This is a genomic window from Actinoallomurus sp. NPDC050550 (assembly GCF_040655075.1).
Taxonomy (GTDB): Bacteria; Actinomycetota; Actinomycetes; order Streptosporangiales; family Streptosporangiaceae; genus Actinoallomurus.
On sequence record NZ_JBFAJC010000004.1, the window covers coordinates 344311 to 399106 of the forward strand.

Below are 54796 nucleotides of genomic sequence, written 5' to 3' on the forward strand. Positions count from 1 at the left end.
CGAGACGCGGAGCGTGGACGACCAGGCGGTCTGGCTGGACGATCACACGGTGCTTTACGGACGGCTGGACGGCGGGACGACGAACGTCTGGTCGGTGCCGGCGGACGGCACGGGCGCCCCTCGCCTGCTGCTTCGGAACGCCTTCTCGCCGGCCGTGGTGGGCTAGGCCGTGCTCACAGGGAGCGGAGTTTGTCCTGGTAGGCCAGGCAGTCGGCGTAGGACGGGAGAAGGCCGGCCCGTTCGGCCTCGGCCAGGGACGGGGCGGCGGCGTCCTTCGGGGACAGCACCGGCTCGATGCCGCGCGGCCACTCGATGCCGAGGGCGGGGTCGAGCGGGTGCACCCCGTGCTCGCGGTCCGGGGCGTACGGCTCCGACGCGAGGTAGACGACGACCGCCTCATCGCTGAGCGCGAGGAAGCCGTGCCCGAGTCCTTCGGCGATGTAGACGGCGCGCCGTGTCCGGTCGTCGAGCCGGTTCATGGCCGAGCGGCCGAAAGTTGGAGAGCCGGTCCGGATGTCGACGACCACATCGAGAACCGAGCCCCGCAGGCAGGTGATGTACTTCGCCTGCCCCGGCGGCACGTCGGCGAAGTGAACGCCCCGGAGCGAGCCGCGCCGCGACATCGAGCAGTTGGCCTGTCGCATCGTCAGCCGATGTCCCACGGCGGCGGAGAACTCGGCGTCCTGGAACCATTCGAGAAATGATCCGCGTTCGTCGCCATGGATCTGTGGAGTGAAGAGCCATGCGCCGGCGATGCCGATCGGATCCACCCTGGTTCCCCGTTTCGCAACTTGTACCGAGGTTTCCGGAATTCGACATTGGCTTATCGGCAACGTGCTGTCAATGGATCCATCAGTGAATTCCAAACCGAGTCGAGTTCTGGTGAGTCGTAGATGTGCGGCTGCCCTCACCGAGGGTGAATGACTGTCTCGACATCGACCCGGGTTACCTGGCAGGCTGGCCGACCTTGGCCACTATTTCATGCGTTTGTCGTATATCGCCGTACATGTGGTGAAGGGGAAGATGAGCGCGTTCATTTGTCCACCGCTCCGCTGGACCGGGCCATGCCTTTGGCATGCCTTTCGGCTGCCATAAATATATTGAAGGCATGCCCGAATCCCCGGTGCGGGACCGGGGGTTCGCGTGGGTCGCCTGCACGAGTTTCGGACCAGTTTTGTGGACGCCCCGAATTCCCTCGGGGCGCGCTATCGGGCCCGCCGATGGGCCTGGCTGAAGGCCACGTTTCCGCTGATCGGCCAGATGTCCGTCATCGATCTCGGCGGCACGGCCGACGCGTGGCTACGGGCGCCGGTGCGCCCGGCGCACGTTCACATCGTCAACCTCGAATCGCCCCCCGCGGTCCTGCCCGAATGGATGGAGACCGATCTCGCCGACGCCTGTGAACTGCCGGACACGATTCTCAAGGGATCGTACGACCTGGTCATCTCCAATTCCGTCCTCGAGCACGTCGGAGGACACGAGCGGCGGCAGCGGTTCGCGGACGCCGTACACCATCTCGCCGACCAGCACTGGATCCAGACGCCGTACCGGTACTTCCCGGTGGAGCCACACTGGCTGTTCCCCGGGTTTCAGTTCCTGCCGGCCGCGGCCCGGGCGGTGGTCGCACGGCACTGGCCACTGGTGCACACCCCACCCGCGGACCGCGCGACGGCGCTGCGTACCGCGCTCGGCGTGGAACTCGTGAGCCGTACCGAGCTGGCGTTCTACTTCCCGGACTCGCGGATCCGGGCCGAGCGCATGGCCGGGCTGGTCAAGTCGCTGATCGCGGTGAAGGCGTGAAAGGGCCGTCGGAGGGGTCACGGCTCGACCTCATCACCCGGTGTGACGCGGAGGCGGCCGCCCTCGTGCGCCGGTTGCTCGACCTGGCCGTGCCGGGCCTGCGCGCGTCCCACGCCGACGGCGAGTTCGTCTTCACCCGCAGAGGCGAGGACGCGCGGCCCGTCGGGCGGAGCCTCCGCTACGCGGCGATCGCCGCGCTCGGCATACGCGCCCTCCCCCTCGACGAGCAGCGCGTCATCCTGCACGGGGCCACGGTGAACGACCTCATCGACGGCCTCATGCGCCGGCTCAGCCGGCTGACGGGCCTGGGCGACGTGGCACTCGTCTGCTGGGCGGCCGCCGAGGCAGGGCACGCCGACCTGCCCTACGCCCTCGACCATCTGACGCGGCTCGACGCCACCGGCGCTCCCGTGCTGACCGTCGACGCGGCCTGGGTCGTCTCCGCCCTCGTCGCCGCCGGGGTGACGGACGGGCATCTCGAACGCGCCCGCGAGCGCCTGCTCGCCGGCCGCGACGTCCTGTATCCGCACGCGCTGGACGGGCCGGGGCTGGTCCCGTGGTATCGCGCGCATGTCGGGTCCTTCGCCGACCAGGTGTACCCCATCCAGGCTCTCGCGCGGCTCGGCGACCCGGAGGCGCTGAAGGCCGCGGAGGAGGCGGCGGGGATGATCTGCGCCGCGCAGGGAGACGGCGGCCAGTGGTGGTGGCACTACGACGCGCGGACCGGCGCGGTCGTCGAGGGCTACCCGGTCTACAGCGTTCACCAGCATGCGATGGGACCGATGGCGCTCCTCGACCTCGCCGACGCGGGCGGGACCGCGCATGGTGACGCGATCCGCAAGGGCCTGCTCTGGATGGTCCGCCGGCCCGAGACCGGCGAACCACTGGTGATCGACGAGCTGTCGCTGACCTGGCGCAAGGTCGCCCGAGGCGATCCGCGAAAGATGGTCCGCGGTGTCCGGGCACTGTCGGCACGGCTCCGCCCCGGCACGCGGCTGCCGCTCCTCGACCGCATTTTCCGCCCGGTCGTGATCGACCGGGAGTGCCGCCCGTATGAGTTCGGGTGGCTTCTCTACGCGTGGCTCACGGCACACAACCTGGAGGGGCGATGGAACGGGGAACTCAGCAACGGGAGCGGCGCCGAGTCCTAGAACTCTGGCTGGACGCCGTGACCGTCGACCAGGCCGTGGCCCGGTGCGTCACGGCCGTCGAACGCCGGGAACGGATCACGGTGGGCTGCGTCAACGCCGCGAAGCTCGTGCGGATGCGGCGCGACCGCCGGCTGCACGCGGCGGTGAGCGGTTGCGACCTCGTGCTGGCCGATGGGCAGTCGGTCGTCTGGGCGAGCCGGCTCCTCGGGCAGCCGCTGCCCGAGCGGGTGGCCGGCATCGACCTTCTCCTCGGGCTGCTCTCCGAGGCCGCGCGCCGGGGGCAGCGGGTCTACTTCCTCGGGGCGCGTGACGCGGTCTTAATGCGGATGCTCGACGAGGTCGGCAAGCGGTACCCGGGACTGCAGGTGGCCGGTGCCCGCAGCGGATACTTCTCGGCCGATGAGGCGCCCGCGGTCGCCGACGCCGTCCGCGACGCCCGCGCCGATCTGCTCTTCCTCGGGATGTCCTCGCCGAAGAAGGAACTGTTCGAGAAGGAGTGGGGACCGCGCACCGGAGCGTTCGTCATCCACGGCGTCGGCGGGTCCTTCGACGTCCTCGCGGGCGAGGTCCGCCGCGCCCCCGTCTGGTGGCGTCGGCACGGCCTGGAATGGCTCTACCGGGCCATCCAGGAGCCGATGCGGCTCGGCCCGCGATACCTCACGACCAATGTCCAATTCCTGGCCCTCCTGGCCCGCGAACTGCTCCGGGGCACGTCATGAAGGTCGTCGTCGTCGGGCTCGGGTACGTCGGACTTCCGCTCGCCGTCCGCTCGGCACAGGCCGGCCACCAGGTAGTCGGGTACGACGTGGACGGGGACCGGGTGAAGGCGCTGTCCGCGGGCGAGTCCTACATCGAGGACGTCGGGCCCGAGGATCTGCGGGCGGTGCTCGACGCCGGTACGTTCCACCCGTCCGCCGAGGCGCGGGCGTGCGGTGGCTTCGACGTCGCGCTCATCGCCGTGCCGACGCCGCTGCGCGAGGGGCTGCCCGACCTCAGCTACACCGAGGGCGCGGCCCGTACGCTCGCCCGGTACCTGCGCCCGGGTGCCACCGTCGTCGTGGAGTCGACGACCTATCCGGGCACCACCGAGGAGCTCGTGGCGCCGCTCCTGGAGGACGGATCCGGCCTCATCGCGGGCACCGACTTCCACCTCGGCTACAGCCCGGAGCGCATCGATCCCGGCAACGCGACCTGGACCCTCGTCACCACACCGAAGATCGTCTCGGGTATCGACGAGGCATCGCGGGAGGCCGTGCGGGGTTTCTACGACACGATCGTGGAGACGACGGTGCCGGTGCGGTCGCCGCGTACGGCCGAGCTGGCCAAGCTGCTGGAGAACACCTTCCGGCACGTCAACATCGCGCTCGTCAACGAGATCGCGATGTTCGCCCACGGGCTCGGCGTCGACGTGTGGGAGGCGATCGACGCCGCCTCGACCAAGCCGTTCGGATTCATGCCGTTCACCCCCGGACCCGGGGTGGGCGGGCACTGCCTGCCGATCGACCCGTCGTACCTCTCGTGGCGGGTGGAACGGGCCCTCGGCCAGAACTTCCGGTTCGTGGAACTGGCCAACGACATCAACGGCCACATGCCCGACTACGTGGTCCAAAGGATCAGCACGGCGCTCAACGCCCGCCGCAAGCCCATCAACGGATCCAGTGTCCTGCTGCTCGGGCTCGCCTACAAGAAGAACACCGGAGACGCACGTGAGTCACCCGCCGTACGCGCCGCCCAGCTGCTCACCGCCATGGGCGCGTGCGTGAGCGGGGCCGACCCGCACGTCGTCGAGGCCACCCCCGTGGACGGCATCGTCCGCCGGGTCGAGGTCACCCCGGACGAGCTCGCGGCCGCGGACATCGTCGTGCTGGTCACGGACCACGACGCGTTCGACGTCGACGAGATCGCCCAGCACGCCTCTCTCGTCCTCGACTGCCGGCGTCGCCTGGCCGGCTCCCAGGTGGAGCGGCTGTGACCGGACAACGGCTACGGCCGACGTCCCTTTCACGGCGGACCGTGCCATGGCAAGGTGATGGGGAGCCCGCGACCGTAGGAGACCGATGAGGGTTTTACTTCGTGCCGTCCGTGCCCGGTGGCGGCTCGCGTCGGTCCTGCTCGCGCTCACGGTCGCCGGCCTGGGAGCGGGCGTGGTGATCCTCCCGTGGACCTACGAGGGCGACGCCAACATGGTCTTCCTCTCCTCGCGGATCGTCGCCAAGCAGGCCGGCGGCAATCCGTACCTCGTCTTCGCCTCCTCGCTGACGGTGTCCGCCGAGGTCGTCGGACGCCGGTTGATGGACGATCAGACGGTGCAGTCCCTGCGTAAACAGGGATACACCGCCCACTACACGGTCGGCGTCGCCCCCGACTCGGCGGGACCGGTGCTGTCGATCACGGTGACCGGCTCCGATCCCCGCACCACCGGCACGACGCTCAAGGCGCTCATCGCCGCGGTGAACTCCCAGCTCGAGACGCTGCAGAGCGGGCTGAAACCCGACGCGCGCATCACCGCCGACGTCGTCAACTCGACCGACCGGCCGCTCCGTGTCCGAAAGCCGAAGATCCAGCTGCTCGGCGAGCTCCTCGCCGCCGCGCTCGGGGCGTCTGCCGGCCTGCTGCTGCTCGTCCAGGCGCTGTCGGATCGCCGCCGCGCCACCGGCCCGAAGGCCGCGCCGCCACGGCCTCCGGACGTACCGGCCGGGGAGATCGACTACGACGCCATGTGGCTGGAGAGCCGGCCGGGGGACCCTCGCCACCATGGAGCGGACGACCATGCGTAACCCGATGTTGCGGCGCGCGGGCCGCACGGCGCGGGCACTGTCCGCCGCCCTGACCCGCCCGCCCTGGATTCCGCCCGGGCATTTCTACTCCCCGCTGACGGCCTCGTCCGACGTGCGAAGGGCCCTCGAGTGGCGGGCGTCGCCCGCAGTGCCCGGCGTCGACCTGAGAACGAAAGACCAGCTCACCCTCGCGGAGGCCCTCGGCCCGATGATGGCTGAGCCCTTCGAGGGGCCGCGCTACGCGCCGGACAACCCGATGTACGGCGCCGCCGACGGGGCGGTCTACCGGGCGATGCTCCGTCACCTACGGCCCGAACGCGTGATGGAGATCGGCTCCGGGCACAGCACGGCCCTCGCCCTCGACACCGCGGACGCCCACCTGCCCGGCCTGGAGGTGAGCTGCGTCGAGCCGTACCCGGACCGGCTCCTGTCGGTGCTGCGCGAAGGCGACCCGGTGACGCTCCTGACCCGGCCGGTCCAGGACGTCCCCCTCACCGCGTACGACGCGCTCGGGGCGGGTGACGTGCTCTTCATCGACTCCACGCACGTCGCCAAGGCCGGATCCGACGTGGTCTGGCTGTACCTCCAGGTGCTGCCGCGGCTGGCGGCGGGCGTCGTGGTGCACATCCACGACGTGTTCTGGCCGTTCGAATACCCCGAGGCGTGGCTGCGCGAAGGTCGCGACTGGACCGAGAACTACCTGCTGCACGCTTTCCTCGTCGGCAACGCCGACTGGGAGATGCTGCTGTTCTCCTCCTGGCTCTGGAAGGAACACCCGGACCGCGTCCCGCCCGCCCTGGCCCACGAGGAACCCGGCTCCATCTGGCTCCGCCGCGTCTAGGCCAAGATAACGACGCGGACGCATTGTCAGCCGAGCAGCACGTGTCGCCGAATACGCGCCAGGGCCAATTATCGGGCTGCCCCTACGCGGGGACGCGAATGGTGGGGTGTTGCGACGGCGCAGGCCCGACGATCGCCGTCTTACGGATCACGTCCGCGACCGTCATGTCCGGCTCAGCCAGGATCAGCTCCCCTTCTTCCGCGTAGCCTTCGCCCCTGGCGAAAGCCACAGCGAACAGGAGCGCATCGCTGACTGAAGCGGCGACCATGAACGCGTCGCTGCTACGCGGATCCAACTGGTCACCCAGCCAGCCAAGAGTGTCGGTCGCAACCGCGCACACGTACACGACCTCGCCGACCTTGTTGGTCGGAGCCGAAACGAGATTCTGTGCCTGCCCCGGCACCCCGAGGGCAGCCCCGATGCGCTCGTAAACGATCTGCCTGTCCGCGATGTGCTCGTCATAGGCCATGCGGGTGACGAGTTCGCCGCCCGCAAGGTCGTAGCGGCGTTCGTGGTGCTCGACGATCCGGAACGGACCTGGCCTGTCGAAGTGGAACGCAAGGACGTCCTGGATCCCCTGGCGGACGGCCTCCAGGCTTGGCTCGCCGTACACGAGGCCCGGTGCCTGAGGAGACGTGACGTAGAAGCCTCCACCCGTCTCATCGGGGCGGACGAACAGGTGGACGATTTCAGTCATCTCCCCGCACCACCTTCAATGCCTCGTCGGTGTCCAGTCCCACTTGCTTCACCAGTATGTCTCGCACGACGCCGGGGGCAAGACTTGCTCCCTCGTGGAACGCGAACGTCAGCGGTGGTCGGCCTTCCGCGATGAGTCGGCAGTGCGACCCCCTCCGCCTGGCCTCTTCATACCCAAGGCTACGCAGGATGCGCAGCATCTGGCGCCTGTCGAGGGATGGGAAGGGGTTCGACACGCCTTCTTTTGTACCGAGGATCTCTTGGCCAGGAGAGCCGTTTGGGTAGTTGATCAGTCACGTATCGCAATCTATGGGGCGGAGACCGGTTCGCCGGTGTCCTCCCAGGTGTTGTTCTTCCACTGGTTGCCGGGGCCGGAGCCGTCCCAGGTGGTGCCCCATCCGTACGCCCCGCCCTTACGGAAGTAGCGGCGGCTGAAGACGTTGTCGATGAACCGGATGTCGTGCGGCCGGCCGTACTTGCCGGCTCCGCCGTACACCGTGTAGCCGCCGCCGGCGAGCAGGTTGCCCTGGACGAGGACGTCGTGGTTGAGGCCGAAGTCCTGGTAGAGCGCCACGGCGGCGGTCTGGCTGCCGGGATTCAGGATGGCGTTGTGCCGGACGACGAAGGTCATGCCCGGACGCGGTCCGCTGCCGGAGGCCACGAGGGTCACGTGCGCGCCGGGGAAGTCCTTCGGGTCGTGGAAGTAGGAGTCCTCGATGAGCCCCTGGCTGGTCTGGACGGCCGACATCATGGCGTGGACGTTCACCCTCCGGACCGTGAGGTCGCCCGCGAAGTTGAGCACGCCGAACTCCAGCGGGCGGCCGCCGCCACCGGAGATCTCGGTGTCCTCGACGGTCAGCCCGCCGCTTCCGGCCTCCATGCGCTGCAGGATCGCCCAGTCGCCCGCGCCGATGACCCGGCAGTTGCGGATGGTGACGTTCCTGGCCAGGACCACGATGTCGCCGTGGACCTCCAGCCCGTCGAGCACGGCGCCGTCCGTCGTCACCTTGATGGTCCCGGTCCGTACCTGGAGCCGGGTGCCTGGCCGCGGTCCGGTGGTGGCGGCGTCGGGCCAGCGCGACGGGGCGGGCGACGGAGGCCCCGACCTGAGCTGGAGCGAGGGCATCTGAGAGGGCGGTCGTGTCGTTCCGCTGCCCACCGCGGAGGCTCCAGGCCTTGCCGCGGTGGCTCCCGGTCGCGCTCCACGGGAGGACGACGAGCCCCGTGCCGCCCAGCCGACGAGCACCGCCGACACGGACGCGGCGACCGCCGCGAGGACGATCGCCGTCGTTAAGCGCGTGCGGCCGGTCATATCACTCCTGGGAGTGGAGGAGACGGCGGAGCCGGAGCCGCGGATGCCGCTCGGCCATGAGGGCTGCGACCAGCATGGCCAGGAGACCGGCGGCCCCGATCGCGGCGAGCGCGCGGGTCCGGCGGCTGAGGAGCGGGATCGGCCGGTCGGAGCTCGCCACCACCTGGGTCGTCATGAGTGCGTCCGGACGGGCCCCGGCCGCCAGCTGCCGATCGCGGACGTCGGCGCGGAGGACGCCGATGAGGACGGCGAGTGTGCGAGACGCCTGGGCGGGGTCGCGAGAGTTGACGATCAGCGTCACGTACGGCTGGTCGTGGACCGGCTGCTCGTCGTTCCCCCGGTTGGCGAGCACGACGTCGTAGGCGGCGGTGCCGCCTTGGCGGCGTACCCGCGCCGCGCCGTCCTGCGAGTCGAGCGACAGCGCGGTCACCGCGCCCTCGACCACGAGGCTGATGTTGAAGTTCTCGAAGCCGGTCGAGCCCGGCATCAGGAAATTGACCACCGCGCGGGTCTCATATGCGGGCCGCTCGATCACGATCTGCAACGCCGCGCCGGCGGTGACCAATATCGCCAGCAGGACCACCACCGGGTGCCGCCAGAGCAGGTGGGCGAAATCTTGTATGGTCATCGGCTCCTGCCATCTTCTCATACGAATACGTCGGCGGCCCGATAGCGCGAAAGTCCGGCTAAATCTATTGTGGATGGGTCCATGCGGGTGGGGGAACGGGGCTGATGGATCTACTCGGAACTCTTCGTGCTCTGACGCGATGGTGGTGGCTGACGCTCCTTCTCCTGCTCCTGTCGTTCGGCGGGGTCGCGTTCTTCTACACGGTGTTGCCGTGGAGCTATCAGGGCACCGCGAGCGTGCTGTTTTTGTCCTCTCCTATTCAGACAAAAGAGGCTGGCGGTAATCCCTATCAACAGTTCGCCGATTCGCTGCACGTTTCCGCGGAGGCGGTCGGCCGAGCGGTGATGGACGTCCGTACGGTCGAGAGCCTGCGCAGCCACGGCTTCACCAGCGCGTACACGCTGAGCCCGGCGCCGCTGTACGCGGAGCCGGCGCTGGACGTCGACGTCGTCGGCGTGAACCCCCGCAACATCCAGTCGACGCTCGACGCGCTGCTCGCGGAGATCCCCCGGCGCCTCGCGACGATGCAGACGGGGATGTCCGAGCGCGCCAAGGTGCGCACCCGGGTCATCGCGGTGAGCCAGGAGCCCCGCCGCGTACCGAAGGAGAAGGTGCGGCTGCTCGTCATGGTCGTCGCCGTGGAGCTCCTGGCCTGCGTCGCGCTTCCCGTCGTGGTGGACACCGTGACCGATCGACGGCGGACCGCGCGGTGACGGTGGTCCATCGGCCGCTGGCGCGCACGGCGCCGGTCACGATCCTCACCGCGTACGTGCTCATCCTGCTGCTCATTCCGTCGCAGTACGCCATCAGCTCGCTCGGCGCCGCGGGCACGCCCGCGGGCGTCCTCGCCGTGCTGTACTTCCTCTGGTACTGCTTCGCCTGGCTGAGCCCGCGGTCGGTTGTCGCCCGCGAGCGGCAGCCGCTGCGCCTCGCGATCGCCGCCTTCCTCATCGCCGTGCTGTTCAGCTACGTCATGGCGATGACCAGGCCGCTGCAGGTGCTGGAGCTCAACGGCGCCGACCGCGGTCTCATCATCGCCGCCGGCTGGGCCGGCATCGCCCTGCTGACGGCGGACTGCGTCGAGCATGTGGGCAACCTCGAGGTGCTGCACCGCCGCATGTCCACGATCGGCGGGCTGCTGGGCGTCGTCGGGATCACGCAGTTCTTCACCGGCCTCGACCTGGCCCGCTATATCCATATTCCGGGTCTGGTCCAGCAGGTGCACATCTTCTCCTCCGTGCCGCGCGACGAGTTCAACCGCCCCGCCGGAACGGCCATCCATCCGATCGAGTTCGGTGTGGTGCTGGGGCTGCTCCTGCCGCTGGCCATCCACGGCGCGCGGTACGCGCCGGAGGGGCGCCGGGGGATCCGGTGGACGCAGGTCATCGTCATCGCCGCGGCGATGATGATGACGGTCTCGCGGTCGGCCGTGCTGGGCGCGTTCATCGCGCTGGTGGTGATCCTGCCCACGTGGGACGCCGGATCCCGGCGCCGCGCGTACGCGGTGATCGTGTGCTTCGGCGCGACGCTGTACGTCCTCACGCCCGGCCTGCTCGGCACGATGAAGTCGCTGATCACCCACATCGGTAACGACAGCAGCACGAACTACCGGACGCACGACTACGACGCGGCCGCGCACTACTTCGCGCGCAGCCCGTGGTTCGGGCGCGGATTCGGGACGTTCCTGCCGCAGTTCTACCGGATCTTCGACAACCAGTACCTCGTCACGCTCGTGGAGATGGGGGCGACCGGCGTACTCGCCCTCCTCGGTCTCTTCGGCACGGCCTGGTGGCTGGCGCGGCGGGCCCGTGCGATGAGCGACGATCCGCGGGTCCGGCATCTGGCCCAGTGCCTGGCCGCGTGCGTCGCCGTCGCGGCCTTCAGTTTCGGAGTGTTCGACGCCGCGTCGTTCCCGATGACCTGCGGCCTGACCTTTCTCATCCTGGGCTGCTGCGGTGCCCTGTGGCGGTTGCTGCGGCAGCGCGCCGCCGCGGAGCCGTCCGCCGCCACGCGGTCCGAACTCACCCGGAGCACCCAATGATGATCACATGCGGCGAGTTCCTCGTGGTGTCCGGCCGGACGGCGGAGGCCCCTTTCGGACCGGAGTCGGCGAGGCTGTCCTTCCCCGGTGGCGTCGTCTGGGCCACGGGCGAGCCGCGCCCCGGCGAGGGCATCGCGCTGTCCCTGGGGCCGCGGGACCACGCGAAGGGGTCGCTGACGTCGAGCGATCTCGCCGGCCGGCTGAGGTCCGGGGACGGCCTCGGCGACATCGCGGCGCCATACGCGGCCGTGCTCGTCGACGGGGACACCGTCACGGCCGCAACCGACCACCTCGGACTTCGCCACATCTATGGGGTGCGGGGGGAGGGCTGGGCGGCGATCTCCACCTCGGCACGGCTGCTCGCCCGGATCGCCGGGGCTCCGCTCGGCCTCCGGGCACTGGGGGCGTACCGGCTCATCGGCCACCATCTGGGCGTCGCGACGCCGTACGAGGGGGTCACCAAGCTGCCGGCCGCCCATCGCTGGCGGCTCACCGGCGGGCGGCTGCACGAGGAGCCCTATCCGGTGCCCGTCTTCGAACCGGCGGCCGATCCGGTCCGGAACACGGCGCGCGTCCTCCGCGACGACGTGGAACGCGGCCTGGACGAGCATCCCGACGCCGTGCTGCAGCTCTCCGGCGGCCTGGACTCGCGCGTGCTGCTCGCCGCCGTCCCGCCGGACCGCCGGCGCGGGCTGCGGGCGCTGACCCTCTCTTCGGCCGAGAGCCGGGACCACACGGTCGCCACCCGCCTGGCGGAGGCGTACGGCCTGCGGCGCGACGTCATCGACCTCGGCGGCCTGGCCGCACTCGACCCCGCGGAGGCGTACGACCTCGTGCACCGGGCGGCGCTGCGCAGCGACGGGCTCGGCAGCCCCATCGCGTTCGCCGTACTCGACTGGGCGGAGGCACAGGCCCCGGGCGAGCCGCGGATCAACGGTTTCGGCGGGGAGACGGCCCGCGCCTTCTACTACCCGGCGCAGCGGCAGCACCATCGGCCCACCCCGGCGCTGGTCGACCGGCTGGCAAGGTGGCGCGTCTTCACCCTGGAACCGGCCGACCCGGCGATGTTCGACCCCGAGTACGCGGCCGAGACCGAAGCGGCCACACTGGCCACCCTCCGGGACGTGTTCGCGGCCTACGACACCGACTGGCTGACGGCGACCGACGAGTTCTACGTGCGGGAACGCGCCCATCGATGGGTCGGCGCGACGCTCACGGGAGCGTGCCTGCGCTACGTGACGCTCAGCCCGCTGCTGCACCCCGAATTCCTGGCCGCCGCCCGGTCGCTGGCGCCGGAGGACAAGCGCGGGTCGCGGTTCAACGCGCGCGTGCTGATGGAGCTCGACCCCGAACTCGCGAGGATCCCTCTCGACACGGGGATCCGGCCGGACACCCTGCCATCACGCGGCCCGCTGCGCTCGTCGTACGACTTCGCGCGCCGGGCGAGCCGCAAGGTCGGGCAGCGCGTCCGCAACAGCGGCAACCCCGGTGTCGGCGTGCCGACCGTCACCGAGCTGCTCGTCCGCCACTGGAGGGCCAACCCGGACCTGCTGGCGCCGGTCGCCGCCACCGGCTTCATCCGCGAGCAGTGGCTGGGGGAGATGCTGACCGGCGCCCGCCGCCCCGGCGAGGCCACCGCCGCGTTCCTCGCCATCCTTGAAATCGCGGCCCGCCCCTGGGGATGAGCGGGCCGACTCGTGGGGGGCGTCAGTTCCTCGGGTAGTCCTCGGTACGCAACCGACCGGGCCGTGGAGGGGGCCGGTCAAGATCGGCCATGTTCGGCTGTGCTGCCGGGCAGAGTGTCGAGAGGGACCGGCTTGCATGGCTTGACGGGGCCGCGGGCGAGGTAGGTGCTCATGGTGACTACGTATCCGGCGCGCCGGCTTAGCGCGGCGTGGTCGTATGTCATGATCCACACCAGAGTCTGTCCGGGTTTGATGCGGTCGGGGTGGATGTAGAAGATTCGGTCACCCGCCTTGGTGGGCCTGGGGTGGGCGACGTGGGCCTGGTCGTCCTCGATCACCGCGGGTTGGTTTGCGGTGACGTCGATCGTGGCGCGTCCGGCGGCGCACAGCCAGCCGCTGGGAAGGTAGTCGACGGCTGCGTGGACGCCCAGCGCGTTGAGTCTGCGCTGGAGTCCGGCCGAATCGGTAAACTCGTGGAGGGTGACCCTGATCGTGCCGTTCGGCAGGCGTTCGGCCGCGTAGGCCCGGCTGGTGTCTTGGCCGCCGAGCACGGCGGGGGCGACCGCGGCTGCCGCGGCGGCGCCGACGACGGCCGTGGCGATCAGTGCGTACCTCCATCTGCGCGACGGCATGGGGCGGCGGGGCCTGCGCGCGGTCAGATGGGCCTGGTCGGTCAGGCGGGCGCGGGCCTGCGCGATGGCGTCCGGCGTGGGGCCGGGCTGCGCGTCGCGGTGGTCTCGCAGCATCTTCATCTCGTTCATCGTTGGTTGTCTCCTTAACCGAGGGGGTTGTCGCCGATGGTCTGGCGCAGGTGCCGCCGCGCCCGGTTGAGCCGCGAACCGACGGTTCCGACACGGATGCCCAGGGCGAGCGCGACCTCGTCGTAGCTCAACTCGCCGTAGGCCACCAGCAGCAGGACGTCACGGTCGCCTGCCGACAGTCCTGCCAGCCCTGCGGCGAGGCGCGGTTGCATCCGTTGGGCGCTGACCTGCATGGCGATCCGGTCAGCGTGCCCGCCGGAGTCGGTCTCCACGGGGGCACGTTCCAGCAACCGGTAGGCGCGTGCCTCGGCGCGGCGGTGCCGACGCAGCAGGTTGGTGGCGATGCCGTACAGCCATGCGCGTGCTTGCGGCCGCGCGGCGTCGTAGCGGTGCCGCTGCGCGAAAGCGGCCAGGAACGTCTCGGCGGCCACGTCGTCGGCCGGGCCGTCCCCCAGCCGGGAGGCGATGTAGCGGCGGATCTCCACGAAGTACCGGTCGAAGATCATCGAGAAGCGTTCCGGGTCATCGCGGGACTGCGCGATCACAGCGGAGTCGCTCGGTTCCGAGAGCCCCTCCACGCGCATTCTGGGGGGTGGGAGGGTAGCGGTCATACGGCCGGATCCTTCCGTGTCGTGACACCAGCACCCGTTATTGCCCGCCCACCCACATCGCCTTCACACCGATCAGCGGGACTGCACGGTTAGCTGGACAGACCCTGACAGCTTCCTTAACGACAGGCCGAGTACCAGGTCATAGGTCCAAGAGAGGGAGTTGCTCGGGCTCGCTCCTGTCGATGCGAGTTCGAGGAAGCTCAGCGAAGCGTTGAAGTTCGCGCAAAGTAAGCGTGTCACCACCGCGCAGATCGTCGATCAGCGCGGTGATCAGCAGGGCTACCCCGATGGTGTCCCAGATGGCGCGGTGAGGCCGGCTGTTGGGAGCCAGCCTGGTTACTTGGTCGGTCAGCTCGTAGTGGTCGAGGAGTGCTGTGAGGCTGTTGCGCTTGTCTCCGGGCCTGGCACGTCGGGCGAGGCGGAGAGTGTCGATCAGGCTGGCCGGCTGGATGTCCGGACAGCGGCGGTGCAGGAGCCGCCAGTCGACTCCGATGTTGTGGCCGACGATGATGCGTGTGTCGAGCCTGGCGGCAAGCTCGGGTTCGACTTCGGCCAAGGTCGGCGCTTCGGCGAGTGCCTTGTCGGCCAGACCCGGCGATATCCACGGGCGGCGGGGAACCGGCCGACCCGGATTGATGAGCGTGGTGTAGGCGTCGTCGAGAGACGGGCGACCGCCGGCGATCGGAACGACGGCGATTTCGAGGATCGCTTCGTCGCCGCGGTCTTGGGCGCCGGTGCCTTCCAGATCGAGCGCGACAAGGGGCGCGTCTTTCCAGGTGGTGCCTGAGCCGTCCGCCATGAGGGTCGCCCGCCTCTCAGAGGTTGATGGGTTGTTAGTCGTCATCAAACCGTGCGGCGGTGGTGAACTGCTGCCGCAACTCGGCAAGACGGTTTTGTTCAGCCTGGCCGGGTTGGTGGCCGGTGAGGGAACGGCCGTGGGCGTGCAGGAAGTGCGGCTGGTCGAGTTCCCAGATCTGGAAGCGCATGGTGTGCTGGATGGCGTAGCGGCGTTGTTCGCCGAGGCCGTGGGTCCAGACGTGACCGTCGTCGATCAGGTAGTCGCTGGTGTAGCCGAGGTCGTTCATGACGGCGGCGAACTCGGCGTCGGTGGGTGTGTTGTGGTGGGCTGCGCAAAGGTCGCGCTGGGCGGCGGGACAGATGTCGCAGAGTTCGCGTACTCCCCAGTGGCCGTTGTAGTCCGGGAGGTTGTGGGCGGCTGAGACGCCGCAGGAGGTCTTGCGGAACAGCGGCGTAGCGATGCCCGATTCGCGCCAGGCCGCGATGACGCGGGCGTCCAGGTCGGCGGGCAGGACCTTGCGGCGGTGGAAGTCTTCGTCGGTGTAGGGCAGCTCGACGCCTTGTGCGCGCAGGTAGGTGGCGTTTTCGGGCTTGTGGTAGTAGCCGGTGAAAACGATCGCGTCCGCGCGGCCGCCAACCGAGAGGACGTGCTGCATCGTCTCGGGTTGGTCGTTCCAGCCAGCCACGATGGGCCGCCAGTAGAGCACGACCTTGGTGCGGTGTTTCTTCTGGCAGGCCAGGGTGAGGGAGGAGACGGTGATGTTGGACTTGGCGATCGGTTCGATCCGGGCGTCCTTCAAGCCGGAGTAGGTGAACAGCAGGGTCACGCGGAGATGGCGGAGGTCTTCGAGCGCGGTCATGTCCTCGGCGGTGACCTTGAACCGGGTGATAACCAACACGAGGTTGTCCAGACCGCGATCATCCAGCGCTCGCAGGACCTGGAACAAGTGGGGTTTGACGCCGGGCAGGAACGGGTCTGTGGCCTTGTTGAAGAGTTGGATCGGCGTGGTCGAGGGCCGGAACGCCTCATGACCGATCAGCATCTCGATCGCGTCGTCGGTGGAGCACAGCAGGTGGGGGGTCTTGTGCTCGAAGTCGCCCCAGAAGTGGCGGACGCAGTAGCCGCAGTCGAGCGGGCAGCCGATGATGTGGTTCAAGGACAGGCCGGATTTGCGGTAGGTGACGATCTGGGCCATGTAGGGGTCCAGGGCCCGCTGCTGTTCGAGCGGCATGAGCCGCAACGTGGCGGGGCCGGTCTTGATCGGGCCGGGCGAGGTGTGGTTCACGGATGCCTCCGGTCAGTCGTTCGAGTGGGCGAGCGTGAGCAGGTCGGCGCGGTCGGCACCGAACCAGATGAGGAAGTCCCGGTACGCGGCGTCAGGGTCGTCTGAGGTGTGGACGAGGTTGTCGATCAGTCGTCCCTCCGCCTTGCCGGTGGCGAGGGTGTCGATGCCGAAGCGACCGCGGATGGTGTCGGGTCCGGCTGCCGCGGGGTCGGTGGGGCCGATAAGTGCCCGTAGGCGGGCGGGAGCGTCCGGTCCGTGGCCGAGGGCGACGACGGCGGGCCGGCCGACGTGCATGCGGTCCAGTTCGGCGGCGATGTCGACGCCGATCTCCTCGCTGCGGGGGAACAGGTCGGCGTAGTGGGCGTAGATCTGCTGCCGGGTCACGTTCACCTGGGTGACGGCGCTGACCTTTACGACCTTCGCGATCCAGTCCAGAACCTGGTCGGTGAGGCCGCAGGAGATGCAGTCGGGCTTGAGGTAGATCACCGACCAGCGGCTCCAGTCCACCAGGAACAGGCCGGCCCGGCCGGCGGTGTCACCGCTTGCGGTGTCGTTGCCGGTCATGGTTTGGCCTTGGCCGTGGCGGTGAGGGTGTGCAGCACCTGTAGCAGGCGGGGGGTCCAGGTGGACAAGCGGAACGGGGCGAGGCGGGTCAGGCAGTCGCCGATCACGGCGGCGTGTTCAGCGGTGCCGGCGATGCGCTGCGCCCATTCGATCCGTTCGATCACCTCGCGTCCGTCTGCGGCGAGCAGGATCTCGGGGGTGAACGCGGCGGCTTGGGCGAGCGTGGTGGGGGCGATCGGCAGGCACCCGGCCAACGGCGCCTCAAACCGGCGTTGGCTGACCGCTCCCACCGAGGAGTACCGTCGCGGGTTCAGCAAGACCGTGCAGAGGGCACCGAGGTAGATGTCTTGGACCTCGGGGAACGGGCATCTGCCGGTGAAGTTCACCGCAGGCCAGCGGCTGGTGCGTGGCCACTTCCCGGCGACCCGGTGACGGAAGCGGGTGGCGGCGGGAACGAAGAACTCTTCGAAGTCGTGGTCTCGGTCGTACTGGTTGCCGACATAGGCCAAGGGCAACGGCCGGTGGCGTGCGGCCAGCTTCTGCGGGTCGGCCTCGTCCAGCAGGTGGTCAGGGACCGGTGCCAGCAGGCTCACTGTCCCGGGGGTGGGCAGTAGGGCCGGGTCGCCCACGATCACGTGGGGCAGTTCCCGCAGCGCGTCATCTGCAGGTAGTTGCCGGTCGGTGTCCCAGATGAGGGTGGCCGTTCCGGCGGCGGTGTAGTGGCCGATGAGGTCGTTCTGGCGGTGTAGGTCGCAGGTGTGACCGGTGCTTCCGCAGGCGGTGGTGTTACGGTCGGGCATCGGCCAACGCCATTCGGCCAGCAGTATGTCCAGGGCAGGGAAGCCGCTCTCCCACTGGTAGGGCAGATCTTGCCCGGCCTCGGCGGCATCCCGGTTGGCCTGCAGCAGGATCACCTGATGCCCTGCGGCGGTGAGCGCGTCCACGATCGGCCGCCGCCAGAACCGGCCACCATCGGGGGTGTCGGTCACGCCGTGCCCTAAGAACCCCCAGAAGCTGAACCCGATCCGCAACCGGCCCTGGCCGGTAGGGGGACCGTCGTGCGCGGCCTGGGCTGCGGTCAGTTCGTCCTGGCCGGTGACGTACTCGACCTGGTGCTGGTCGTCGGGCTGGATTCGGGGAGTCATCGCTCGCCTCCTGCGGGTATGGGGAAGCCTTCTGGGATCCGCTCGGGCCAGCGGTGGGCGACCAACCATCGGTAGCCGGGGTCGAGCGCTTGAAGCGTTGAGGGCCAGATCGGCTGGCCTGGGTGGTGGACGATCTGCCGGTGGGTTTCAAAAAGCAGCACGACCTGCTGCCAGAAGGGGTCCAGGCCCAGCCAGCCCTGATCACCGGGGTCGAGTTGTTCCTCGTCACGGCGCAGCGCCTCCTCAAAGCGCGCCACGATCTTCAGGTCAGTCCACCGGGTCGGGGGCATCGCCTTCGCCGGGAACCACGCCTGCGTGCCGTGGGTGGTCGCGACGATGGCGGCAACTCGTTCGGCGTCGACGTCGTTGATGTGCATGGAGCCGACGTGGTGGCTGTAGGACCCGACCTGGGCGCCGAGCTGGTGGGCGGTGAACTCTTGGATGAGGGTGAAGGCGAACACGTCGGAGACGAGCCCGATGACCGCGTCGTTGCCGCGCATGTAGGTGACCGCATGCAGGTGGCCGTTGCGGAGCAGAAACTGCAGCGCGAGCGTGCAGGACACGTCCGGGTTGGCGGCATCGATCAGCTCTTCGGGCTCGAAGAACGACACGACGGCTCGTTTGGAGGCCGGGTCCTCGGCGAGCAGGTTCAGCACCCGCTCCCACTGCGACCGGCCCGTGTGTGTAGGCCTGAGCAGTTTCGGTCCGTAGGCGGAACCGGTCAGCGTTTCCCCGTCAGCGGAGAATCTGGCCAGCCGGGGCGCGTAGTAGGAGATCATCTCCAGATCGTCGCGGCCCGATAGATACCAAAGCGCTTCGGCGAAGCAGAACACGATGTTGGTGCGGCGTGCCGGGACGTAGATGATCCGCTCCCGCGGGTCGGTCAAGGTGAAACTGACGTTGAGGCATTCGCGGGCGGCGTTGCCACGGGGCGCGTTGCGGTACTCATGCTGTTCGCTGACGTGCCGCAGCACCGCGAGGTAGGCGTCGTGGAATGTGGTGAAGGCCGGGATCTGAAGCATCTGCATCACCTCATAGGCGAAGGCGAATGTGGAGCGATCGGCCAGGGGCCGGGATGCGTCCGGTGGTGCCGGTCATGGACATCAGGGGCTGGCGGCCGGGGGACGTTGCGGGTGGGCGAAGGCCGTGGCCCTGGGGTCGACCCCGAGCGCGGCGGGACATGCTGGATTCCGGTCGACGCGATGTGACCGGCCAGCTCGGCCGGAATGTCGATCTCTGCCCACACGACCTTGCCACCGGCCGCCGCGTCGGAGTGGTAGTAGTCCCATGCCTTGGCCAAGGCGGTGACCAGAACCAGCCCCCGCCCACTCTCGTCGAGGTCCCCGGCGCCTGTGGGGACGGGCGGGTAGGGGCTGGCGTCCCAGACCTCCACGAATAGGCTGCGGCGGATCAGTCGTAGCCGCAGCGTGATGGTGGGTGGGTTCAGCGCCTGTGACCCGGCGGTGGGCATCTGGGGGCGGCCGGTGGCTTTCAGACTGTTGGTGACGAGTTCGCTGGTGATCAGCTCGGTCGTGCCGGGCAGGTCATAACCAGTCGGCTCGTCTAGCCGCCAGCAGTGCAACTGCTCGCGTACGAACGAGCGTGCGGCACCGACGGCGGTGGGCCGCGCTGCGAGCTGCAGGTCTCGGGAGACGCGTTCGGGTCGGGGACGAAATGGTGAGTGCATGGTGGTGGGCACTTCGGTCGGGAGCGCGGACATGGCTGCTCCTAAAGGTCGGTCAGGCCGGGGTCACAGATCGGCATGTTGACGTCGGAATGGTGGAAGGCTTCCCCGGCGGGAGGCTTCCGATCATCACCACCCGGATTTCGTACGGGTGAGCGGCGTGCACCTCGGCGTTCGCCGCCAGCTCGGCGACGACGGTGACAGCGTCGTCGACAGGGCCGCCGACGAAGTCGCCGTCGGTCAAGAGCTGTTCGATCAACCAGCGGGCATGCCTGGCTGCCGTCCCGGCGGGGAGAGGCCATGTCTGAACATGCGAGCGGGGTACTACGGGGCTCGTCACGTCCGAGCGGCCCAGAAGGATCCGTTCGTCCTTCACGAGGCCGGGAGCCGTGCTCTGTGACACCTCTCGCCTCCGATCGCCGTGGTTGAGCTGGGCCTCAATTCGAGCAATCGGAGCATGGTCAATTCAGCTCTTCGTGGGGTGAAGGAAATGAGGCTCTGGTCTGCGCCGTGAAGGTCGTGAAGGTCGCGGTGAGCTGTGTACACGGCGCGAGGTCGACGCTATGTTTCGTCCAAAACGGCATTGTGGAGGAGAGCATGGCCGATGAGCTCAGAACGCTCTGTGATGCGCTGGCCCGCGCGGGACTGAGCGGCGCGGCCTTCGCCCGAGAGATCAACCTCCGCCTCACGGCACGAGGACTCACGGACCGCGTGATCCACTCGACGACGCCGTACCACTGGATTCGAAGCGGCTTCATGCCGTACGAACCGGTTCCATATATCGCTGCTGCCGTTTTGTCAGAATATCTCGGAATGACGGTTTCGGTGTCGGAGCTATGGCCGCAGCACCCGCGTAGCTCGATCACCACGCTTACGGCTGTTGTCGGCCTTGACGGATTGGCCACGCTCGATGACATGCTCCGAGCGCTCGGCGAACTGGTCGCGCTGGGCTCAGGAGGCGAGGATCCGGTCGGCCAGTCCGGTGGCTTCGACTTGGTGGCCGCGGTCCATGATGATCGTCGAGTCCCCGAGCCCTGGGCCCGGAGATCGCAGCATGAGAAGGTCCTGCCGTCCCAAGTGGATCTCATCGCAGCACACGTCGCCGCACTACGCAGGCAAGACGACCGCCATGGCGGCGGGGTACTCAGTCTCCGCTACATCACGAGCGAGCTGCGCAGCATCCTCGACCTGGTCCAGTACGCGGACTACGAGCGTGCCGTCGGCCGTCGGCTGATGGAGATCGTCTCCGACCTCGCCCAGCTCGTCGGCTGGGTACAGTTCGACGCCGGCCGCTACGGCGCGGCCGAGCGTTATCTGCTGCTCAGCGAGCGTGTTGCGCGGGCGGTGGATGATCTCGGACGGGCCGCCAACGCGATCGGCATGCTCTCCTACGTCTCTGCCTTCGCCGGCCACGGCGAGCGGGCGATCCAGGTCGCCCGCGCTGCCGAGCGGGTGTGCCCGGACAATCCAGTCTTACGGGCACGCACCGTGGGGCGGATCGCCACCGCCGCTGCTGCGGCCGGAGACCTCGTCACCTTCCGAGCCTCGACGGAGAACGCCCAACAACTCCTCTCCGACCACAGCGGCGACGGAGTACCGAGCTTTCTCTACTACCTGGAACCGGATCAGCTCGTCGCAGAGCAGGGGCAAGGCCTGGTCGCCCTGGCAAAGCTTGCGACGGGGTACCAGGAGAGACTCCTCGACGAGGCCACGCGCTTGCTCGCACCTATCTCCGCCGTAGGTGCCCGAGCGGAGTATCCGCGTTCCGCACTCCTGCACGGCTGCTTCCTGACCGAAGCCCATCTGCTTCGAGGAGAGACTGAGGCCGCCGTCGAGTCCATGCGGGCAGCGATCGATCGGCTGTCGGAAGTTCAGTCCATCAGAGGCAGAAGCTATTTGCGTAGACTGCGGTTCGCGTTCACCGCGCGGAAGCGAGTCAAGGTGGTCGCCGCTTTTCTACCGGAGTTCGATGAGGTCCTCACTCGCACATGAACCGCACTGAATCACCCGACCCCGATGTTTCGTCGCTCGAAATCGCCGTACGCCCCTACGACCATCCGGACGCACAGCGCCTCGTCTGGGCGCTCTTCTATGACCAGGTCGAGCGGTACGGCTATGCGGACCCTGCCGAGGCCGATCCGGCGAAGTACACCCCTCCGCAAGGACTCTTCGTCGTCGGCTACCTGACAGGCAGAGCCGCTACCGCCGGCGGTTACCGGATGTATGACTCGGAGACTCGTACGGTAGAGATCAAGAAGATGTACACGTTGCCGGAATTCCGTGGTCGAGGTCTCGGCCGCCTGGTGCTCACAGAACTGGAGCGCCGGGCAGTTGCGTCGGGAGCCCGGCGATCGATTCTGGAGACCGGGATTCGCAACATCGGGGCTCTTGCTCTCTACGCGACGATGGGCTATCTTCCGACGTCGCGCTACATGGAAAACCGAGACCCTGCCATCAACCGGGCATTCATCAAGGAACTCGCCTGAGCGACCATTCGGCGAGCAATCGCGCTTCCCGCTCAGGGGCCATACCGTGCTCGGTGAACCGTTCGTGAGCGACCGGCCTGCCCCCGTCCCTCAACCACGCCCAGGTATCAGCAACCGTCGCCGCCAATGGTCGGCTCGTCAGCCCGGCGTTCATTGCCTTGCCGACATCCATGCCCCACGGCGCGGCTGCGTTGCGCCAGAGGGGTAGCTCTGTCCACTGCACGACGCCCTTCTCGGTGAGCCAGTCCTCGTCCACCCAAACGATTTCGGCAAGACGCTCGCCAACACCGGCAACCGCATCGACGCAGGCGTTAAGCATGTCTCCATAGGAATCCCGCCCTACCGGGCTGGCGACGTTGAATATCCCGCGCGCGTCACCCTCGACCTGGTCGAGGGTGACGCGGCAGAGGTCTCGGACGTCGATGGGCTGAATTGCCCGGTCCGGTCCAGGGGCCAGCACCTGACCGCCACGCCGCATACGGTTCAGCCACCAAGGGAGCCTGCCGACGTACTCGTGCGGCCCGAGCACGACATGCGGCCTGACGATCAACAACCGCTCATCGCCGAACGCCTCTCGGGCGGCGATCTCACATCCGACCTTCAACGGCCCGTACGCGTCCGGATCCCACGCTCGGGTTCCGGGATCATGATTCGGCTCGCCGCGCCACAGCGGTGAGCCTTCGTCGACAGGCTGATGCGGCCAATCTCGGTAGACCGAGATCGTCGAAATGAACGCGTACCGCGCGGTGACCTTCCGCAGCGTCAATGCCGTGTTCCGGACGACCGCGGGAATCGACCCTGCGACGTCGACGACAGCGTCCCAAGGACCCGCCATCGCCAACCGCCCAACGTCCGCCGACCGTTCCCTGCCGCCTCGTATCAGTTGGACGCCATCCGGCACTACCCCAGACCGTCCACGATTGAAGACGGTGACGTCCCAGCCACGCCGCAATGCGTCACGGGCCATCGTGCGCCCAACGAACCAAGAGCCTCCGAGCACGAGCAGCCGCATCGTCATCACCTCATAGATCCTTAAGCAGTCTGCCGTCGACAGCGGAGGCGGGGAACCGCCCGTCCTCCTCCGGCTGGCGGGCGAGTATCTCGTTGATGCCCTGTGGTCGCTTTCGCGCAGCCCTACAGGGCTTTGCGGAGGGCGGTGGCGACGTGGTCCTGCTGCTCCTCGGTGATGTGCGGGAACATCGGCAGCGAGAGGATCTCCGTCGCCGCCGTCTCGGTCACCGTGAAGTCGCCCGGGGCGTGTCCCAGGTCGCGGAAGGCCGGCTGCAGGTGGATCGGCACGGGGTAGTGGATGCCGGTCCGGATCCCCATCTCGGCAAGGGTCCGCGCCACCTCGTCGCGGCGGGGCACTCGGATGACGTACAGGTGCCAGACGTGCGTGTTGCCGGGGGCCTCGGCGGGCAGCGTGACGTCGGGAAGGCCGTCCAGCAGCGCGGCGTAGCGCGCCGCGGCGACGCGGCGGCGCCCGTTCCAGTCCGCGAGGTGGCGCAGTTTCGCGCGCAGCACGACCGCCTGCAGGGTGTCCAGGCGCGAGTTGAAGCCGAGCGTCTCGTGGCGGTACTTCACCTCGCTGCCGTGGTCGCCGAGGAGCCGCACCGCGCGGGCCAGGTCGGCGGAGTCGGTGAGCACGGCGCCCGCGTCGCCGTACGCGCCGAGGTTCTTGCCGGGGTAGAAGCTGGTCGCGGCGAGCCGGCCGAAGAGGCCGCGGCCGTCCTGGGACGCCCCCTGGGACTGGGCCGCGTCCTCCACGACGGGGATCCCGTGCGCCGCGATCGCGGCCATCGGCGGCAGCTGGCCGTACAGGTGCACCGGCACGATCGCGGCCGTCCGCGGCCCGATCGCCGACAGCAACAGGCGGGGTTCGAGCAGCAGATGATCGGGGTCGACGTCGACGAGGACAGGCCGCGCGCCGGTCCGGACGACCGCCTCGGCGGTCGCCACGAACGTGTTCGCCGGGAGGACGACCTCGCGGCCCGGCCCGCACCCCAGCGCGCGGAGCGCGAGCTCGAGCGCGTCGGTGCCGCTGGCGACGCCGACGCAGTGGCCCGCGCCGGAGAAGGCGGCGTACTCCCGCTCGAAGGCGCCGACGTCGGGCCCCTGGACGAACGCGGTGGTGTCGAGCACCCGGTCGAAGCCCGCCCGGATCTCCTGCGCGACTTCGGCGTGCGCGGCGGCGAGGTCGACGAAGGGAACGTCAGCCATGGCGGTGCTCCTCGGAGACGTGGCGCAGGTAACGCGCCGGATTGCCGGCCCAGACCTCTCCGGCCGGTACGTCGCGCGTGACGACCGCGCCCATGCCGACCAGCGCGCCTGGGCCGATCGTGCGGCCCTCCCGGACGAGCGCGCCGGAGCCCAGGTAGGCGCCTCGCCCCACGTGCACGCCGCCGGCGAGCCGGACTCCCGAGGCGATGGTGACGAAGTCCGCCACGACGTCATCGTGCGTCAGGGTGACGTGCGGCATGATCGCGACATGTGCGCCGACCCGCACCGACGCGGTGAGCACGACCTGCGCAAGCAGCACTGAGCCCGGGCCGACCCGCGACGACGCCGACACCCATGCGGTCGGGTGCACGAGCGTGGCGTAGCGCTCGGGCGGCAGGTCGAGCCGGCCGGCGAGGCGCGCTCGGACGCCGTTGTCTCGCGGGCTCCCGACGCACACGACGACCTGGGCGCCGGGCGGGACCTCCTTGGTCCCGCCGAGCACCGGGACGCCGTCGACGTTCGTGCCCCGCTTGGCCGGATCGTCGTCCAGGAAGCCCAGCAGGCGTTCGCGGGCGAACTGCGCGGTCTCGCGCGCGAAGCCGCCCGCACCGATGATCACCAGATCACGCATGTTCGGCCCCTCGCAGTTCCCGGAGGACGCCGCGCATCCGGTCGCCCAGCGGATCACGCATGTTCGGCTCCTCGCAGCTCCCTGAGCACGCCCCGCATCCGGTAGACCAGCAGCCCGGTCGCGGTGACGGCGACGGTGCCGGCGACGGCGAGGGCGAGCAGGTCGAATGGGATCGCGCGGTGGACCAGCACGGCGGCGGGCCCGACGACCGAGGCGACCAGCACCGCCGGCGCGACGCGGGCGCCGACCGCGCGGACGCCGATGCCCACCCGGCGCAGTTGCGTCAGGTACAGCGGCAGCGGCACGAGCGCGGCGACGGTGGCGTGCGCGGCGGCGGCGCCCGCGATGCCGTCGAGCCGCGCGCCGATGATCAGCGCCGGCACCAGGACGGACAGCCAGACGATCTGGATCGTGAACACCGCGCGGGTACGGGTGAGGACCACGAAATAGTCGTACATCAGCTCGAAGAGGATCCGGAGCCCGCCGAGCAGCGCCAGCCAGAACAGGGCCGCGGCGGCGGGTTCCCACCGGGACCCGTATACGAAACGGACCAGCGGCCCGGCCGCCCCGCCGAGGAGCAGGCACACCGGCAGGGTCACCGCGGTGAGCAGCCCCGCCGTGGACAGGAACGTGCGCCGCATCGCCGGGGCGTCGTGCTGGAGGCGGGCGAAGGCCGCCGGCGCGACGCTGCGGACCGGTTGGGAGAACATGCCCACCGGCCAGTTCGACAGGTTGAAGGCCAGCACGTAGAAGCCGAGCGCGGTGGGGCCGAGCACGTCGCCGACCACGAACTGGTCCACGCCGCCGACCGCGAAGACGACGACGCTCGACCCGGCGAGCGGCAGCCCGAACCGCAGCAGCCTCCGCGCCACCGCACGGTCGAAGCCGAACCGCGGCGGCTCCGGGGAGAAGGCCACCAGCAGCACACCCGAGCCGACGGCGCCGGCGAGCCGTCCGACCGCCAGGCTCATCGCTCCCCAGCCGGTGAGGGCGAGCACGACGGACACGGCCGCCCCACCCCAGCTGTTGACCTGGTCGGCGATCATCTTGCGGTCCTGGCGGAAGGCCCGCTGCAGCATGGCCGCCGGGGTGGCGACCAGGCCGTCGATCAGCACGCTGAGCGTGAGCAGCCGGATGACCCCGGTGGCCGCGGGCGCGCCCATCGCCGCCGCGAAGGCGGGCGCCCCGGCGAAGCAGCCCGCGTAGACCAGCCCGCTGGAGATCACCGAGATGGTCGCCACGGTCGGTGCGATCTCCCGTGGCTCGCCGGGCCAGCGTACGATCGCCAGGCTCACGCCGAGCTCGTTGAAGCTCAGCACCGCGAGCAGCGCCACCATCGCGACCGCGAAGACACCGAACTCCTTCGGACCGAGGACCCGGGCCAGCAGGATGCCGATGGCGAGCGTGCCGAACCGCCCCAGCAGGGTGTTGAGGAAGCTCCATCCGAGGGCGCGGGACGCCTGCCGGAAAAGCGTCATCGCGAGCCCACGGGACGGCTCACCGGTCGCGAATCCGGCCCGCTCCCCGCGACGGCGTTGAAGTCGTCGCGCGCGGCCGTGCCGCGCAGGCGCCGGTAGCGGCGGCGGAGCTTGTACGACATCACCCGCCCGGCGGTGCTCGCCAGCTCACGGGCCGGCGAGTGCCAGGCGAGCGCTTCGCGGTAGATCTGCTCCTGGACGCGCGCCGCCCGCCGGAGCCCGAAGCGCAGGACGACCAGGTCCCGGCCGTACGCACCCAGCTCCGCGCCCCGTTCCGGGTGGGCGACCAGCTCGCGCAGGATCGTCGCCAGCCGGACGGGCCCGTTCCCGTCGCCGAGGCCGTACCAGCCCTGCTTCAGGAACCGGCCGCACGACTCCGGCGTCAGCAGCTCGAAGAAACCCCGCTCGCCCTGGACGATCAGCGGGCGGGCGAAGGCGAGTGCCCGTAGCGCCGAGCCGCCCATCGCCAGCGCGACCGACGCCGCGGCGTACGCGGGGCGTGGATCGTCGAGCCGCCCGGTGAGGACGACGGCGCGGCGGCCGAGTGCCGTGTTGATCCGCTCCGCGCGGGCCTCGACGGCGGGCCGGGCCGGGCCGTCGCCGACGATGACCAGGCGGACCGGCAGTTCCCGGCCGAGCTCGCCGACGACGTCGACGGCCGTGAGCACCCCTTCGAGCTTGAGCTCCTGGACGAGCCGGCCGACGACCACCACGTCGAAATGGTCCTCATCGAGCGCGAACCGCGCCCTGAACCCGTCTACCGGGTGCCCCGGCGCGTTGGCGTCCACGTCGATCGGCGGCTCGATGAGATGGACCGGGCCCGGCCGCCCCCTGGCCGTGCGTTCGCGGAGCTCGTGCGTGCCCACGACGAGCGGCAGCGACGCCGGAATGAACGGCGCGACGGACATCGACATCACCGTGCACACGGCCGCCGCCCGCCGGCCCGCCGCGTAGAACGCCTCGATCCCGGGCGGCCACTCGTACCCGTGGACGACGTCGTACCCGCGTTCGGCGATCAGCCGGCGCAGGAGCCGTACGGTCGCCGGGGAGGGCCGTCGCCGGCCGGCGTCCAGGGGCAGGTGTTCGAGGCCGAGCGAGCTCACCCGTTCGACCAGCGGGCCCGGCTCCGCGATCACGGCGACCTCGTGGCCGAGGTCCCGGACCGCGGCGGCCAGCTCGATCGCGTTCAGCTGGCTGCCGCCGATCTCCATCGCGTGCGGGTAGACCAGGATCTTCACCGGGCCTCCGCGATGACGGAGACGACCCGGTCCTGCTCGGCATGGGTCATCTCGTGGAACAGCGGAAGGATCAGGGAACGCCGCGTCAGCCGTTCGGTCACCGGAAGATCGGCGGTCGTGCCGGCGTAGGCGGGCTCGAGATGGGCGGCCATGATGCCGCGCCGGGCCGAGATCCCCTCCTCGGCGAGCCGCGCCAGCAGGGCGTCGCGGCCGATGGGGTGGTCGTCGGGCAGCACGATCCAGAACGACTGGTAGTTGGTCTCGCCGTACGCCGGGTCGCGCGCCGTCTCGAAACCGGGCAGCAGCTCCTGGTATCGCGCGGCCAGGGTGCGCCGCCGCGCGATGATCTCGTCGAGGCGTTTCAGCTGGACGAGCCCGATCGCCGCCTGGACGTCGGTCATCCGGTAGTTGAAGCCTGTTTCGGAGTACTCCTCGACGATGGCCGTCCGGCTGGCGTGCCGCTCGGCGGCGCTCACGCTCATCCCGTGCTCGCGCAGCCGCCGCGCCCGCCGTGCCCGGTCGCCGGAGCGCGTGGTGAGCATGCCGCCCTCGCCGGTCGTGATCAGCTTGCGCGGGTGGAAGGACCAGGCGGCCAGCTCGGCCCCCGCGCCGACCGGCCTGCCGCGATAGGTCGAGCCCGCCGCGCAGGCCGCGTCCTCGATCACCGGGACGCCGAGCGCGGTGATCTCATCGAGGTCGCACGGCACGCCGGCCTGGTCGACGGCGATCACCGCGCGGGTCCGTGCGGTGATCGCCGTCTCGACGGTCTTGGCGGTGACGTTGCCGGTGGCCGCGTCGACGTCGGCGAAGACCGGGGTGGCGCCGCAGTACCGCACGGCGTTCGCGGTGGCGATGAACGACAGCGACGGTACGACGACCTCGTCCCCGGCGCCCACGCCCACGAGGAGAAGGGCCAGGTGCAGCGCGGTCGTGCACGACGACGTGGCCACGCTGTGGCCGGCGCCGACGCGGCCGGCGAACGCGCGCTCGAACTCCGCGACCCGCGGCCCCTGCGCCACCCAGCCGGACCGTACGGCCTCGGCGGCGGCTGCAGCCTCCTCGTCGCCCAGCACGGGCCTGATCACCGGTATCAATCGATCTCCAATCCGAGCAGGGCGGCGAGGTCGCGAGCCCGCCGGGACCAGGTGTGCCGCTCCGCGAAGCCGCGTCGCCGCGCCTGGAGCTCTGGCGTCCGGGGCGTCGCGAGCTCCTTCTCGACGGCGGCCGCGAAGCCGTCACGGGTCGCCGTGCGCACGAGGTCCGTGCCGAGCCACGCCGTCGCCGGCAGGTCGGTCGAGACCACGCCGCGGCCGGCGGCGAGGTAGTCGAGAGTCTTGATCGGGAAGCTGGCCCGGTTGAAATCGCTGGTCGCGTACGGCGTGAGGCCCACATCGATGACCCTCAGGTACGACGCCAGCTCCTCGGCGGGCTTACGCCCCGGCCAGCACACGTTCGCCCGCGCGACCAGGGCCGCGAAGCGCGCCGGCTCGTACGACGGGTCGTGCGGGCCGACGAGCAGCAGCGGGCGTCCGGAGCCCGCGACGGCCTCCAGGAGCGTGAGGTCGATCCGCGCGTTGATGTGCCCGACGAACCCGGCGACCGGACCGGCGAAGGACCCGGGCACGTCGTCGGGCCACGGCGCCGCGTCGGCGTCGACAGGGGTGCAGCCGTTCGGGATCACCACCGCCCCCGCGAACCTCTCCCGCAGCACGGGGGAGACGACCGCGACCGCGTCGGCGCGGGCGAGCTGCCGGGCCTGGGCCGCGCGCAGGTGCCGCGCCGAGTGGCCCAGCAGCGTCGCGCCCGCCACGAGGTCGTCGGTGGCGTAGTACACGGCACGCGCACCCGGCACGGCGCCGAGCAGGTCGCCGGGGCCCGCGACGACCACGGCCGGCACGCGCATCCCGAGCCCGGCGGCGGCACGACGGGCCGCCCGGCGGATGAGCGCGTCGGTGACGGGGCGCATGCCGGAGCGCTGGGCGCCGGGCAGCACGCGCGGGGTGAGCCACCACAGGCCCGCGCGTACCTCGCGCAACGCCGGACCGCGCAGCGACGCCGCGAGGTGCGGGTGGACCAAGGGGGTCAGCACCGAGCGCGGCGGGTCGACGTAGAGGACGGGCGTCAGGACGGCGAGCCCATCGGCCATGCGCCGGTCCGTGCCCGCGACCCCGTCGTAGCCGGTGCCTCCGAAGTAGACGACCAGGCTCATGAGGCGCTCACGGCGCCGGATCTCCGCCCGCCCGCGCCCGGTGGCCGGCGCGGGCAGGCTCCGCTCGGCCCGTTCACCGGTGCGACCGCCACCAGCGAACGAGCCGGCGCAGGCCCTCGTCCAGGCCGATCTCGGCCTTCCAGCCGAGGCGTTCCTCGGCCTTGGACACGTCCGCGAGACGCCGGGTCACCGCGTTGACGGTCCGGGCCGGGCCGAACTCGAGCCCGAGGTCCGCGTCCATCGCCCGCAGCAGCGCCTCGGCCAGCTCACGGAGGCTGGTCTCGGTGCGGCTGCCGATGTTGAACACCTCGTCGGTGGCGTCGCCCTCGGCCGCCAGGAGGTTCGCCCGCGCGATGTCCTCGGTGAAGACGAAGTCCATGGTCTGGGCGCCGTCGCCGAGAATGAGCGGCGGGCGGCCGGACTCGATGCGCTCCATCCAGCGGATCAGCACCTCGGTGTAGAGGCCGTGGATGTCCATCCGCGGGCCGTACACGTTGAAGTAGCGCAGGGCCACGTAGTCGAGGCCGTGCGTCGCGTGGAAGCTGCGCAGCAGTCCCTCGTTGAAGGTCTTCGCCGCGCCGTACAGCGTGTCGTTGGCGTACGGGTGGTGGCGCTCCGGCGTGGGGAACTCCTCCGCGAGGCCGTACACGGACGCCGAGGACGCCGCGACGACCTTGCGCACCCCGCGCTCGGCCGCCGCCTCGACCACCTCGTAGGTGCCGTCGACGAGGACCTGCAGCGCGAGCCGCGGCTCCTCCGCGCACTGGGTGATGCGGATCGCGGCCTGGTGGAAGACCACGTCCACGCCGTCGAGCAGCGACCGTACGAGCGCGCCGTCACGGATGTCGCCGTCGACCACGCGTACCCGGCCGCTCTCCCGCGCGCCGGCGAGGTTCTCCGGCCGGCCGCGGACGAAGTTGTCCAGGACGACGACGTCCGCGCAGCCCGCGGCGACGAGCTGGTCGACGATGGTCGAGCCGATGGTCCCGGCCCCGCCGGTGACGAGACAGCGGCTACCTTCGATCACGCGTTCTCCTTCGTTGGGATGGTCGCGCCGCCGCTCGCGATGCTGCGCGACGCCGCCTCGAGCAGGGTGATCACGCGAAGGCCGGCGTGGCCGTCGGTGAGCGCCGGCCGGGACTCGTTGATGGCGGCGGCGAACTCGGCCATCACCCCGCGCAGCGCCTCCTGTTCCGGCAGGGCGGGAACGTGGATGTCGCCCAGCCGGTAGGAGATCAGCGCCTCCCGGCGCTGGTCGGGTCCCTGGGGGATGCGGTCCACGCCCCGGTCGTGCACCGAGACCCGGCGCAGCGGGTCCAGGTCGTCCCACACGACCGTGCGCCGCGACCCGCCGATCACGGTGGTGCGGATCTTGGTCGGGCTGAGCCAGTTGACGTGGACGTGGGCCATCGCCCCCGACGTCAGCCACAGCGTCAGGTGCGCCACGCAGGCGCGGCCCGCGTCGATGGGGTCGCTGCCGTGGGCGGCGACGGCGGCGACCCTCTCCGGGAGCACGAAGTCGAGGATCGACAGGTCGTGCGGCGCGAGGTCCCACAGCACGTCGATGTCGGACTGCACCAGCCCGAGGTTGATGCGGACGGAGTCGACGAACTGCACGTCGCCGAGCTCACCGCCATGGATCAGCTCGCGGATCCGCCGGACCGCCGGGGTGTAGCAGTAGGTGTGGTCGCACATGAGCACGCGGCCGGTCCGGTCGGCCAGGTCGACGAGCTTGCGGCCCTCGGCGGCCGACATCGTGAGGGGCTTCTCGACCAGCACGTGCTTGCCCGCTTCGAGCGCCGACCGTACGAGATCGAAGTGGGTGGCCGCCGGTGTCGCGATCGCGACCGCGTCGACCGCGGGATCGTCTAAGACCGCTTCGTAGGACGTCGTGACCCGGACCGTCGTGTAGGCCCCGAGCACGGTGCGCGCCCGCTCCTCGTCCAGGTCGCACAGCCACTCCAGCCGTAGAGCCGGGGTCGCCTGAGCGGTCCGTACGAGATTCGGCCCCCAGTAGCCGGCCCCGATGACCGCCAGTCCCACTGCGTCCGTCAATGGTGTTCTCCTTCGCGTGGTGTGGTCGACGGCGTGGGTGTCGGCGGGGTGGGCGTCGGCGCCGGGCCGTTGTCCGGCACGCCGGCCCGCAGCGCCGTCGACGGCGCCGTCGTGGTGAAGACGACGTCGACCCAGTAGTTCGCGGTGCTCGCGTTCGGCGGGAAGCCTCCGGTGCCGTACCCGTAGAGGCCGCCGGACTGTAGGGCGTGCAGCGGCGGGGCGTCGACGCCCGCCCCGGAGAGCGCGCCGGAGTCGGCCGCGTAGTGGCCGTTCGGCGCGAGGTAGGACACCACGTAGGTCGTGTTCGCGGTGATGGAGACCGCGGTGGAGAAGTGCGCCTCCTGCCAGCCCGCCGCCGACTCGCCGGAGAACGTCACGGTGGCCAGCCGGGTGCCGTCGGCGGCCCACAGGGTGCCGGTGTGCGTGCCGGTGTTGCCGGGCCCCTTGTAGAACCGGACGCCGGTGACCCATCCGGCGGTGTCGGAGGTGAACCTGACGCCCAGCTCCACCGAGTTCGGGTCGTCCACGGCCGTGACCTGCGGGATCGCGCTGTCGGCCCAGATCGAGCACGGGCACACGCCCGGGGTCTGCTGCCGCGCGGTGGTGAACGACCAGGTGTACGCGGCCGCCATCGTGTTGCCGGCGATGTCTTTGGCACCGGTGACCTTCACCGTGTACGGGGTGTTCCAGGCCAGGGCGCCGGTCGGCTGGAAGGTGGCGGTCCTGGTCGCGGAGTCGTACGTCACGGAGCCGGTCACGGACGGGGTGACCGTGAACTGGACGGTGCCGCCCTGCACCGCCTCGTCGAACGTGGCGGAGATGCCGGTGCCCGGCGGCACGCTCGTCTGGCCGTCGACCGGATTCACCGCGTCGACCGCCGGCGGCGTGACGTCGCGCGGCTGGGCGGTCGAGAAGACGGGGTCGATCCAGTAGTTCGACGCGCCGTAGGACTCGTTCGGGAATCGCGTGCCCGAGCCGTAGGCGTACAGGCCGTTGCCGCCCGACGCGTCGCTCGCCGGGGCGTGCAGCGGCGCGTTGTCCAGGGCGTTCCAGAAGTAGCCGCCGTCCGCCGCGTAGTGGCCGTTCGGCGCGTGGTAGGAGGCGACGTATGGCGTGCCGGCCGTGACCTGCACCGGCCCGGAGAACGCCAGGGTCTGCCAGCCCGACGCCGTCTCGCCGGTGAAGGTGCCGGTGGCCAGCCGAGTGCCGGTGGCGGTCCAGAGGCTGCCGGTGTGCGTGCCGGTGTTACCGGCCCCCTTGTAGAAGCGCACGCCGGAGATCCACCCGCCGGTGTCCGGGGTGAACCTGCCGCCCAGCTCGACCGAGCCGGTGTCGCCGGCCGAGGCCGTGACGGGCGCGGCGTCGCTCGGGAAGAGCGTGCAGGGACACGATCCGCTCGTGGTGAACGACCACGTGGTCGTTCCCTGCATCGCGTTGCCCGCGACGTCCTTCGCCCCGCTGACGCTCGCGGTGTACTTCGTGCCCGCGGTGAGCGGGCTCGTCGGCGTGAACGTGAGGACCCTGGACGCGGCGTCGAACGCGGTGCTGCCGGCGATCGCGGTGCCTCCGGGATTCTTCAGCGTGAACACCGGTGACGAGGGCTGCACGGCCTCGCTGAAGGTGACCTTCACCGGGGCGCCCGCCGGAACGCTCGTCGCGTTGTTCGAGGGGTTCGTCGACGCGACCGTTGGGGGCGTGGTGTCGGGCGGCAGGGCGAAGACGACGTCCACCCAGTAGTTCGTGGTGTTGTAGCTCTGGTTGGGGAAGGCGTGCGCGCCGTAGACGAACACGCCGTCGGCCCCGTCGGCGATGGTGTGCAGCGGCGGGTCGTCGACCGCGCGGCTCAGGCCGCCGCCGTCGGCGGAGAACCAGCCGGTCGCCGTGTGGTACGACGCGACATAGGTGGTGCCCGCCGTCACCGCCACCGGCGAGGAGAAGCGGACCTCCTGCCAGCCGAGCGTCGACTCGCTTGAGAACGTGGCCGTGGCGAGCTGGGTGCCGCCCGCGGTCCAGAGCGTGCCGGTGTGGGTTCCGGTGTTGTTGCGTCCCTTGTAGAAACGGATCCCGCTGACGAAGCCGTTCGTGTCCGGGGTGAACTTGACGCCGAGCTCCAGCGCGTTCGGGTCGTTCACGCCCTCGACGGACGGCGTGGTGTCGTCGGTCCAGATGCTGCACGGGCACTGGCCCGCCGCCGGTCGTGGCTTCGCGGTCGTGAACGAGTACGAGAAGGACGTCATCGTGTTCCCGGCGGCGTCCTTGGCGCCGGTCACGGTCGCCGTGAAGGTCGTCCCGGCGGGCAGCGAGCCGGTCGGGACGAACGTGAGGCCGGTGCCCGGGGAGTCGAGGGAGGTGCTGCCGGCCACGGCGGTGCCGCCGGAGTCCTTGAGGACGAACGAGGCCGACCCGGCCCGCACCGGCTCGCCGAACGTGACCGACGGCAGGACGGCCGTCGGCACGCTGGAGGACCCCGCGTAGGGCGTCGAGTCGATCACCGCGGGGGGCGTCGTGTCCGGCGGCTCGACGGTGTTGAACACGACGTCGACCCAGTAGTTGCCGCCGTTGTAGGTGTCCGTGGGGAAGCCGGCCCCGCCGGCGTGGTAGACCCCGTTGCCGCCGTCCGTGCCCGCCCGCAGGCCGGTGAGCGGCGGGGAATCCTTGGGCTGGTAGGCGAAGTACGCGGCGTCCGCGGCGTAGTGCCCGGCCGGTGCGAAGTACGACGCGACGTAGGTCGTGCCGGCGGTGACGTGGATCGGCACCGGGAAGGTGACGGACTGCCAGCCGGTCGAGGTCTCGTTCGTGAACGTCGCCGTGGCGAGGCGGGTGCCGTCCGCCGTCCACAGGCTGCCGGTGTGCGTGCCGGTGTTGCCGGTGCCCTTGTAGAAGCGCACGCCCGTGACCCAGCCGTCGACGCCCGCGCGGAACTTGACGCCCGCCTCGAGTGGGGTGGAGTCGTTCGCCGCCGGGGTCGCCGGGGCGGCCGACTGCCCGAACAGCCCGCAGGGACACGTGACGTTGACGGTGCGCCCGGAGCCCGGCGTCTCGATGTTGCCGCTGTCATCGGTCGCGCGCGTCTTGATCGTCACCGGGCCGGCGCCGGTCGCGTCCCACGAGTAGGTCCAGGTGGCGCGGCCGTTCGCGGGATGCCAGGTCGTCCCGCCGTCGATGGACACCTCGACACCGCCCACCTGCCCGCCGACGTCGGAGGCGGTGCCGCTGATCGTGACGGTCTGGCCGTTGGTGATGCTCGCGCCCGCCGCCGGAGAGGTGACCGTCGAGGTCGGCGCCGTGTGGTCGGTGGAGGCCGTGGCCGCCCTCAGGTCGCTCTGCAACGTCAACGGCTGGACGTTCATGTCGGCCAGCAGGTTGATCGTGGCCTGCCGCATGCTCGGGTCCGGGGCCGTGGGCGCGCCGTCGGGGCCGTCGTGGACGGCGTCCAGCCCCCACGACCACTGCACTGTCCCGCCACCGAAGACGAGCGCGCCGCTCGGCGCGCGATAGAGCGTCAGGTGGTGGGTGGCGGTCCCCGGGGCGACGTTGACGCCGAAGTCGACGAGCTTCTCGGGCACGTCGGCGGTCGTGGAGGACATGTCGATGAGCCCCGCCGGCCGGAACCCGTTGTCGAGGTCCTCGTCCCACTCGTAGCCGAGCGTCAGGTCGGGCAGGGTCGGGGTCGCGCCCGAGGACTGGCTTCCGGCCGGGGTGTTCCGCCAGAACCGCATCTTCCCGTCGGCCGCCGGCACCTTCATGGCCACGCCGCAGCAGTTGACCGTCCAGATCGTGCCCATCAGGCCGTTCTCCGGGCGGCCGCCGTCGGCGGGCGGGCTGAACCGCGGATCCCGCCAGCTGCCCGTCCAGGTCCCGGTGGGGTCGGTCTGCGCGTTGTCCCTCGTCGACTTGTACGTCACCAGGGTGCGGTACGGCGTCGAGGTGCCGTCGGCGCTCGGTTCCCAGCGGGTCTTCCAGAACACCGAGTTGCCGCTGAAGAACCCGAGGTTCACACCCGCGTCCCGAGCGGCCTCGACGTTGGCGCGCTCGCCCGCGGACCAGTACTCGTCGTGCCCGACGGACAGGAAGACCTTGTGGTTCTTCAGGAGCGAGCCGCGCTCGTCGGCGTCGATGCTGCTCAGATACGTGACGTCGTACCCCTGGGCCTCGAGGAACCGCACCATCGGGTACTCGTTGGCGAAGACGAAGTCACGGCCCCAGGGGGTCGACTCGCGCGTGTTGAAAGGCCGGTTGTAGCTGACCTTGACCGCCCGGCCCGGCGCGGCCGTGCTGTCGCCGGCGTAGAGGCTGTTGCCGCCCCAGCTGTTGTACGCCTGCCAGGTGGTGTCGGAGGTCTTGAAGACCACGTCCGAGTGGCTGGCGTCGTTGCGGACCACGAACACGATGTGGTTGTCGTCATCGGTCCCGTCGGTGCGGGAGATGTGCGCGAAGTAGATCCCCGAGACGGCGGTGGCCGGCACCGGCCAGCTCGCCGAGACCTTCCAGTCGCCGCAGTCGATCAGCCCGGTGGCGTCGTCACTGAGACACGACGGCTGCGTCTGGGGAAGGGAGGCGGACGGGGTGATGCTGGCGATCTTCCGGGCGCCGTCGCCGCCGTAGTAGCCCATCCGGTAGATGTCGATCGAATAGCTCCGGGCCGGGGTATTGACCTTGAAGTGCACGGTCTCCCCGGCGTTCACGCTGAATTCGGCGGCGTAGCCCTCGATCGTCTGGCCGCCGCCGGAGATCTTGTCCCACTCCGTGCTCGGTGACCCTTGTTTTGTATTCTCGCAGGCCACGAGATTTCCGCCGGAATCGCACGGGCCGGCGGCGTGCGCCTTCGATCCGGCGATCGCCATGATGAGAAACACCGCGGCCGCGAGGAGCAGTCCTCTGACTAACAGCCTTAGTCCTGCACTGGCCATGATTTCCCCCGGCTGAGCGGAAGCCAAAAAACGGATTCCTCAACCTCCGAAACCCGCGTCCGCTAGCGCCGCGCGGTCAGATCGCCAAATGAAGCAGTCCTCGGTAATGCGACTCCGAATATACGATGGAAAGCGCGGTCTGGGTTGTCCGCATTCGGCCTTGGCGCAGTGAAGCGTCGGGTCATCCTTCCGCCGGACTGAGGCGTCCGGCGCTCTCCGTGTAGCGATCGCCCGTACGCGGGCACCGCCAGCGCCCGCCGCCCTCGTCTTTCAGGGGCTCGCCGGCGTGCCCGACCCAGCCGATCCGGCGCGCGGGAACGCCCGCCACCAGCGCGAAGTCGGCGACGTCCCGTGTCACGACCGCGCCCGCCGCGACCAGCGCCCACCGGCCGATGATCCGGCCCGCCAGGACGACCGCCCGCGCGCCGACGGCGGCGCCCTCCTTGACGATCACTCCGTGGGCCTCCCAGTCGTCCGGGCGCTTGAGCCTGCCGTCCACGCCGGTCGAACGAGGGTAGGGATCATTGGTCAGGACGGCGGCGGGCCCGATGAAGACCCCGTCCTCCAGCTCCGCCGGTTCGTAAACGAGCGCGTAATTCTGCAGCTTGACGCGGTCGCCGATACGCACCCCCGGCCCGACGTACGCGCCCCGGCCGATGATGCAGCCCTGGCCGAGGCGGGCGTTTTCGCGGATCTGGGCGAGGTGCCAGATCGTCGTGTCCGCGCCGATGTGCGCCGTGCCGTCTACGTCGGCCCCCGGGTGAATGCGACTCATGCGCGCCATAATCGCTCCTATGGTGAGCGTCGTCATCCCCGCGCACGACGAGGCGCGGGTCATCGGCCGGTTACTCGCGCGCCTCGCGGGCTCCGGTTTCGACATCGTCGTCGTGCCCAATGGCTGCACCGACGGCACCGCGGACGTCGCCGCGTCCTTCGGTGCGCGGGTGGTCACGTCGCCGGAGGCGTCCAAGGCGGAGGCACTGCGTCTCGGCGACCGCGCGGCCCGCGGGTTCCCCCGGCTGTACGTCGACGCCGACGTCGAGCTGGGAGCCGATGACGTGCGGGCCCTGGCGGCCGCTCTCGACCGGCCGGGTGTGCTCGCGGCGGCACCCGCGCGCGTTCTGGACATGACGCGACGGCCGTGGCCGGTCCGCTGGTACTACGACGTCTGGACCCGGCTCCCGGAGGTGCGGCGCGGGCTCTTCGGCCGCGGCGTCATCGCGGTCGGCGCCGACGGCCACGCGCGCCTGGCGCGGCTGCCGGGCGTCATCGCCGACGACCTCGCCGCCTCCCTCGCGTTCGCCATCGACGAGCGCGCCGTCGTCGAAGCGGCCCGCGTGCTGATCCACCCGCCGCGCACGTGGGGGGACCTGCTGCGCCGCCGGACCCGCGCCGTCACCGGTGTCGCGCAGCTCGAGGAGGCGGCACTCGGCCAGGCGGGCGGCTCCGCGCGGACGAGCGTGCGCGACCTGGCGGTGATGGCGTCACGGGATCCGCGTCTCCTGCCGCGCCTCGCCCTCTTCCTCACCGTGACGCTGCTCGCCCGGTGGCGCGCCCGGCGGTCCGGCGCCGCCACCTGGCAGCGCGACGAGAGCAGCCGGGCATAGGGATGTATCCCAGGGCCTGTCTCAGCGGGGCTTTGAGACAGGCCTTAAAGTCCGCGATCGCGCCGCTATGAGCGGGGCTGTGAAACGGGCCAGCCGGCGGTCCATTCGCGGCGCGCCGCCCACAGCCCCTGCCAGTCCGCGCCGGTGGCCGTCGGTCGGCCCTGCCGCTGCGGCCGCGCGGAGACCAGGCGACTCAGCAGCGCGCGTAAGAGCACACCGAGCGTGAGGAGGCGTACGCCCGCGCCGCGCCGCCCGTACGGCAGGTGGCGCCGCAGCACGGTGACCTTCCCGGTGAACAGCAGGACGAGCTTGCGCACGCTCGACGACGAGGCGCCGACCTCGTGCCGGTACTCGGCGCGCGCGGTCACCATCGGTCGGAAACCGGCCTTCCGCGCCCGCAGGCACAGGTCGGCGTCCTCGCCGTACATGAAGATCGACTGGTCGAAACCGCCGAGCTCGTCCCAGAGAGCGCGGTCGACGAGCATGAATCCGCCGGTGACGATCGGCACCTGCCGTTCCTCGTCCGTCCAGGGGCCCGGCGTCTCGGGGTCGAACACGCGACTGCCCGGGAAGGCCGAGCCGAGAAGGAACGCGAAGCACAGCGTGGACCAGAACGTCGGGCGGCCCCACCAGGAACGCGGGTCCGGCGTGCCGTCCTCGAGCATGCTCCGGCCGCCGACGATCCCCGCCCGCGGATTGCGGCGCGCGCACGCGAGGAGGGCCGCGAGGCTTCCCGGGGCCGGTACGGCGTCGGGGTTGACGAACCACAGCAGCCGGCCGCGCGCCCGGGCGACGCCGGCGTGGCAGGCGTAGGCGAACCCGCCGTTACGGTCGTTCTCAACGACCTGCGCGTCCGGCGCCGCGGCACGGGCCGCGTCCGCCGTGCCATCGCCCGAGGCGTTGTCCACGATGATGAACTCGGCGGAAACGCCGGCCGACGCCTTCCGTACGGCGTCCGCGCATTCGCCGATGTACGCGGAGCTGCGGTAGGTCACGACGATGATCGAGACGTCCGGGTCGGAGTGAGGAGCACCGGCCATGCCAACCCTCCCGGGATGACACGGTCGCGCATCCCTGCTGACGGGAGCGTACCGCCGTGGTGTTCAGCGCGACCGGACGTCGGCGGTGGGGACGCCGCGACGGTGGACCTCGGCGAGGATCGTCGCCAGATCGGCGTCCCAGCCCGGCGAGACCTCGACCGACCAGTGGAGGGTCGCCACCCCGGGCACGTCGTCCAGGCCCATGGCCAGCAGTTCCACGCTCGGCGGGGGAGAGGAGCCCTCGGCACGCTCTTCGGTGGGCAGGAAGGTCACGTGCTCCACCACCCGCTGCCGGCCGCGCGGAAGCTCCCGGCTCCACACGACCACCGCGGCCACCTCCGGCCAGGGGAGCCCGCGGTCCCGCGAGCGCGACCACGGCCACGCCGCCGGCAGGCGCACCCCCGCCTCGCCGACCTCCAGCACCGGGCGACCGCTCACCGCCCGTCCGGCCGCGACCACGAGCCCCCCGCCGAACAGCGCGATCCCCGCCACGCCGACGGCCAGGGCGACCATGCCGCCGACGGCCGTCACGTCCCGCGCCCCGCTCACCGCGAACGCCACCGACACCGCCACCAGGACGAGCGTCCCGGCCGCCGCGACGACACCCTGGGCCGAAGCCCGCGACCGTACCGCGATCACGCCATCACCGCGGGAACACGGTCACCGGCTCTTGACGGCGACGAGGAGTCCGTCCCCGACCGGCAGCAGCAGTGGCACGAGGCGGTCGTCGTCGCGGACCATCCGGCCGAGCGTGCGGATCGCCACGGTCTCCGGCTCGCGGTTGGACGGGTCGGCCACCCGGTCGCCCCACAGGGCGTTGTCGAACGCGACGACGCCGCCGGGCCGCAGCAGCCGCAGCGCCTCACCCAGATAGTCGGGGTACTCGTGCTTGGCCGCGTCGCAGAAGACCATGTCGTACGCGCCGTCGGTAAGGCGCGGCAGCACATCGAGGGCGCGGCCGGCGATCAGCCGGGCGCGCGAGGTCGGGAAGCCGGCCGCGGCGTACGCCTCGCGGGCCAGCCGCTGATTCTCCGGCTCGACGTCCACACTCGTGAGCACGCCGTCGGGACGCATCCCGCGCAGCAGCCAGATGCCGGACACGCCGCACCCGGAGCCGACCTCCACGACCGTGCGCGCGCTGATCGCGCTGGCGAGGAGGCGCAGCGCCGCGCCGCCCGCCGGTCCGATCGGGGTCGCTCCGACGTCCAGTCCCCGCTGCCGGGCATCGCGCAGCGGCTCGTCCTCCGGGAGGTATTCCTCCACGTAGGCCAGTGTGGCCTTGACCGCGTCGATGACTTCCTCCTTGGGACGCATGAGCCTGCAGGGCAAACACTAGTACGGAGGGGGAACTCCGCCGCGTACCGTCACGTTCTTCAGAGGGCGTGGCTACGGCTAGGCGCGAAGGAAGAAACGGGGCAGTATGTCGGTGGCAGAACTCGTACGTGAAAGGGGAGCGCCGGTGCACGACCCCGGCATCGCCTGGACTCCTCCGACGTGGGACGAGATCGTGCGGGAGCATTCCGTGCGCGTCTACCGCCTGGCCTTCCGGCTCACCGGCAACCCCCACGACGCCGAGGACCTCACCCAGGAGGTCTTCGTCCGGGTGTTCCGATCCCTGGCCAATTACCAGCCCGGCACGTTCGAGGGCTGGCTGCATCGCATCACCACCAACCTCTTCCTCGACCAGGCGCGGCGACGTCAGCGCATCCGCTTCGAAGGGCTCGCCGAGGACGCGGCCGAGCGCCTGCACGGACCGGAGCCCACGCCCGCCCAGGCCTACGACGACAAGAACCTCGACGCCGACGTCCAGGAGGCGCTCGACTCCCTCGCGCCCGACTACCGGGCCGCCGTCGTGCTGTGCGACATCGAGGGCCTGTCGTACGAGGAGATCGCGGCGACGCTCGGCGTGAAGCTCGGCACCGTCCGCAGCCGGATCCACCGCGGCCGCGCGCAGCTGCGAGCCGCCCTGGAGCACCGCGGCCCGCGGCGCGCCGCCGCCCCGTCCAAACGGACGGGTCTGGAGCCTCCGACCGAGGAGGCGTCATGAACGGTCATCTGGGGGAGCGGCTCACCGCGCTGATCGACGGGGAACTGGGCCACGACGAACGGGAGAAGGCGCACCGCCACCTCGCCGGCTGCGCGGAGTGCCGCGCCGAGGCGGAGGCGCTGCGCGGCCTGAAGAAGCGGCTCCGGGCGCTGAACGACACGATGCCCTCCGAGGCCCTCCTACGCCGCCTGGAGGCCATGGGCGAGCCGGGGGACCCCCTTCCGCCACCCGTCCCCCGGCTGCCCGGTCAGGCCCGGCCTCCGGCCGCCGCCCGGCCCGCCGACATCCGCCCCTCGCGGGCGCGGCCGTCCGACAACCGTCCCCGCCGTGCCGCGGCGACGCGCCGGCGGCTGCCGCGCGGCCGCTATCTCGTCGCGGGCGCGGCCGCGTTCGCCGTCCTGGGCGTCGGCACGGCGGCGTTCGCCGCGGGCGCCGACCCGGACCGCCTGCCCCGCGTCTCCCCGTCCGTCGAGCAGTTCGCCGTCGAGCACGCGTTGACCTCCGGGGACGTTCCGCTCACCGACCCGCGGCCGGCGGTCACGGCCGCCGAGCACCCGTGAGCCACCGGGCCTCGCATCGCGCGTGGCTGGCGGGCGGCATCGCCACCGCGCTGCTGATGCTGTGGTTCGTGTCCACCGGCGACACCGCGAGCGGCGCCCGGCTGCGCTCCGACCCCGAGGCCCTGCGGCTCCTGCGCGCCGCCGAAGGGGCCGCGAGCGACACCTCGTACGAGGGCGTGCAGTACATCACCTCCTGGAGCCGCAGCGGCATGTCGACGACGTCGCTGGTCAACGTCGCTCACATGCCCGGCCAGGGCACCCGGATGCGGGTGGAGAGCACCACCGCCGAGCAGGGCGGGCAGATGTTCGAGACCGCCGACTCCCAGCAGGGTCGGGGCGGCCTGACCGGCTACACGCCGAAGATGCTCGACCTGCTCGCCCGCAATTACGCCGTCGTCCGCGCCGGCGAGGGCCAGGTCTGCGGCCGGCCCACGACCATCATCGAGGCGCGCCGTGCCGACGGCACCGCCGCCGGCCGGTTCCACATCGACCGGGCCACCGGCCTGATGCTGCGCCGTGAACTGCTCGACCAGCAGGGCCGTGCGGTGAACCTCACGTTCTTCACCGAGATCCGGCCGTCGCCGCCGAAGACGACGGTCCTGATGGCCTCGGCGACGCCGCAGACCGTGGAGACGCCGTGGACCCACCAGCTCGCCGGGGCCGACCTGGGCGCCCTGCGCTACCGCGGCTGGCCGGTGCAGTCCACCCTGCCGGGTGATCTCAGCCTGTACGACGCGCGCCAGCTCGACAGCCGCGCCCCGGTCGTGCACCTCAGCTACTCCGACGGCCTCTCGGTCGTGTCGGTGTTCGTCCAGCGCGGCACCCTCGACCCCGCCAGCGTCGCACATTGGCACAAGACCACCCGGGGCGGCCGCACCGTCTACCTTCGCGACACCGTCCAGCAGCGTGCGGTGTGGGCCAGCCGTGGCTACGTCTACACGATCCTCGCGGACGCGCCGCCACCGGTCGTCGACCGCGCCGTGGCGGCCCTCCCACACGGCGACACGGGCTTCTGGGGGCGCCTCGGCCGCGGGCTGAACCGCCTGACATCATGGGCGAACCCGTTTGACTGATCGGTGAAGATCGCGTTTTCTAGGGCGTTCTGGGGGAAGCGGGCACCGGTGGAGCAACACCGCGACACGGAAGGTTCCCCCTGCCAAGTCGCTTATGCTCGCCACATGCCTCGCCCGCCACTGTGGAGCGCTGAGATGAAGTCCATGCGCGGTACGCAAGGAGCTTGGTGATGACGGATGACAGCCGCGCGCCCGGGGGGCCGGCGCCGGACGACGGGCGTGCGCTTGGGCCGAACGCCGGGGACGACGACACCGCCCCGAGCCTGACGGACAAGCTGCTGGTCTCCGGTCCGCCGCGCCACGAGGGCATGGCGCCCCCGGACCCGGGAGCGACCTCGCCGTACGGCGGGGAGCCTGCGGCCCAGGCCGGTTCGCCGGGCGGATTGGGAGCGGGCGGCCCGATGACCCCGCCCACTCTGCCCGGTCAACCGGGCCACAGCGGTCAACCGGGTCAGGGCGGTCAGCCCGGTCAGCCGGGTCCGTTCGGTCAGCCGGGTCAGCCCGCTCAGCCGGGCCAGGGTGGTCAGGGTGGCATGCCGGGTGAGCCGACGCCGACCCGGCCGTATTTCGCGCCGCACCACCAGCCGCACCCGTCCCCGACGCCGTACGCCTGGAGCGCGCAGCCGGGCCCCGGAGGCTCCGGCCCCAACTGGGCGCCCGTGCCGCCCACCCGGCCGAACGAGCGGTCCGGCCCGGTCATGGGGATGTTCCTGGCCGTCTCGTTGGTGGTCGCGCTCATCGCCGGCGCTCTGGGGGCCGGCATCGGCGTGATCGCCACCCGCGGCGACGGCAACAAGTCAGTCGACCTGGGCGCGGGCGCGACCTCGACCGGGGCCAAGAACCGCGATCCGGGGTCCGTGGCCGGGATCGCCAAACGCGTCGTGCCCAGCGTCGTGATGATCAAGGTGGCGAACGGCACCGAAGGCGGTGCGGGCACCGGCTTCATCGTCAACGGCGGCTACATCGTGACCAACAACCACGTGGTCGCCCCCGCCGCCCAGGGCGGCACGATGCAGGTCGTCTTCAACGACGGCAAGACCACTTCGGCGACCATCGTCGGCCATGACCCCAACTCCGACATCGCGGTGATCAAGCCCGGCTCCCTCGACGGCCGCCCGTCGCTCGTCCTCGGCGACTCCGACGGACTGGCCGTCGGCGACCCGGTCATCGCGATCGGATCGCCGCTCGGCCTGGCGGGCACGGTCACCACCGGCATCGTCAGCGCTCTGAACCGGCCGGTCACCACGAGCGGCGAGGGCGGGGAGTCCGCCTACATCAGCGCGGTGCAGACGGACGCCGCGATCAACCCCGGCAACTCCGGTGGCCCGCTGGTCGACTCCCAGGGACGCGTGATCGGCGTGAACTCCGCCATCGCCACGCTGGGCGGCCAGGACCTCGGCGGCCAGAAGCAGCAGAGCGGCAGCATCGGCCTGGGCTTCGCGATCCCGGCCAACCAGGTCAAGCGGGTCGCCGAGCAACTGATCAAGGGCGGCAAGGTCACCCACCCGATCATCGGCGCCTGCATGGACATGTCCTACCAGGGCAGCGGCGCGCGGATCGCGACGACCGGCTCGAACACGCAGTGCAAGGGCGGAACGATCACCCCCGGCGGCCCGGCGGAGAAGGCCGGACTGAAGCCGGGCGACCTCATCACGTCCTTCGCCGGGAAGCCGATCGGCGGGGCCGACGAGCTGATCGTGGCCATCCGCAGCAAGTCGCCCGGCGAAACGGTGCCGATCACCTACGTCCGCGCCGGGCAGAACAAAACCGTCCAGCTGACGCTCGCGGCCGGCAACTGAGGCCGCCCTCGGGGGGAGACCGCCGATCCCGGCCCGGTTAAGCTGGGGTCGGCGGCTTCGCGGACGAGCGGTGGCCACCATCAGGAGGACGGGTGTTCGACGTAGGGATCGGCGAGGCGGCGGTCCTCGTGGTGCTGGCCGTGATCATCTTCGGTCCGGACCAGCTCCCCAAGGTCGCGGCCCAGGCGGGCCGTGCCCTGCGGCAGCTGCGCACGATGGCCAACAGCGCCAAGGCGGATCTGCGGGAGGGGCTGGGCCCGGAGTTCGCCGACTTCGACATCGCGGACCTGAGCCCTCGTCGCTTCGTCACCAAGCACCTGCTCGACGACATGGACGACTTCGACGGGCGAGCGTCGGCGGAGGAGGAGCCCTTCCTGCCGTACGGTGAGCGCCCGCCGTACGATCCCGAGGCCACCTGAGCGACGCCATCCCCCACAGGGGTACGTCAGGCCAAGACGCGGCGGGCACGAGCGTCGCCGTGCGTCGCGTTCAGACGTTCCGCCGGGCGGGCGTCACGGCTTGGCGCGTCGGGCTCACAGCCAGATGAGGTCGTGTGGGCGTTCTGCCGGAGCTCTGCTGGGCAATCTGCCGGACTACGCGCGGGCGTCCTACCTCTGGCTCAGCGCATGGCGGCGGGGGCGCGGAACACCCGGATCCAGTCGACCTCCATGGTCACGCGCAGCGGCGTGCTCGCCAGGCGGTGGAAGCCGTCCGCGGTCTCGTTCCGCAGGTTGAGGTGCATGTCCGCCCGGCTCGGCACGAACGGCCCTCGGTAGCTCCACACAGTCTTGCCGTCCACCTGGTACGTCAGCCGTCCGGGCAGCCAGTCCACGGCCACGGTGTGCCACCGGGTGAAGTCGACATGGACGATCTTCATCAGCTGCCGGTCGTCCGCGCCGTGGTGGAGGAAGAGCCCGCCCGTACGCCGGGTCCCGTCGATGATCTCGGCGAAGTCGATCTCGGCCCACTCCGGGGATCCGAGCCGCGTCGGCCACAGGAACGCGGTCGCGGAGTACCCGCTGCCGCGGTCGGCCCGGATCCGCGCCTCCCAGCGGCCGTACGTCTGCGCGAGGCGGGAGACGACGCCCGCGGACTGGTCCTTGGCGCCGTAGAGCCCGCCGACGAGCCGCAGGTGCCCGCCGGACACATGGACGCCGGCGGGCGAGCCGGGGTGGGAGACGGCGTTCGGCGCGTTGTAGACCTGCCACTTGCCCGGGTCCAGGCGGTCGCCGCCGAAGTCGTCGGACAGGACGGGAGCACCCCAGGGCCCGTACGACCGCCGGGGCGACGGCCGGGTGAGCCGCAGCGCGTCGGTCGGAACGGCCGTCGGCCTCGTCGCGGTGCCGGCCGGCGGGGCGGCAGGCGGGGCGACGGGCGGCGCGGCGGTGTGCCCGCGGCCGCCGGACGAGCATCCCACCGCCGCGATCGTTAAGAGCACGACGGCCGTACGGGCGTGACGAGGTGCCATGACCACACGAAACCACGCCCGTACGGCCGGTCAAGCGATGACGCGCCAATGGCATGACCGGGGATCTCGTTCGCGGCGAGACGCGCTCTGGGCGCCGCGCAGCCGGACAGAGATCCGCCGGACACGCCCTGGGACCTGTCTCGAAGTCACCATGCGGTAGGACGGCGGGGCTTCGAGACAGGCCTTGGGAATCGGTCAGGCGCGGTTGGGGCTCAGGCCGAGCTGACGGCCGCGCAGGCTCTTCGCGCGGCCTGAGAGCTTGTCGGCGATGGCCCGCAGCTCCTTGGCGGCCGGGGCGTCCGGGTCGTCCAGCACGATCGGTCGGCCCTCGTCGCCGCCCTCTCGCAGGCGCACGTCGATCGGGACCTGGCCGAGCAGCGGCACGGACGTGCCGAGCGTCCGGGTCAGCGCGTCGGCGACCGTCTGCCCGCCGCCGGAGCCGAACACGTCGACCGGCTCGCCGCAGTGCGGGCAGGGCAGGTAGGACATGTTCTCGATCACGCCGGCGACCGTCTGGTGGGTCTGCGCGGAGATCGCGCCCGCGCGCTCGGCGACCTCGGCGGCGGCCTGCTGCGGGGTCGTCACGACGAGGATCTCCGCCGAGGGCAGCAGCTGGGCCACCGAGATGGCGATGTCGCCGGTGCCGGGCGGCAGGTCCATGAGCAGGACGTCGAGGTCGCCCCAGTAGACGTCGGCGAGGAACTGCTGCAGCGCGCGGTGCAGCATCGGGCCGCGCCAGACGACCGGAGCGTTGCCCTCGGTGAACATGCCGATCGAGATGACCTTCACGCCGTGAGAGTTCGGCGGCATGATCATTTGCTGGACCTGGGTCGGGCGGCCGGTGACCCCGAGCATGCGGGGCACGGAGTGGCCGTAGATGTCGGCGTCGACGACGCCGACCTTGCGGCCCTGCGCGGCCATGGCGGCCGCGAGGTTGACCGTCACCGACGACTTGCCGACGCCGCCCTTGCCGCTCGCCACGGCATAGACCTTCGTCAGGGAGTTGGGCTTGGCGAAGGGGATCTCCTTCGGCGCCTGCCCGCCGCGTAGTTTCGTCTGGAGGGCGGAGCGTTGCTCCTCGCTCATCACGTCGAGGTCGACCCGTACGCCGGTCACGCCGGGGACCTTGGAGACGGCGGCGGCGACGTCGCGCGTGATCGTGTCACGGAGCGGGCAGCCGGCGACCGTGAGGAACACGCCGACCGTCACGTTGCCGTCGGCGGCCACGTCGACGCCCTTGATCATGTCGAGCTCGGTGATGGGACGGCGGATCTCCGGGTCGTTCACCGTCGCGAGCGCCGCGGTCACCTGCTCGATCGTGGGGGAGGCCATGCGTACATGTTATTTAGGGGTCAACCGCCAGGCGAACCCAGCTCGCCCGCGCCGGGGGTTCGGTGATCGCGCCACTCGGGTTCCGGGCGGTGGTGGCCGTCGAGCTCCTTGAGCAGGTGCGCCAGCTCGTCGCGGATCCAGTCGCGGGTGGCGACCTCGTTCATCGCCATCCGCAGGCTCGCGATCTCCCGGGTCAGGTACTCGGTGTCGGAGACGCTCCGCTCGTTGCGGGCGCGGTCCTGCTCGTACTGCACCCGGTCGCGGTCGTCCTGGCGGTTCTGGGCCAGCAGGATCAGCGGCGCGGCGTACGACGCCTGCAGCGACAGGATCAGGGTCAGGAAGATGAAGGGGTACGGGTCCCAGCGCATCGAGGCCGGGGCGAAGGCGTTCCAGGCGAGCCAGATCGTGATGAACGCCGTCATGTAAACGAGGAACCGCGCCGTTCCGAGGAACCGCGCGATCCGCTCGGAGAACTGGCCGAACGCCTCCGGGTCGTAGTAGAGCCGCGGCGAGATCGTCCGGCGGTACTCCAGCGGCTGGTCGAGACGTCCGAACCGCCGCTCCTCGCGGCTCCTGCCCAGGGTGGTGCTCATCGCCGGTCCACCCTTCGCTCACCGTTGCCCACCGCGCTGCGAAGGGCCTCTTCCTCTTCGTCGGTCTCCTCTGCCGGGGCGTCCATGACGCTCTCCCGCCAGTCGTCCGGCAGCAGGTGGTCGAGGACGTCGTCGACCGTGACCGTGCCGAGCAGATGCCCGTCCTCGTCGACGATCGGCACGGAGACGAGGTTGTACGTCGCCAGGTAGCTGGCCACCGTCTCCAGCGAGCGCGACGGCCGCAGCGGGTCCAGCTCGGTGTCGCAGATGGCGCTGACCAGGGTCGGCGGGGGCTCCCGGAGCAACCGCTGGAAGTGGACGGTGCCGAGGTAGCGGCCGGTCGGCGTCGCCGTCGGCGGCCGGCACACGTACACCTGCGCGGCCAGTGCCGGGTTCAGGTCGGAGTTGCGGATGAGGGCGAGGGCCTCCGCGACGGTCGCGTCGGGGGACACGATCACCGGTTCGGTGGTCATCATGCCGCCCGCGCTGTTGTCGGCGTAGGTGAGCAGGCGGCGCACGGGCGCGGCCTCCTCGGGCTGCATCAGGGCGAGGAGCTGCTCGCGCTGCTCGGCGGGCAGCTCGCCGAGCAGGTCGGCCGCGTCGTCCGGGCCCATCTCCTCCAGCACGTCGGCGGCCCGGTCCACGCCCAGCTCGCCGAGGATCTCCACCTGGTCGTCCTCGGGCAGCTCCTCCAGGACGTCGGCGAGCCGCCGGTCGTCGAGCGCGGCGGCGACCTCGACCCGCCGCTTGGCCGACAGCTCGTGCACGACGTTCGCCAGGTCGGGAGCGCGCATCTGCTCGAACGCGGCGATGAGGTTCGCGGCGCCCTGCTTCTCCTCGACCGTCGTCAGGCCGCTGACGGCGTCCCAGTCGACGACGAACGTCTCGCCCCGGCGCCGCCGCAGGCTCAGGCGCGCGCCGTGGCCTCGCCCGGCCGCCGGGCCGACGCGGCGCACCGCCACCTTCGTGATCAGCCAGTCGCGGGTCCGGGTCTGCTCCATGCCCAGATCCAGGACGATGGCCTTCTCGCCGTCCTCCTTGAGCTCGACGGTCCGGTCGAGCATCTCGCCGAGGGCCAGGGTCTCGGACTCGCGTTTCTCGAACCGGCGCATGTTGATGCGCCCGTCGAAGATCACGGCGCCCGCGTCGATGTTGGTCACCCGGGTGATCGGCAGGAAGACGAGACGATGCGGTGGGACCTCGACCACCAGGCCGAGCACGCGTGGCGGCCGCGGCGGCGGGCGGAGCGCGACGACGACGTCGCGCGCCCGGCCGATCTGGTCTCCCGCGGGGTCGAACACCGCGATCCCCGCCAATCGCGCGACGAACACCCGCGACGGCGTTCCGGTCATAGCTCGAAGGCTATCGATACGCGTCCTGTCTCCAGGTAAAGGGCGATCTATTCCCTGGGAGCCGGGAGATGACGCGGGTCCGTACGGATGCCACGGGCGGCTACCGGTCCGGGCGGCGGCGCCGTCCGCCGACCATGAAGGGCGGCTTGCCGACGGACGTCGCGGGGCTGAGCACCGGGCGTACGGCGGCGTAGCCGGCGGGCATCTCCCCGGGCGACTCGGTGACCTCGCCGGTGGGCGTGAGCCGCATGACGAACGCCTCCTGGGCCCAGCGCTCGGTCTGCGCCTCGCCGTCCGGGGCGTTCAGGCGCTCCTTGGCCAGCAGCGGCACCACCGCCTCCCACTCCTCCGACGCCGGCTCGACCTCGCTCACGGCGGCGACCCAGGAGACGAGCCTGCCGCCCTTGTCCTTGCTGCGGACGGTCACGGTGACGCGCTCGGCCTCCGGCAGGCCCGGCAGCGGCTGCTCGATGCCGCCGGTCACGACGTAGGCCGCCCCGTCGTGCCAGAGATGCCAGGCGGCGCGCGGCTGGGGGAGGTCGGGCAGGGCGAGCCAGATGAGCCCCGACCGCTTGGTGGCCTCTTCGACGAGCGGGTTGCTGGGATCGCTCATCACGTTCGCAGCGCGGAACTCCGGCCTTGAGGCCGGAGAGGAAGCGCCGCTCCCTCCCCTTCTGTTACGGTGCGTGAGTCCGTGATAGCCAAGCGGATTCGCGGGCCGCGACAGCGCGGGGAGCCCTCCAGCCGTTGGGCGGGGCTGTGAACCGCGAACCACTGGCTTCCCCTTCGTGAGAGGCCGGAATCTCCCGCCTTCAGCTTCAGGAGGGAGAGGACGTCAAGGACCCCACCTTTTCACGATGATGACACGGGGCCCGCCGCAGGCGGGCCCCGGGTACGCGAGCGGGGTCAGCCGCGGGTGATCTCCCAGGTGGTGTTGTCACCGTGTTGCTGGGTCCAGAAGATCCGCCAGTCGCCGTGGAACGGGTGGGGGTTCTTCACTCCGAGGAGCCCGGCGACGGTCGGGTCGCCGTCGGAGGTGTGGATACCGGTGATCTCGTTGTCGCCGTCGTTCTGGAAACCGTTGCCCTGCGCGGACAAGGCCGAGTCGACGGTCGCCGACGGGTCGCGGCCCTCCGCCAGGAACCGCACCGGCTGCCGGCCCTTGGCGTAGTCGGCGTTCAGGCCGAACAGGTACGCCGAGTCGAGCAGGCCGCGCTGCGTGTGCAGCGAGTCGCCGGCGTCCTCGACGGCGGCGACGTGGTCCCGGTCGAGGAACGAGATGTTGTCCAGGCCGGTGTGCGCCTGGTCGCCGTTGAAGAAGATCGTCAGCTTGCCCTGGTCGGCGGCCGGGCCGGACTGGGTGAGCTTGTAGATCCCGCCCCAGCCGCCGTACGCGCCGTTGGCCTTGCTGCTCGCGTTCGTGTCGCCGGTCTCGGTGAAGAAGAACTCGCGGAAGTCGACGCCCGGCCGGAACACGCCGTTCTCCGGCCGCTTGAACGGCGTCGCCTTGGCGGCCTTGGCCAGCGCGTTCGCGTCGAACGGGGTGCTGGAGGCGTCGCCCTGGTGGAGCGTCACCCAGCGGGTGTCGAACACCGTCCCGTAGGTGTGCAGGTCCTTGGTGTCGTCCGAGAAGATCGCGCCGGTCGGGTGGGACGCGTCGGCGGGGGTGAAGGTGATCGGCTGCCCGCTGCGCCGGGAGATCACCTGGAGGGCCTGGAGCGTGCCGCCCTTGCTCAGGTCGCTCTTGTCCTTCGGCACGAACCGGTAGACGAAGCTGTTGGGCAGGCGGGCGCCGGTGCCCGAGGGGACGTCGCCGCTGGCGTCCTCGACGATCCACAGGTTTCCGGCCGGGTCGATCTGGATGCCCTCGTACGAGCCGCGCCCGAGGACGTTCGAGATGTCCTGGGCCTTGGCGCCGACGTCGGGGTCGCTCTGCCAGACGCCGCCGTCCGCGCCGTTCTCGGCGGTGAGCAGCAGCTTCTTGGCGAAGGGGTTCCACGTCGACCCGTCGAACGCGGGCAGTTCCGTGCCGTCGGTCGTCTTGGTGGCCAGCAGCGTGACGCGGTGCGCAGCGTCGGCGTCGAGGTTGACCCGGGAGATGTACCCGGGGCCGCCGCGCTCGTGGCCCTGGAACAGGAAGTGCGTGCCGTAGTCGTAGCCGGCGTCGGCGCCGTGCAGGCCGCGCAGCCGCAGGTAGGTGTTCTTGTCCGGCTCGGTCTTGGTCGCCTCGACGTTGTGACCGGGGGACTGGACGGCGCCGGGCTGCGGCAGCATCGGGCCGTCCGCGTGGTAGCCGTAGTACTGGACCTCCCCGGCGGGGTTCTCCAGCTTGTTCGATCCCTGCGCGACCGCGTGCTCGGCCAGCCCGGGCGAGAGCGCGTTCGGGGCGGCCGTTCCGGCCGCCTTGGCGACGGCGGGCACCGACGCCCAGCCGTCGACGCCGCTCGCGGCGCTCGCCGAGGTCGCGCCGAGCGCGACGACCGCGCCCAGGGCCACCCCGGCCGTGGCGACGCGCCTTGTAACGTGATTCATGGTCCTCGCTCCATCCCGCTCCCCGATGATGGGGGCGGCCGGAGTCAATCCATGACCGGCGTCATCTCCATGGCGCGACGGTGTCCCGCCGGTGAAACCGGCGAGCCGTGCACCTGTCTGACGGCGAGAAAGCGGCCCGGTGAGGTGATTCCTCGTGGATTCGGCGGTGCCGTGAAGGCCTCGCGGGCGGCGACGGGCCGGGCGGATACCATCCGGAACCATGCCGACGCGCGCCCGCCGCAGCACCCTCGCCGTGCCCGCCAGCAACCCGCGGTTCATCGAGAAGGCCCGCGGGCTGCCGGTCGACGCGTTCTTCCTCGACCTGGAGGACGCCGTCGCACCGTCCGCCAAGGCGGACGCCCGGGCGAACGCCGTGGCCGCGCTACGCGACGGGGCCTGGGGCGACCGGGTCCGCGTCGTCCGGATCAACGACGCCACGACCGGGTTCGCCCACCGCGACGTGATCGAGGTGGTCGAGGGGGCGGGAGCCGACCTCGACTGCCTGATGCTGCCCAAGGTCACCTCCCCGGACCACGTCGTGTGGCTCGACGTCCTGCTCACCCAGATCGAGCGGGCGACCGGCCTGCCCGTCGGCCGGATCGGCATCGAGGCGCAGATCGAGGACGCCCGGGGGCTCACGCGCATCGACGAGATCGCCGCCGCGTCCCCCCGGCTGGAGACGCTGGTCTTCGGCCCCGGCGACCTGATGGCCTCCCTCAACATGAAGACGCTGGTCGTGGGCGAGCAGCCGCCCGGCTACACCGAGGGCGACGCCTACCACCACGTCCTGATGCGCATCCTCATCGCCGCTCGCGCCCGTGACCTGCAGGCCATCGACGGGCCGTACTTCAACGTCCGCGACGTGGCGGCCTTCACACGGGCGGCGCGGCGCAGCGCCGCGCTCGGCTTCGACGGCAAGTGGGTCCTGCATCCAGCCCAGGTGGAGGCGTGCAACGACGTGTTCTCCCCGGCTCAGGAGGACTACGACCACGCCGAGCTGATCCTTGACGCGTACGACCACGCCACCCGGGTAGAGGGCCGCGGGGCGGCGATGCTCGGCGACGAGATGATCGACGAGGCGTCCCGGAAGATGGCCCTGGTCATCGCCGCGAAGGGCCGGGCCGCCGGACTGCGGCGCACGAAGGAGTTCTCCCCTCCGGCGTAGCATTGGGTAAAGACGCCAGATCACCATTTTTTGGCTGTCCGGAAACCTTGACGTGGCCACCGCGACAGCGGGACCGTGAAACACCATGAGGGCCGCGCCCATCTGCCCGCGGTGCCGCGGGCCCGTCGCCCCGCCGAACATCTGGTCGAGCGCCTGGACCTGCTCGACGCACGGCGAGGTCTGTCCCCTGCGCCCGCCCCGCCGGCCCTGCCGGGAGGGGCTCGAGGCGACGCGGGCCGAGGCGCGGGTCCCGGTCTGGACACCCTGGCCCCCGCCGCTCGGCTGGCTGGTCACCGGATTCGCCGACGCCGGCGACGAACGGTCCGGAAGCCGGGCCGTCGCGGTCGCGCTGTCCGGCCCGTCACCGGTCGGCGGCCCGGCCGACCTGATCCTCGTCGCCGAGGAGCCCGGCATCGGCCTCGGCGCGTCGTACGCCGGACTGCCCGGCCCGGACCCCGGGCACGGATTCGGGACCTCGGCGCCCGACGCGAAGGTCGACATCGGCGGGCATCCGCTGCCGCTGTGGGCACTGCCCACCGCCGAGACGGCCGCGTTCGCCGGCGAGGCGCTCGGCCACTGGCTCTGGGCCGTCCTGTGGCCCGTCTCGGCGGGGGCGCTGATGCTCGAGGACCTGCGCCTGCGCGACCTGCGCGAAGCCGATCTCGACCTGCCGTACGGAGCCGCGTGTCCCCGGCTGGGTGCATGATCGGACCGTGCGCATCGACCTGCACTCCCACAGCTCAGTCTCGGACGGCAGTCAACCGCCCGCCGACGTCGTCCGCCGCGCGCACGCCGCGGGCGTCGACGTCCTCGCCCTGACCGACCACGACACCGTCGCGGGCCACGCCGAGGCCGTACGCGCGCTGCCGCCCGGCATGACCCTCATCCGCGGCATGGAGCTGTCCTGCCGCCTCGGCGGGCGCAGCCTCCACCTGCTGGCCTACCTGTTCGACCCCGCCGAGCCGGAGCTCGCGGCCGAGCGGCGGCGCATCCGCGAGGACCGGGCGCACCGGGCACGCGGCATGGTCGAGCGCCTGGGCCGGCTCGGCGCGCCGGTCACCTGGGAGCTGGTCCAGCGCGTCACCGGCGAGTCCGTCCCCGGACGGCCCCACATCGCCCGCGCGATGGTCGAGGCCGGGGTGATCTCGAACATGGACGAGGCGTTCACGCGCGAATGGATCGGCGCGGGCGGCCGCGCGTACGTCGACCGGTACGCCCTGG

General features: G+C 71.0%; 55 protein-coding genes (2 of these 55 running past the window's edge). 21 read left to right on the forward strand and 34 right to left on the reverse strand.

Annotated features, from left to right (window positions below):
- Positions 1-166, forward strand: the 3' end of a protein-coding gene (locus tag AB0I04_RS07980) for a hypothetical protein (RefSeq protein ID WP_360880871.1). It extends 830 nt beyond the left edge of the window; 166 of the gene's 996 nt are visible here — the last part of the coding sequence; its start codon lies beyond the left edge, outside the window; its stop codon occupies positions 164-166.
- Between the two features lie 7 nt (positions 167-173).
- Here the strand turns inward: AB0I04_RS07980 and rfbC are convergent, their stop codons facing one another.
- The gene (rfbC, locus tag AB0I04_RS07985; protein WP_360880873.1) at positions 174-770 is read right to left on the reverse strand and encodes a dTDP-4-dehydrorhamnose 3,5-epimerase; all 597 of its coding nucleotides are present in this window, start codon (positions 768-770) and stop codon (positions 174-176) included.
- A gap of 490 nt (positions 771-1260) precedes the next feature.
- Here rfbC and AB0I04_RS07990 point away from each other — a divergent pair, with 490 nt between their 5' ends.
- From AB0I04_RS07990 to AB0I04_RS08015, 6 genes are all read left to right on the forward strand, one after another.
- Positions 1261-1800, forward strand: coding sequence for a class I SAM-dependent methyltransferase (locus AB0I04_RS07990; RefSeq protein WP_360880875.1), 540 nt, complete (start codon positions 1261-1263; stop codon positions 1798-1800).
- Complete coding sequence (locus AB0I04_RS07995; protein WP_360880877.1) at positions 1797-2951, forward strand: hypothetical protein; 1155 nt, start codon at positions 1797-1799, stop codon at positions 2949-2951. The genes AB0I04_RS07990 and AB0I04_RS07995 overlap by 4 nt, the downstream gene beginning before the upstream one ends.
- A complete protein-coding gene (locus AB0I04_RS08000; protein ID WP_360880879.1) occupies positions 2909-3670 on the forward strand; it encodes a WecB/TagA/CpsF family glycosyltransferase in 762 nt (253 codons plus the stop codon). Before AB0I04_RS07995 ends, AB0I04_RS08000 begins: the two co-directional genes overlap by 43 nt.
- On the forward strand, positions 3667-4923 hold the full coding sequence (locus AB0I04_RS08005; RefSeq protein WP_360880881.1) for a nucleotide sugar dehydrogenase: 1257 nt from the start codon (positions 3667-3669) through the stop codon (positions 4921-4923). Before AB0I04_RS08000 ends, AB0I04_RS08005 begins: the two co-directional genes overlap by 4 nt.
- A gap of 85 nt (positions 4924-5008) precedes the next feature.
- Complete coding sequence (locus tag AB0I04_RS08010) at positions 5009-5728, forward strand: hypothetical protein (RefSeq protein ID WP_360880883.1); 720 nt, start codon at positions 5009-5011, stop codon at positions 5726-5728.
- Positions 5706-6569, forward strand: coding sequence for a class I SAM-dependent methyltransferase (locus tag AB0I04_RS08015; protein ID WP_360880885.1), 864 nt, complete (start codon positions 5706-5708; stop codon positions 6567-6569). The genes AB0I04_RS08010 and AB0I04_RS08015 overlap by 23 nt, the downstream gene beginning before the upstream one ends.
- An 82-nt stretch (positions 6570-6651) precedes the next feature.
- Here AB0I04_RS08015 and AB0I04_RS08020 read toward each other — a convergent pair whose 3' ends face one another.
- From AB0I04_RS08020 to AB0I04_RS08035, 4 genes are all read right to left on the reverse strand, one after another.
- Positions 6652-7266, reverse strand: coding sequence for a hypothetical protein (locus AB0I04_RS08020; RefSeq protein ID WP_360880887.1), 615 nt, complete (start codon positions 7264-7266; stop codon positions 6652-6654).
- Positions 7259-7465: a type II toxin-antitoxin system HicA family toxin gene (locus tag AB0I04_RS08025; RefSeq protein WP_360881048.1), complete on the reverse strand. Its 207-nt coding sequence runs from the start codon at positions 7463-7465 to the stop codon at positions 7259-7261. The genes AB0I04_RS08020 and AB0I04_RS08025 overlap by 8 nt, the downstream gene beginning before the upstream one ends.
- 107 nt (positions 7466-7572) lie before the next feature.
- Positions 7573-8577 carry a hypothetical protein gene (locus AB0I04_RS08030; protein ID WP_360880889.1) on the reverse strand — a complete coding sequence of 335 codons (1005 nt, stop codon included), beginning with the start codon at positions 8575-8577 and terminating at the stop codon, positions 7573-7575.
- Between the two features lies 1 nt (position 8578).
- A complete protein-coding gene (locus AB0I04_RS08035) occupies positions 8579-9205 on the reverse strand; it encodes a hypothetical protein (RefSeq protein WP_360880891.1) in 627 nt (208 codons plus the stop codon).
- A 104-nt stretch (positions 9206-9309) separates the two neighbouring features.
- Between AB0I04_RS08035 and AB0I04_RS08040 the strand changes: the two genes are divergently transcribed.
- Genes AB0I04_RS08040 through AB0I04_RS08050 form a run of 3 tightly spaced genes read left to right on the forward strand, consistent with a single transcriptional unit; the run spans position 9310 to position 12931 of the window.
- On the forward strand, positions 9310-9918 hold the full coding sequence (locus AB0I04_RS08040) for a hypothetical protein (protein ID WP_360880893.1): 609 nt from the start codon (positions 9310-9312) through the stop codon (positions 9916-9918).
- A complete protein-coding gene (locus AB0I04_RS08045) occupies positions 9915-11246 on the forward strand; it encodes an O-antigen ligase family protein (protein WP_360880895.1) in 1332 nt (443 codons plus the stop codon). Before AB0I04_RS08040 ends, AB0I04_RS08045 begins: the two co-directional genes overlap by 4 nt.
- Positions 11243-12931 (forward strand): hypothetical protein, encoded by a 1689-nt coding sequence (locus AB0I04_RS08050; protein ID WP_360880897.1) that lies wholly within the window; start codon positions 11243-11245, stop codon positions 12929-12931. Before AB0I04_RS08045 ends, AB0I04_RS08050 begins: the two co-directional genes overlap by 4 nt.
- A 77-nt stretch (positions 12932-13008) precedes the next feature.
- Here the strand turns inward: AB0I04_RS08050 and AB0I04_RS08055 are convergent, their stop codons facing one another.
- From AB0I04_RS08055 to AB0I04_RS08095, 9 genes are all read right to left on the reverse strand, one after another.
- Complete coding sequence (locus AB0I04_RS08055) at positions 13009-13692, reverse strand: hypothetical protein (RefSeq protein ID WP_360880899.1); 684 nt, start codon at positions 13690-13692, stop codon at positions 13009-13011.
- Between the two features lie 14 nt (positions 13693-13706).
- On the reverse strand, positions 13707-14303 hold the full coding sequence (locus tag AB0I04_RS08060; RefSeq protein ID WP_360880901.1) for an RNA polymerase sigma factor: 597 nt from the start codon (positions 14301-14303) through the stop codon (positions 13707-13709).
- 139 nt (positions 14304-14442) lie between these two features.
- Entirely contained in the window at positions 14443-15102 is a 660-nt protein-coding gene (locus AB0I04_RS08065; protein WP_360880903.1) for a 3'-5' exonuclease, read from the reverse strand.
- Positions 15103-15136: 34 nt separating this feature from the next.
- Positions 15137-16387 carry a hypothetical protein gene (locus AB0I04_RS08070; RefSeq protein ID WP_360880905.1) on the reverse strand — a complete coding sequence of 417 codons (1251 nt, stop codon included), beginning with the start codon at positions 16385-16387 and terminating at the stop codon, positions 15137-15139.
- Between the two features lie 12 nt (positions 16388-16399).
- Positions 16400-16951 (reverse strand): nucleoside-diphosphate kinase, encoded by a 552-nt coding sequence (locus AB0I04_RS08075; protein ID WP_360880907.1) that lies wholly within the window; start codon positions 16949-16951, stop codon positions 16400-16402.
- The gene (locus AB0I04_RS08080; protein ID WP_360880909.1) at positions 16948-18096 is read right to left on the reverse strand and encodes a hypothetical protein; all 1149 of its coding nucleotides are present in this window, start codon (positions 18094-18096) and stop codon (positions 16948-16950) included. Before AB0I04_RS08080 ends, AB0I04_RS08075 begins: the two co-directional genes overlap by 4 nt.
- Positions 18093-19118 (reverse strand): thymidylate synthase, encoded by a 1026-nt coding sequence (locus AB0I04_RS08085; RefSeq protein ID WP_360880911.1) that lies wholly within the window; start codon positions 19116-19118, stop codon positions 18093-18095. Before AB0I04_RS08085 ends, AB0I04_RS08080 begins: the two co-directional genes overlap by 4 nt.
- Positions 19119-19123: 5 nt before the next feature.
- Positions 19124-19816 carry an ATP-binding protein gene (locus tag AB0I04_RS08090; RefSeq protein ID WP_360880913.1) on the reverse strand — a complete coding sequence of 231 codons (693 nt, stop codon included), beginning with the start codon at positions 19814-19816 and terminating at the stop codon, positions 19124-19126.
- Positions 19817-19835: 19 nt separating this feature from the next.
- Positions 19836-20024 (reverse strand): hypothetical protein, encoded by a 189-nt coding sequence (locus AB0I04_RS08095; RefSeq protein ID WP_360880915.1) that lies wholly within the window; start codon positions 20022-20024, stop codon positions 19836-19838.
- A gap of 266 nt (positions 20025-20290) precedes the next feature.
- Here AB0I04_RS08095 and AB0I04_RS08100 point away from each other — a divergent pair, with 266 nt between their 5' ends.
- Together AB0I04_RS08100 and AB0I04_RS08105 are read left to right on the forward strand one after the other, a co-directional pair.
- Positions 20291-21772, forward strand: a complete 1482-nt coding sequence (locus AB0I04_RS08100; RefSeq protein WP_360880917.1) for a hypothetical protein — start codon at positions 20291-20293, stop codon at positions 21770-21772.
- Positions 21769-22266 (forward strand): GNAT family N-acetyltransferase, encoded by a 498-nt coding sequence (locus AB0I04_RS08105; RefSeq protein WP_360880919.1) that lies wholly within the window; start codon positions 21769-21771, stop codon positions 22264-22266. Before AB0I04_RS08100 ends, AB0I04_RS08105 begins: the two co-directional genes overlap by 4 nt.
- Here AB0I04_RS08105 and AB0I04_RS08110 read toward each other — a convergent pair.
- From AB0I04_RS08110 to AB0I04_RS08160, 11 genes are all read right to left on the reverse strand, one after another.
- A complete protein-coding gene (locus tag AB0I04_RS08110; protein WP_360880921.1) occupies positions 22250-23284 on the reverse strand; it encodes an NAD-dependent epimerase/dehydratase family protein in 1035 nt (344 codons plus the stop codon). The genes AB0I04_RS08105 and AB0I04_RS08110 overlap by 17 nt on opposite strands.
- Before the next feature lie 116 nt (positions 23285-23400).
- Positions 23401-24486, reverse strand: a complete 1086-nt coding sequence (locus tag AB0I04_RS08115) for a DegT/DnrJ/EryC1/StrS family aminotransferase (RefSeq protein WP_360880923.1) — start codon at positions 24484-24486, stop codon at positions 23401-23403.
- Positions 24479-25117, reverse strand: a complete 639-nt coding sequence (locus AB0I04_RS08120) for an acetyltransferase (protein ID WP_360880925.1) — start codon at positions 25115-25117, stop codon at positions 24479-24481. Before AB0I04_RS08120 ends, AB0I04_RS08115 begins: the two co-directional genes overlap by 8 nt.
- A 53-nt stretch (positions 25118-25170) precedes the next feature.
- Positions 25171-26595 (reverse strand): oligosaccharide flippase family protein, encoded by a 1425-nt coding sequence (locus tag AB0I04_RS08125; protein ID WP_360880927.1) that lies wholly within the window; start codon positions 26593-26595, stop codon positions 25171-25173.
- Complete coding sequence (locus AB0I04_RS08130) at positions 26592-27833, reverse strand: glycosyltransferase (protein WP_360880929.1); 1242 nt, start codon at positions 27831-27833, stop codon at positions 26592-26594. Before AB0I04_RS08130 ends, AB0I04_RS08125 begins: the two co-directional genes overlap by 4 nt.
- On the reverse strand, positions 27830-28918 hold the full coding sequence (locus AB0I04_RS08135) for a DegT/DnrJ/EryC1/StrS family aminotransferase (RefSeq protein WP_360880930.1): 1089 nt from the start codon (positions 28916-28918) through the stop codon (positions 27830-27832). The genes AB0I04_RS08130 and AB0I04_RS08135 overlap by 4 nt, the downstream gene beginning before the upstream one ends.
- A gap of 5 nt (positions 28919-28923) precedes the next feature.
- The gene (locus AB0I04_RS08140; protein ID WP_360880932.1) at positions 28924-30042 is read right to left on the reverse strand and encodes a glycosyltransferase; all 1119 of its coding nucleotides are present in this window, start codon (positions 30040-30042) and stop codon (positions 28924-28926) included.
- A 73-nt stretch (positions 30043-30115) separates the two neighbouring features.
- Positions 30116-31069: an NAD-dependent epimerase/dehydratase family protein gene (locus AB0I04_RS08145; RefSeq protein WP_360880934.1), complete on the reverse strand. Its 954-nt coding sequence runs from the start codon at positions 31067-31069 to the stop codon at positions 30116-30118.
- Positions 31066-32097 carry a Gfo/Idh/MocA family oxidoreductase gene (locus AB0I04_RS08150; protein WP_360880936.1) on the reverse strand — a complete coding sequence of 344 codons (1032 nt, stop codon included), beginning with the start codon at positions 32095-32097 and terminating at the stop codon, positions 31066-31068. Before AB0I04_RS08150 ends, AB0I04_RS08145 begins: the two co-directional genes overlap by 4 nt.
- Entirely contained in the window at positions 32094-36881 is a 4788-nt protein-coding gene (locus AB0I04_RS08155) for a DUF4082 domain-containing protein (RefSeq protein ID WP_360880938.1), read from the reverse strand. Before AB0I04_RS08155 ends, AB0I04_RS08150 begins: the two co-directional genes overlap by 4 nt.
- 307 nt (positions 36882-37188) lie before the next feature.
- The gene (locus AB0I04_RS08160; protein ID WP_360880940.1) at positions 37189-37782 is read right to left on the reverse strand and encodes an acyltransferase; all 594 of its coding nucleotides are present in this window, start codon (positions 37780-37782) and stop codon (positions 37189-37191) included.
- Between the two features lie 19 nt (positions 37783-37801).
- Between AB0I04_RS08160 and AB0I04_RS08165 the strand changes: the two genes are divergently transcribed.
- Positions 37802-38614 carry a glycosyltransferase gene (locus AB0I04_RS08165; protein WP_360880942.1) on the forward strand — a complete coding sequence of 271 codons (813 nt, stop codon included), beginning with the start codon at positions 37802-37804 and terminating at the stop codon, positions 38612-38614.
- A 65-nt stretch (positions 38615-38679) separates the two neighbouring features.
- On the opposite strand, the gene AB0I04_RS08170 is transcribed toward AB0I04_RS08165, so the two are convergent.
- The 3 genes from AB0I04_RS08170 to AB0I04_RS08180 all read right to left on the reverse strand — a co-directional run bounded on the left by AB0I04_RS08170 (position 38680) and on the right by AB0I04_RS08180 (position 40968).
- Positions 38680-39654 carry a glycosyltransferase family 2 protein gene (locus tag AB0I04_RS08170; protein WP_360880944.1) on the reverse strand — a complete coding sequence of 325 codons (975 nt, stop codon included), beginning with the start codon at positions 39652-39654 and terminating at the stop codon, positions 38680-38682.
- Between the two features lie 63 nt (positions 39655-39717).
- Complete coding sequence (locus tag AB0I04_RS08175; RefSeq protein WP_360880946.1) at positions 39718-40293, reverse strand: hypothetical protein; 576 nt, start codon at positions 40291-40293, stop codon at positions 39718-39720.
- Positions 40294-40314: 21 nt separating this feature from the next.
- Positions 40315-40968 carry an O-methyltransferase gene (locus AB0I04_RS08180; RefSeq protein WP_360880948.1) on the reverse strand — a complete coding sequence of 218 codons (654 nt, stop codon included), beginning with the start codon at positions 40966-40968 and terminating at the stop codon, positions 40315-40317.
- 106 nt (positions 40969-41074) lie between these two features.
- Between AB0I04_RS08180 and sigE the strand changes: the two genes are divergently transcribed.
- The 5 genes from sigE (at position 41075) to AB0I04_RS08205 (ending at position 45552) form a co-directional block, all read left to right on the forward strand.
- Positions 41075-41701 (forward strand): RNA polymerase sigma factor SigE, encoded by a 627-nt coding sequence (gene sigE / locus AB0I04_RS08185; RefSeq protein WP_360880950.1) that lies wholly within the window; start codon positions 41075-41077, stop codon positions 41699-41701.
- Complete coding sequence (locus AB0I04_RS08190) at positions 41698-42261, forward strand: zf-HC2 domain-containing protein (RefSeq protein WP_360880952.1); 564 nt, start codon at positions 41698-41700, stop codon at positions 42259-42261. The genes sigE and AB0I04_RS08190 overlap by 4 nt, the downstream gene beginning before the upstream one ends.
- Positions 42258-43334, forward strand: coding sequence for a sigma-E factor regulatory protein RseB domain-containing protein (locus tag AB0I04_RS08195; RefSeq protein WP_360880954.1), 1077 nt, complete (start codon positions 42258-42260; stop codon positions 43332-43334). Before AB0I04_RS08190 ends, AB0I04_RS08195 begins: the two co-directional genes overlap by 4 nt.
- A 170-nt stretch (positions 43335-43504) precedes the next feature.
- Positions 43505-45133: a trypsin-like peptidase domain-containing protein gene (locus AB0I04_RS08200; protein ID WP_360880956.1), complete on the forward strand. Its 1629-nt coding sequence runs from the start codon at positions 43505-43507 to the stop codon at positions 45131-45133.
- 92 nt (positions 45134-45225) lie between these two features.
- Entirely contained in the window at positions 45226-45552 is a 327-nt protein-coding gene (locus AB0I04_RS08205; protein ID WP_360880958.1) for a sec-independent translocase, read from the forward strand.
- A 200-nt stretch (positions 45553-45752) separates the two neighbouring features.
- Here the strand turns inward: AB0I04_RS08205 and AB0I04_RS08210 are convergent, their stop codons facing one another.
- The 6 genes from AB0I04_RS08210 to AB0I04_RS08235 form a co-directional block, all read right to left on the reverse strand.
- Positions 45753-46601 (reverse strand): glycoside hydrolase family 16 protein, encoded by an 849-nt coding sequence (locus tag AB0I04_RS08210; RefSeq protein ID WP_360880960.1) that lies wholly within the window; start codon positions 46599-46601, stop codon positions 45753-45755.
- 195 nt (positions 46602-46796) lie between these two features.
- Positions 46797-47933: an Mrp/NBP35 family ATP-binding protein gene (locus AB0I04_RS08215; RefSeq protein WP_360880962.1), complete on the reverse strand. Its 1137-nt coding sequence runs from the start codon at positions 47931-47933 to the stop codon at positions 46797-46799.
- A 20-nt stretch (positions 47934-47953) separates the two neighbouring features.
- Positions 47954-48526 carry a DUF1003 domain-containing protein gene (locus AB0I04_RS08220; RefSeq protein ID WP_360880964.1) on the reverse strand — a complete coding sequence of 191 codons (573 nt, stop codon included), beginning with the start codon at positions 48524-48526 and terminating at the stop codon, positions 47954-47956.
- Positions 48523-49878, reverse strand: coding sequence for a CBS domain-containing protein (locus AB0I04_RS08225; RefSeq protein WP_360880966.1), 1356 nt, complete (start codon positions 49876-49878; stop codon positions 48523-48525). The genes AB0I04_RS08220 and AB0I04_RS08225 overlap by 4 nt, the downstream gene beginning before the upstream one ends.
- 100 nt (positions 49879-49978) lie before the next feature.
- Complete coding sequence (locus AB0I04_RS08230; RefSeq protein ID WP_360880968.1) at positions 49979-50491, reverse strand: hypothetical protein; 513 nt, start codon at positions 50489-50491, stop codon at positions 49979-49981.
- Positions 50492-50784: 293 nt separating this feature from the next.
- Positions 50785-52410: an alkaline phosphatase PhoX gene (locus AB0I04_RS08235; RefSeq protein WP_360880970.1), complete on the reverse strand. Its 1626-nt coding sequence runs from the start codon at positions 52408-52410 to the stop codon at positions 50785-50787.
- Between the two features lie 220 nt (positions 52411-52630).
- Here AB0I04_RS08235 and AB0I04_RS08240 point away from each other — a divergent pair, with 220 nt between their 5' ends.
- From AB0I04_RS08240 to AB0I04_RS08250, 3 genes are all read left to right on the forward strand, one after another.
- Entirely contained in the window at positions 52631-53575 is a 945-nt protein-coding gene (locus AB0I04_RS08240; protein WP_360880972.1) for a CoA ester lyase, read from the forward strand.
- 85 nt (positions 53576-53660) lie between these two features.
- Positions 53661-54281, forward strand: coding sequence for a DUF6758 family protein (locus tag AB0I04_RS08245; RefSeq protein ID WP_360880974.1), 621 nt, complete (start codon positions 53661-53663; stop codon positions 54279-54281).
- A gap of 7 nt (positions 54282-54288) precedes the next feature.
- Positions 54289-54796: the 5' portion of a PHP domain-containing protein gene (locus AB0I04_RS08250; protein WP_360880976.1), read on the forward strand. Its footprint extends 353 nt past the window's final position; the window shows 508 of its 861 coding nt (coding positions 1-508); it begins with the start codon at positions 54289-54291; the stop codon falls past the right edge of the window.

Excerpts from the sequence above, each read along its gene's own strand:
- AB0I04_RS08245 (WP_360880974.1), top strand. The coding sequence starts at position 53,661 with ATGAGGGCCGCGCCCATCTGCCCGCGGTGCCGCGGGCCCGTCGCCCCG.
- AB0I04_RS07990 (WP_360880875.1), top strand. The coding sequence starts at position 1,261 with ATGTCCGTCATCGATCTCGGCGGCACGGCCGACGCGTGGCTACGGGCG.
- AB0I04_RS08005 (WP_360880881.1), top strand. The coding sequence starts at position 3,667 with ATGAAGGTCGTCGTCGTCGGGCTCGGGTACGTCGGACTTCCGCTCGCC.
- AB0I04_RS08080 (WP_360880909.1), bottom strand. The coding sequence starts at position 18,096 with ATGACTCCCCGAATCCAGCCCGACGACCAGCACCAGGTCGAGTACGTC.
- AB0I04_RS08120 (WP_360880925.1), bottom strand. The coding sequence starts at position 25,117 with ATGCGTGATCTGGTGATCATCGGTGCGGGCGGCTTCGCGCGCGAGACC.
- AB0I04_RS08090 (WP_360880913.1), bottom strand. The coding sequence starts at position 19,816 with ATGTCCGCGCTCCCGACCGAAGTGCCCACCACCATGCACTCACCATTT.
- AB0I04_RS08180 (WP_360880948.1), bottom strand. The coding sequence starts at position 40,968 with ATGCGTCCCAAGGAGGAAGTCATCGACGCGGTCAAGGCCACACTGGCC.
- AB0I04_RS08000 (WP_360880879.1), top strand. The coding sequence starts at position 2,909 with ATGGAACGGGGAACTCAGCAACGGGAGCGGCGCCGAGTCCTAGAACTC.
- AB0I04_RS08165 (WP_360880942.1), top strand. The coding sequence starts at position 37,802 with ATGGTGAGCGTCGTCATCCCCGCGCACGACGAGGCGCGGGTCATCGGC.
- AB0I04_RS08105 (WP_360880919.1), top strand. The coding sequence starts at position 21,769 with ATGAACCGCACTGAATCACCCGACCCCGATGTTTCGTCGCTCGAAATC.
- AB0I04_RS08230 (WP_360880968.1), bottom strand. The coding sequence starts at position 50,491 with ATGAGCGATCCCAGCAACCCGCTCGTCGAAGAGGCCACCAAGCGGTCG.
- AB0I04_RS08200 (WP_360880956.1), top strand. The coding sequence starts at position 43,505 with ATGACGGATGACAGCCGCGCGCCCGGGGGGCCGGCGCCGGACGACGGG.
- AB0I04_RS08225 (WP_360880966.1), bottom strand. The coding sequence starts at position 49,878 with ATGACCGGAACGCCGTCGCGGGTGTTCGTCGCGCGATTGGCGGGGATC.
- AB0I04_RS08050 (WP_360880897.1), top strand. The coding sequence starts at position 11,243 with ATGATGATCACATGCGGCGAGTTCCTCGTGGTGTCCGGCCGGACGGCG.
- AB0I04_RS08220 (WP_360880964.1), bottom strand. The coding sequence starts at position 48,526 with ATGAGCACCACCCTGGGCAGGAGCCGCGAGGAGCGGCGGTTCGGACGT.
- AB0I04_RS08170 (WP_360880944.1), bottom strand. The coding sequence starts at position 39,654 with ATGGCCGGTGCTCCTCACTCCGACCCGGACGTCTCGATCATCGTCGTG.
- sigE (WP_360880950.1), top strand. The coding sequence starts at position 41,075 with ATGTCGGTGGCAGAACTCGTACGTGAAAGGGGAGCGCCGGTGCACGAC.
- AB0I04_RS08140 (WP_360880932.1), bottom strand. The coding sequence starts at position 30,042 with ATGAGCCTGGTCGTCTACTTCGGAGGCACCGGCTACGACGGGGTCGCG.
- AB0I04_RS08110 (WP_360880921.1), bottom strand. The coding sequence starts at position 23,284 with ATGACGATGCGGCTGCTCGTGCTCGGAGGCTCTTGGTTCGTTGGGCGC.
- AB0I04_RS08035 (WP_360880891.1), bottom strand. The coding sequence starts at position 9,205 with ATGACCATACAAGATTTCGCCCACCTGCTCTGGCGGCACCCGGTGGTG.
- AB0I04_RS08210 (WP_360880960.1), bottom strand. The coding sequence starts at position 46,601 with ATGGCACCTCGTCACGCCCGTACGGCCGTCGTGCTCTTAACGATCGCG.
- AB0I04_RS08065 (WP_360880903.1), bottom strand. The coding sequence starts at position 15,102 with ATGGCGGACGGCTCAGGCACCACCTGGAAAGACGCGCCCCTTGTCGCG.
- AB0I04_RS08015 (WP_360880885.1), top strand. The coding sequence starts at position 5,706 with ATGGAGCGGACGACCATGCGTAACCCGATGTTGCGGCGCGCGGGCCGC.
- AB0I04_RS08235 (WP_360880970.1), bottom strand. The coding sequence starts at position 52,410 with ATGAATCACGTTACAAGGCGCGTCGCCACGGCCGGGGTGGCCCTGGGC.
- AB0I04_RS08190 (WP_360880952.1), top strand. The coding sequence starts at position 41,698 with ATGAACGGTCATCTGGGGGAGCGGCTCACCGCGCTGATCGACGGGGAA.
- AB0I04_RS08025 (WP_360881048.1), bottom strand. The coding sequence starts at position 7,465 with ATGCTGCGCATCCTGCGTAGCCTTGGGTATGAAGAGGCCAGGCGGAGG.
- AB0I04_RS08055 (WP_360880899.1), bottom strand. The coding sequence starts at position 13,692 with ATGAACGAGATGAAGATGCTGCGAGACCACCGCGACGCGCAGCCCGGC.
- AB0I04_RS08075 (WP_360880907.1), bottom strand. The coding sequence starts at position 16,951 with ATGACCGGCAACGACACCGCAAGCGGTGACACCGCCGGCCGGGCCGGC.
- AB0I04_RS08030 (WP_360880889.1), bottom strand. The coding sequence starts at position 8,577 with ATGACCGGCCGCACGCGCTTAACGACGGCGATCGTCCTCGCGGCGGTC.
- AB0I04_RS08115 (WP_360880923.1), bottom strand. The coding sequence starts at position 24,486 with ATGGCTGACGTTCCCTTCGTCGACCTCGCCGCCGCGCACGCCGAAGTC.
- AB0I04_RS08040 (WP_360880893.1), top strand. The coding sequence starts at position 9,310 with ATGGATCTACTCGGAACTCTTCGTGCTCTGACGCGATGGTGGTGGCTG.
- AB0I04_RS08215 (WP_360880962.1), bottom strand. The coding sequence starts at position 47,933 with ATGGCCTCCCCCACGATCGAGCAGGTGACCGCGGCGCTCGCGACGGTG.
- AB0I04_RS08160 (WP_360880940.1), bottom strand. The coding sequence starts at position 37,782 with ATGAGTCGCATTCACCCGGGGGCCGACGTAGACGGCACGGCGCACATC.
- AB0I04_RS08020 (WP_360880887.1), bottom strand. The coding sequence starts at position 7,266 with ATGACTGAAATCGTCCACCTGTTCGTCCGCCCCGATGAGACGGGTGGA.
- AB0I04_RS08060 (WP_360880901.1), bottom strand. The coding sequence starts at position 14,303 with ATGACCGCTACCCTCCCACCCCCCAGAATGCGCGTGGAGGGGCTCTCG.
- AB0I04_RS08125 (WP_360880927.1), bottom strand. The coding sequence starts at position 26,595 with ATGACGCTTTTCCGGCAGGCGTCCCGCGCCCTCGGATGGAGCTTCCTC.
- AB0I04_RS08240 (WP_360880972.1), top strand. The coding sequence starts at position 52,631 with ATGCCGACGCGCGCCCGCCGCAGCACCCTCGCCGTGCCCGCCAGCAAC.
- AB0I04_RS08010 (WP_360880883.1), top strand. The coding sequence starts at position 5,009 with ATGAGGGTTTTACTTCGTGCCGTCCGTGCCCGGTGGCGGCTCGCGTCG.
- AB0I04_RS08085 (WP_360880911.1), bottom strand. The coding sequence starts at position 19,118 with ATGCTTCAGATCCCGGCCTTCACCACATTCCACGACGCCTACCTCGCG.